The sequence below is a fragment of the Rhodococcus sp. JVH1 genome, from assembly GCF_000280725.2.
Taxonomy (GTDB): domain Bacteria; phylum Actinomycetota; class Actinomycetes; order Mycobacteriales; family Mycobacteriaceae; genus Rhodococcus_F; species Rhodococcus_F jostii_A.
Genome location: NZ_CP166289.1, coordinates 1,544,980 through 1,600,976, shown reverse-complemented (window position 1 = coordinate 1,600,976; position 55,997 = coordinate 1,544,980). Strand labels below are relative to the sequence as shown.

The 55,997-nt window shown below is 67.9% G+C and carries 55 protein-coding genes and 1 tRNA gene (2 of these 56 only partly in view); 34 read left to right on the top strand and 22 right to left on the bottom strand.

Annotated elements, in window-relative coordinates:
• Together JVH1_RS07520 and JVH1_RS07515 are read left to right on the top strand one after the other, a co-directional pair.
• Positions 1 to 438, top strand: the 3' portion of a protein-coding gene (locus JVH1_RS07520) for a glycoside hydrolase family 16 protein (protein ID WP_009479011.1). Its footprint begins 402 nt before the window's first position; only the last 438 of its 840 coding nucleotides appear in the window; the start codon falls outside the window, past its left edge; it ends in the stop codon at positions 436 to 438.
• A 379-nt stretch (positions 439 to 817) separates the two neighbouring features.
• On the top strand, positions 818 to 4,792 hold the full coding sequence (locus JVH1_RS07515) for a bifunctional diguanylate cyclase/phosphodiesterase (protein WP_009479012.1): 3,975 nt from the start codon (positions 818 to 820) through the stop codon (positions 4,790 to 4,792).
• 37 nt (positions 4,793 to 4,829) lie between these two features.
• On the opposite strand, the gene efeB is transcribed toward JVH1_RS07515, so the two are convergent.
• Genes efeB through efeU form a run of 3 tightly spaced genes read right to left on the bottom strand, consistent with a single transcriptional unit; the run spans position 4,830 to position 8,195 of the window.
• A complete protein-coding gene (gene efeB, locus JVH1_RS07510) occupies positions 4,830 to 6,110 on the bottom strand; it encodes an iron uptake transporter deferrochelatase/peroxidase subunit (RefSeq protein WP_029539509.1) in 1,281 nt (426 codons plus the stop codon).
• Positions 6,111 to 6,112: 2 nt separating this feature from the next.
• Positions 6,113 to 7,252: an iron uptake system protein EfeO gene (gene efeO, locus JVH1_RS07505; protein ID WP_009479014.1), complete on the bottom strand. Its 1,140-nt coding sequence runs from the start codon at positions 7,250 to 7,252 to the stop codon at positions 6,113 to 6,115.
• Between the two features lie 16 nt (positions 7,253 to 7,268).
• The gene (efeU, locus tag JVH1_RS07500; RefSeq protein WP_009479015.1) at positions 7,269 to 8,195 is read right to left on the bottom strand and encodes an iron uptake transporter permease EfeU; all 927 of its coding nucleotides are present in this window, start codon (positions 8,193 to 8,195) and stop codon (positions 7,269 to 7,271) included.
• Between the two features lie 243 nt (positions 8,196 to 8,438).
• Here efeU and JVH1_RS07495 point away from each other — a divergent pair, with 243 nt between their 5' ends.
• The 6 genes from JVH1_RS07495 to JVH1_RS07470 all read left to right on the top strand — a co-directional run bounded on the left by JVH1_RS07495 (position 8,439) and on the right by JVH1_RS07470 (position 13,068).
• On the top strand, positions 8,439 to 9,209 hold the full coding sequence (locus tag JVH1_RS07495; RefSeq protein WP_043781923.1) for a lytic transglycosylase domain-containing protein: 771 nt from the start codon (positions 8,439 to 8,441) through the stop codon (positions 9,207 to 9,209).
• Between the two features lie 197 nt (positions 9,210 to 9,406).
• Positions 9,407 to 10,693 (top strand): phosphopyruvate hydratase, encoded by a 1,287-nt coding sequence (gene eno / locus JVH1_RS07490; protein ID WP_005238851.1) that lies wholly within the window; start codon positions 9,407 to 9,409, stop codon positions 10,691 to 10,693.
• A gap of 33 nt (positions 10,694 to 10,726) precedes the next feature.
• Complete coding sequence (locus JVH1_RS07485) at positions 10,727 to 11,452, top strand: septum formation initiator family protein (protein WP_009479018.1); 726 nt, start codon at positions 10,727 to 10,729, stop codon at positions 11,450 to 11,452.
• The gene (locus tag JVH1_RS07480) at positions 11,449 to 12,003 is read left to right on the top strand and encodes a DUF501 domain-containing protein (protein WP_009479019.1); all 555 of its coding nucleotides are present in this window, start codon (positions 11,449 to 11,451) and stop codon (positions 12,001 to 12,003) included. Before JVH1_RS07485 ends, JVH1_RS07480 begins: the two co-directional genes overlap by 4 nt.
• Positions 12,000 to 12,944 carry a Ppx/GppA phosphatase family protein gene (locus JVH1_RS07475; protein ID WP_009479020.1) on the top strand — a complete coding sequence of 315 codons (945 nt, stop codon included), beginning with the start codon at positions 12,000 to 12,002 and terminating at the stop codon, positions 12,942 to 12,944. The genes JVH1_RS07480 and JVH1_RS07475 overlap by 4 nt, the downstream gene beginning before the upstream one ends.
• Before the next feature lie 50 nt (positions 12,945 to 12,994).
• A tRNA-Leu gene (locus JVH1_RS07470) sits at positions 12,995 to 13,068 on the top strand.
• 48 nt (positions 13,069 to 13,116) lie between these two features.
• Here JVH1_RS07470 and JVH1_RS07465 read toward each other — a convergent pair.
• Positions 13,117 to 13,419 (bottom strand): hypothetical protein, encoded by a 303-nt coding sequence (locus JVH1_RS07465; RefSeq protein WP_157174083.1) that lies wholly within the window; start codon positions 13,417 to 13,419, stop codon positions 13,117 to 13,119.
• A gap of 675 nt (positions 13,420 to 14,094) precedes the next feature.
• Between JVH1_RS07465 and JVH1_RS07460 the strand changes: the two genes are divergently transcribed.
• From JVH1_RS07460 to JVH1_RS07450, 3 genes are all read left to right on the top strand, one after another.
• Complete coding sequence (locus JVH1_RS07460; RefSeq protein WP_009479022.1) at positions 14,095 to 14,343, top strand: hypothetical protein; 249 nt, start codon at positions 14,095 to 14,097, stop codon at positions 14,341 to 14,343.
• 183 nt (positions 14,344 to 14,526) lie between these two features.
• On the top strand, positions 14,527 to 15,384 hold the full coding sequence (locus tag JVH1_RS07455) for an alpha/beta fold hydrolase (protein WP_157174084.1): 858 nt from the start codon (positions 14,527 to 14,529) through the stop codon (positions 15,382 to 15,384).
• Between the two features lie 542 nt (positions 15,385 to 15,926).
• On the top strand, positions 15,927 to 16,640 hold the full coding sequence (locus tag JVH1_RS07450; RefSeq protein WP_371112953.1) for a glycosyltransferase family 2 protein: 714 nt from the start codon (positions 15,927 to 15,929) through the stop codon (positions 16,638 to 16,640).
• A gap of 26 nt (positions 16,641 to 16,666) precedes the next feature.
• On the opposite strand, the gene JVH1_RS07445 is transcribed toward JVH1_RS07450, so the two are convergent.
• From JVH1_RS07445 to JVH1_RS07435, 3 genes are all read right to left on the bottom strand, one after another.
• Positions 16,667 to 17,443 carry a trans-aconitate 2-methyltransferase gene (locus JVH1_RS07445; protein ID WP_009479026.1) on the bottom strand — a complete coding sequence of 259 codons (777 nt, stop codon included), beginning with the start codon at positions 17,441 to 17,443 and terminating at the stop codon, positions 16,667 to 16,669.
• A 21-nt stretch (positions 17,444 to 17,464) separates the two neighbouring features.
• The gene (locus tag JVH1_RS07440; RefSeq protein WP_009479027.1) at positions 17,465 to 17,836 is read right to left on the bottom strand and encodes a hypothetical protein; all 372 of its coding nucleotides are present in this window, start codon (positions 17,834 to 17,836) and stop codon (positions 17,465 to 17,467) included.
• A gap of 154 nt (positions 17,837 to 17,990) precedes the next feature.
• The gene (locus JVH1_RS07435) at positions 17,991 to 18,434 is read right to left on the bottom strand and encodes a hypothetical protein (RefSeq protein WP_009479028.1); all 444 of its coding nucleotides are present in this window, start codon (positions 18,432 to 18,434) and stop codon (positions 17,991 to 17,993) included.
• Between the two features lie 167 nt (positions 18,435 to 18,601).
• On the opposite strand from JVH1_RS07435, the gene JVH1_RS07430 reads away from it, so the two are divergent.
• Together JVH1_RS07430 and JVH1_RS07425 are read left to right on the top strand one after the other, a co-directional pair.
• A complete protein-coding gene (locus JVH1_RS07430; RefSeq protein ID WP_009479029.1) occupies positions 18,602 to 19,036 on the top strand; it encodes a hypothetical protein in 435 nt (144 codons plus the stop codon).
• Positions 19,033 to 19,635, top strand: a complete 603-nt coding sequence (locus JVH1_RS07425) for a metallophosphoesterase (protein WP_009479030.1) — start codon at positions 19,033 to 19,035, stop codon at positions 19,633 to 19,635. Before JVH1_RS07430 ends, JVH1_RS07425 begins: the two co-directional genes overlap by 4 nt.
• Here JVH1_RS07425 and JVH1_RS07420 read toward each other — a convergent pair.
• The 5 genes from JVH1_RS07420 to JVH1_RS07400 form a co-directional block, all read right to left on the bottom strand.
• Positions 19,607 to 20,596 (bottom strand): helix-turn-helix domain-containing protein, encoded by a 990-nt coding sequence (locus JVH1_RS07420; RefSeq protein WP_009479031.1) that lies wholly within the window; start codon positions 20,594 to 20,596, stop codon positions 19,607 to 19,609. The two genes, JVH1_RS07425 and JVH1_RS07420, sit on opposite strands and share 29 nt — an antisense overlap.
• Positions 20,597 to 20,601: 5 nt before the next feature.
• Positions 20,602 to 21,141 (bottom strand): MarR family winged helix-turn-helix transcriptional regulator, encoded by a 540-nt coding sequence (locus JVH1_RS07415; protein WP_011597897.1) that lies wholly within the window; start codon positions 21,139 to 21,141, stop codon positions 20,602 to 20,604.
• 90 nt (positions 21,142 to 21,231) lie between these two features.
• Positions 21,232 to 22,065, bottom strand: a complete 834-nt coding sequence (locus tag JVH1_RS07410; protein WP_009479033.1) for a mycofactocin-coupled SDR family oxidoreductase — start codon at positions 22,063 to 22,065, stop codon at positions 21,232 to 21,234.
• Between the two features lie 24 nt (positions 22,066 to 22,089).
• Entirely contained in the window at positions 22,090 to 22,833 is a 744-nt protein-coding gene (locus tag JVH1_RS07405) for an SDR family NAD(P)-dependent oxidoreductase (protein ID WP_009479034.1), read from the bottom strand.
• A 25-nt stretch (positions 22,834 to 22,858) separates the two neighbouring features.
• Complete coding sequence (locus JVH1_RS07400) at positions 22,859 to 23,794, bottom strand: 3-oxoacyl-ACP reductase (protein WP_009479035.1); 936 nt, start codon at positions 23,792 to 23,794, stop codon at positions 22,859 to 22,861.
• Between the two features lie 244 nt (positions 23,795 to 24,038).
• On the opposite strand from JVH1_RS07400, the gene JVH1_RS07395 reads away from it, so the two are divergent.
• Complete coding sequence (locus JVH1_RS07395) at positions 24,039 to 25,502, top strand: MFS transporter (RefSeq protein ID WP_043781866.1); 1,464 nt, start codon at positions 24,039 to 24,041, stop codon at positions 25,500 to 25,502.
• 69 nt (positions 25,503 to 25,571) lie between these two features.
• Here the strand turns inward: JVH1_RS07395 and JVH1_RS07390 are convergent, their stop codons facing one another.
• Together JVH1_RS07390 and JVH1_RS07385 are read right to left on the bottom strand one after the other, a co-directional pair.
• Positions 25,572 to 26,054: a nuclear transport factor 2 family protein gene (locus JVH1_RS07390; RefSeq protein WP_009479038.1), complete on the bottom strand. Its 483-nt coding sequence runs from the start codon at positions 26,052 to 26,054 to the stop codon at positions 25,572 to 25,574.
• Positions 26,051 to 26,947 carry a TIGR03619 family F420-dependent LLM class oxidoreductase gene (locus JVH1_RS07385; protein WP_009479039.1) on the bottom strand — a complete coding sequence of 299 codons (897 nt, stop codon included), beginning with the start codon at positions 26,945 to 26,947 and terminating at the stop codon, positions 26,051 to 26,053. Before JVH1_RS07385 ends, JVH1_RS07390 begins: the two co-directional genes overlap by 4 nt.
• A 201-nt stretch (positions 26,948 to 27,148) precedes the next feature.
• Between JVH1_RS07385 and JVH1_RS07380 the strand changes: the two genes are divergently transcribed.
• Positions 27,149 to 28,042, top strand: a complete 894-nt coding sequence (locus tag JVH1_RS07380) for an IclR family transcriptional regulator (RefSeq protein WP_011597904.1) — start codon at positions 27,149 to 27,151, stop codon at positions 28,040 to 28,042.
• A gap of 33 nt (positions 28,043 to 28,075) precedes the next feature.
• On the opposite strand, the gene JVH1_RS07375 is transcribed toward JVH1_RS07380, so the two are convergent.
• Positions 28,076 to 28,612: a flavin reductase family protein gene (locus JVH1_RS07375; RefSeq protein ID WP_009479041.1), complete on the bottom strand. Its 537-nt coding sequence runs from the start codon at positions 28,610 to 28,612 to the stop codon at positions 28,076 to 28,078.
• Positions 28,613 to 28,809: 197 nt separating this feature from the next.
• On the opposite strand from JVH1_RS07375, the gene JVH1_RS07370 reads away from it, so the two are divergent.
• From JVH1_RS07370 to JVH1_RS07325, 10 genes are all read left to right on the top strand, one after another.
• The gene (locus JVH1_RS07370) at positions 28,810 to 29,685 is read left to right on the top strand and encodes an alpha/beta fold hydrolase (protein WP_009479043.1); all 876 of its coding nucleotides are present in this window, start codon (positions 28,810 to 28,812) and stop codon (positions 29,683 to 29,685) included.
• Positions 29,682 to 31,394 (top strand): FAD-binding protein, encoded by a 1,713-nt coding sequence (locus JVH1_RS07365; RefSeq protein WP_009479044.1) that lies wholly within the window; start codon positions 29,682 to 29,684, stop codon positions 31,392 to 31,394. Before JVH1_RS07370 ends, JVH1_RS07365 begins: the two co-directional genes overlap by 4 nt.
• A complete protein-coding gene (locus JVH1_RS07360) occupies positions 31,394 to 32,179 on the top strand; it encodes a 2-keto-4-pentenoate hydratase (RefSeq protein WP_009479045.1) in 786 nt (261 codons plus the stop codon). The genes JVH1_RS07365 and JVH1_RS07360 overlap by 1 nt, the downstream gene beginning before the upstream one ends.
• An 11-nt stretch (positions 32,180 to 32,190) precedes the next feature.
• On the top strand, positions 32,191 to 33,093 hold the full coding sequence (locus JVH1_RS07355; protein ID WP_009479046.1) for an acetaldehyde dehydrogenase (acetylating): 903 nt from the start codon (positions 32,191 to 32,193) through the stop codon (positions 33,091 to 33,093).
• Positions 33,094 to 33,128: 35 nt separating this feature from the next.
• Complete coding sequence (dmpG, locus tag JVH1_RS07350; RefSeq protein ID WP_009479047.1) at positions 33,129 to 34,187, top strand: 4-hydroxy-2-oxovalerate aldolase; 1,059 nt, start codon at positions 33,129 to 33,131, stop codon at positions 34,185 to 34,187.
• Positions 34,188 to 34,227: 40 nt separating this feature from the next.
• Positions 34,228 to 35,406: an acyl-CoA dehydrogenase family protein gene (locus tag JVH1_RS07345; RefSeq protein WP_009479048.1), complete on the top strand. Its 1,179-nt coding sequence runs from the start codon at positions 34,228 to 34,230 to the stop codon at positions 35,404 to 35,406.
• Between the two features lie 88 nt (positions 35,407 to 35,494).
• Positions 35,495 to 36,406, top strand: a complete 912-nt coding sequence (gene bphC / locus JVH1_RS07340) for a biphenyl-2,3-diol 1,2-dioxygenase (RefSeq protein ID WP_009479049.1) — start codon at positions 35,495 to 35,497, stop codon at positions 36,404 to 36,406.
• Positions 36,403 to 37,557 carry a S9 family peptidase gene (locus JVH1_RS07335; RefSeq protein ID WP_009479050.1) on the top strand — a complete coding sequence of 385 codons (1,155 nt, stop codon included), beginning with the start codon at positions 36,403 to 36,405 and terminating at the stop codon, positions 37,555 to 37,557. Before bphC ends, JVH1_RS07335 begins: the two co-directional genes overlap by 4 nt.
• Before the next feature lie 125 nt (positions 37,558 to 37,682).
• The gene (locus tag JVH1_RS07330; RefSeq protein ID WP_009479051.1) at positions 37,683 to 37,979 is read left to right on the top strand and encodes a hypothetical protein; all 297 of its coding nucleotides are present in this window, start codon (positions 37,683 to 37,685) and stop codon (positions 37,977 to 37,979) included.
• A gap of 18 nt (positions 37,980 to 37,997) precedes the next feature.
• Positions 37,998 to 38,840 (top strand): DUF427 domain-containing protein, encoded by an 843-nt coding sequence (locus JVH1_RS07325; protein ID WP_009479052.1) that lies wholly within the window; start codon positions 37,998 to 38,000, stop codon positions 38,838 to 38,840.
• Here the strand turns inward: JVH1_RS07325 and JVH1_RS07320 are convergent.
• Both JVH1_RS07320 and JVH1_RS07315 read right to left on the bottom strand, forming a co-directional pair.
• The gene (locus tag JVH1_RS07320; RefSeq protein WP_051033791.1) at positions 38,837 to 40,072 is read right to left on the bottom strand and encodes a low temperature requirement protein A; all 1,236 of its coding nucleotides are present in this window, start codon (positions 40,070 to 40,072) and stop codon (positions 38,837 to 38,839) included. The genes JVH1_RS07325 and JVH1_RS07320 overlap by 4 nt on opposite strands.
• Positions 40,073 to 40,141: 69 nt before the next feature.
• Entirely contained in the window at positions 40,142 to 40,957 is an 816-nt protein-coding gene (locus tag JVH1_RS07315; RefSeq protein ID WP_043781871.1) for an alpha/beta hydrolase, read from the bottom strand.
• Positions 40,958 to 41,187: 230 nt separating this feature from the next.
• Between JVH1_RS07315 and JVH1_RS07310 the strand changes: the two genes are divergently transcribed.
• On the top strand, positions 41,188 to 41,973 hold the full coding sequence (locus JVH1_RS07310; protein ID WP_009479055.1) for an SDR family NAD(P)-dependent oxidoreductase: 786 nt from the start codon (positions 41,188 to 41,190) through the stop codon (positions 41,971 to 41,973).
• A gap of 9 nt (positions 41,974 to 41,982) precedes the next feature.
• Here the strand turns inward: JVH1_RS07310 and JVH1_RS07305 are convergent, their stop codons facing one another.
• The 3 genes from JVH1_RS07305 to JVH1_RS07295 are packed head-to-tail and all read right to left on the bottom strand — an operon-like array spanning position 41,983 to position 44,192.
• Positions 41,983 to 42,774, bottom strand: a complete 792-nt coding sequence (locus tag JVH1_RS07305) for an SDR family oxidoreductase (protein ID WP_009479056.1) — start codon at positions 42,772 to 42,774, stop codon at positions 41,983 to 41,985.
• A gap of 22 nt (positions 42,775 to 42,796) precedes the next feature.
• Positions 42,797 to 43,051, bottom strand: a complete 255-nt coding sequence (locus tag JVH1_RS07300) for a hypothetical protein (RefSeq protein ID WP_009479057.1) — start codon at positions 43,049 to 43,051, stop codon at positions 42,797 to 42,799.
• Complete coding sequence (locus JVH1_RS07295; protein WP_009479058.1) at positions 43,029 to 44,192, bottom strand: Rieske 2Fe-2S domain-containing protein; 1,164 nt, start codon at positions 44,190 to 44,192, stop codon at positions 43,029 to 43,031. Before JVH1_RS07295 ends, JVH1_RS07300 begins: the two co-directional genes overlap by 23 nt.
• A 167-nt stretch (positions 44,193 to 44,359) precedes the next feature.
• Here JVH1_RS07295 and hsaA point away from each other — a divergent pair, with 167 nt between their 5' ends.
• Positions 44,360 to 45,526, top strand: a complete 1,167-nt coding sequence (gene hsaA / locus JVH1_RS07290; protein ID WP_009479059.1) for a 3-hydroxy-9,10-secoandrosta-1,3,5(10)-triene-9,17-dione monooxygenase oxygenase subunit — start codon at positions 44,360 to 44,362, stop codon at positions 45,524 to 45,526.
• Here the strand turns inward: hsaA and JVH1_RS07285 are convergent, their stop codons facing one another.
• Positions 45,527 to 47,065 (bottom strand): FAD-dependent oxidoreductase, encoded by a 1,539-nt coding sequence (locus tag JVH1_RS07285; RefSeq protein ID WP_009479060.1) that lies wholly within the window; start codon positions 47,063 to 47,065, stop codon positions 45,527 to 45,529.
• 184 nt (positions 47,066 to 47,249) lie between these two features.
• Between JVH1_RS07285 and JVH1_RS07280 the strand changes: the two genes are divergently transcribed.
• From JVH1_RS07280 to JVH1_RS07255, 6 genes are all read left to right on the top strand, one after another.
• Positions 47,250 to 47,861, top strand: coding sequence for a TetR family transcriptional regulator (locus JVH1_RS07280; protein WP_011597920.1), 612 nt, complete (start codon positions 47,250 to 47,252; stop codon positions 47,859 to 47,861).
• A 182-nt stretch (positions 47,862 to 48,043) separates the two neighbouring features.
• Complete coding sequence (locus JVH1_RS07275) at positions 48,044 to 49,207, top strand: steroid 3-ketoacyl-CoA thiolase (protein WP_009479064.1); 1,164 nt, start codon at positions 48,044 to 48,046, stop codon at positions 49,205 to 49,207.
• Positions 49,208 to 49,231: 24 nt separating this feature from the next.
• Positions 49,232 to 51,460 (top strand): acyl-CoA dehydrogenase, encoded by a 2,229-nt coding sequence (locus JVH1_RS07270; RefSeq protein ID WP_043781874.1) that lies wholly within the window; start codon positions 49,232 to 49,234, stop codon positions 51,458 to 51,460.
• A 6-nt stretch (positions 51,461 to 51,466) separates the two neighbouring features.
• A complete protein-coding gene (locus JVH1_RS07265) occupies positions 51,467 to 52,339 on the top strand; it encodes a MaoC/PaaZ C-terminal domain-containing protein (protein WP_009479066.1) in 873 nt (290 codons plus the stop codon).
• Positions 52,336 to 52,986 (top strand): PaaI family thioesterase, encoded by a 651-nt coding sequence (locus JVH1_RS07260; RefSeq protein ID WP_009479067.1) that lies wholly within the window; start codon positions 52,336 to 52,338, stop codon positions 52,984 to 52,986. The genes JVH1_RS07265 and JVH1_RS07260 overlap by 4 nt, the downstream gene beginning before the upstream one ends.
• Before the next feature lie 19 nt (positions 52,987 to 53,005).
• Positions 53,006 to 53,821, top strand: coding sequence for a mycofactocin-coupled SDR family oxidoreductase (locus tag JVH1_RS07255; protein ID WP_009479068.1), 816 nt, complete (start codon positions 53,006 to 53,008; stop codon positions 53,819 to 53,821).
• 82 nt (positions 53,822 to 53,903) lie between these two features.
• Here JVH1_RS07255 and JVH1_RS07250 read toward each other — a convergent pair whose 3' ends face one another.
• Entirely contained in the window at positions 53,904 to 55,565 is a 1,662-nt protein-coding gene (locus tag JVH1_RS07250; RefSeq protein WP_043781877.1) for a class I adenylate-forming enzyme family protein, read from the bottom strand.
• 154 nt (positions 55,566 to 55,719) lie between these two features.
• Between JVH1_RS07250 and JVH1_RS07245 the strand changes: the two genes are divergently transcribed.
• Positions 55,720 to 55,997 carry the 5' portion of an NADH:flavin oxidoreductase gene (locus JVH1_RS07245; RefSeq protein ID WP_009479070.1) on the top strand. It continues 916 nt past the right edge of the window, so only the first 278 of its 1,194 coding nucleotides appear in the window; the start codon lies at positions 55,720 to 55,722; its stop codon lies beyond the right edge, outside the window.

The window sequence follows — 55,997 nt, the reverse complement described above, 5'->3', positions numbered from 1 at the left end:
TCCGGCCCGGGAATCCATCCCGCGTTCTGGACGCTCGGGAGCAACATCACCAGCGTCGGGTGGCCTGCCTGCGGGGAGATCGACATCCTCGAGGTGATCGGGGACGGTTCCCGATACCACGCGGGAGTGCACGGCCCGACCGTTGGCGGCGGGCACTGGGAACGCTCGACGAACGGCACGATCGGTGCGAACCTCAGCGCGGGTTTCCACGACTACGCCCTGATCAAAGCACCGGGCCGCATCTCGGTGGGCATCGACGGGAACATCGTCGGCACGGTCACCACAGTGGACCTGCGACCCGAGGAACGCTGGGTGTTCGACGCTCCGGCGTACCTGCTGCTCGATGTGGCCGTCGGCGGGAACTGGCCCGGCCCGGTCACGTCGTCGACACGCTTTCCCGCCACCATGCTGGTGGACTGGGTGAGGTTCTCCCAGTGACGTCCGGGACGCGCGAGTTTCGGGTGTGAATAGAATCAGGTTCATGGCCGTGTCGAACTCAGAGTGCCGCTGCGGTCATCCATTCGCCGCTCACGAGCATTACCGCAAGGGCACGTCCTGTGCAGTGTGCGACTGTCCGCGGTTTCGGCGGCCACTTCCCCGGTTGATCCGGAAACTCGTCGGCCGCTGACCGCGATCGCGCACGGTAGCGTGCGGATCCGGGCACAGTCGACGAGTACTGCCTTACGGGCGGCCACGGAAACATACTATGAGTATCTTTCTGGACTGTATTTCAGCATGTACGTCGTGCAAAGATGGACATCTGGATACTTCAAATCCCTTTAATTGACGACGGCAGGCGGCAGTTCGGGTGGTGGCGATGGGACATCGGTCAGCCGAGCGGGTGGGGACGTCGTCGAGTGCCGAGGCCGTGTGGAAAGGCGGTCTGTGGGCGATCGCGGTCGCATTCATCGTCCCGTCGCTGCTGTTCGCGCTGGGTTCGTGGTGGGGATGGGATGGAGCGTTTACGACGATCGTGATTGCCGACGTGAGTCTGCTGGTGTTCGTGGTTCTCGCCACCGCGTGTGCCGCCTGGGCTGCCCGGGTAGGGCGGGGCGCGGTGCGCCACAGCTGGTTGGCGTTGGCAGGTGGGCTGGCGGCCTGGTCGGTCGGTCAAGCCATCTGGTGCTACCACGTGGTGGGCCAGCGAAGTGATCAGATACCGTTCCCCTCCGCGGCGGCTGCGGCATATCTGTTGTTCCCGGCCGGCGCATGCGCGGCGCTGTTGTTGTTCCCGGCCGGTGACAGCGGACAGTCCCGTACCCGGCTGATTCTGGACGGAATCATCGTGGCCGGTTCACTGTTCGTGGTGTCATGGGTAAGCGTGCTCGGCAGCGTGTACCGCGCGAGAAGCGACACACCGGTCAGCCTCGTGTTGTCACTCGCCTATCCTGTCGCCGACCTGGTGATTGCGACGATGGCGATTGTGGTTCTGACCCGAGCGCGGGCGGGGGAACGCCTGACCCTGGGACTGCTGTGCATCGGGATCATTCTCATGGCGTTGTCGGCCAGCGCGGTCTCCTACCTGACCGTGCTGGGCACCTATCACAACGGCGGTGTCACCGACCTGGGCTGGGTGGCAGCCTTCGTCTCGATTGGGCTGGCGGCGCTGTCGAGCACCCGCACACCGTCGCCCGAACCGGTCCCGGTGCAGATTCCGTCCCGAGCACGGTTGTGGCTGCCGTACGTTCCGTTGTTGCTGGCCGTTGCGGTCGGCCTGCAGCGAGAGCTGCCCAGCCTGGGCTCCGGCCCGATTCCCGCCGCGATTTTGGTCCTGGTATTCACCTTGTTGGCACGGCAGTTCATCGTGTTGGCCGAGAACCGGCGGCTGTTGCTCACCGTGGCCCGACAGGCCTTTCGCGACCGACTGACCGGACTGGCGAACCGTGCGTTGTTTCTCGACCGACTCGACCAGGCACTGCAGCGCCAACGACGGGAACTGACACCGATCGTGGTGCTGTGTGTGGACCTCGACGATTTCAAGACAGTCAACGACAGCCTCGGCCATCCCGCAGGGGACGAGCTGTTGATCCGCGTTGCCGAACGGCTCACCGGGTGCGTGCGGAGCACCGACACCGTCGCCCGGCTCGGAGGTGACGAGTTCGCGGCACTGGTCGAAGGGAGCGTCGAGGATGCCCTGTCGGCCGCAGATCGGGTGCTCGAGGCATTCATCCCGCCGTTCGTCATCGATGGTGTCGCGCTCTCCATCCGTCCCAGCATTGGACTGACCATTGCCACATCCGAGGTCCCCGACGCGACGACCGAGAGCCTGCTCAAACAGGCAGATTTGGCAATGTACGCGGCCAAACGCTGCGGCGGGGGCTGCCTTCGCAGTTTCATGCCGAATCCGGCCGGCTTCGACGAGATCGACGAGCGAACTCACGCCGACCACCCCACCCCCCGAACCATCGACACCGGGCCCGGGGAGATCGAGAACCTGCCGCGAGCCGTGGAATCCGTAGAGGAGCAGGCTCTCTCGGGGTGGGGCGACGCGACCGGACTGTTGTCGGCACACAGCCGAACGCGGCCGTTTCGGACCGGCTGGGTGTCGCCACCCGGTCGGTCACGGCGCGGTGTGATTGCGGCGCTCGGGCTTCTGCTGATCGGTGCGGTTCTGTACGGGATCTCGATCGCGGCAGGTGATCAGGCAGGCTGGATCGTGCTGCGCGAGGTGCTCTACGACGGATTGACGCTGTCGGTCGGCGTCGTGGTCGCCGCTCGCGCGTGGTGGGTGCCGGCCGAGCGGCAGGCATGGTGGCTGATCGCGCTGGGGCTGACGAGCTGGTGCGTGGGCGATGTGGTGGCGATGTCGTGGGTGCCCGATGGACAGTCCCCATCGCTGGCCGATCCGCTGAAGTTGGCGTTCTACCCACTCGTCTACATCGGGCTGGTGTTGCTCCTCCGCGCGCGAGCGCGGCGATTACCGGCCGAGATCTGGTTGGATGCCATCACCGCCGGTTTGACCTTGGCGGCGCTGGCAGCGGCCCTCGCATTCGGTCCGATCGAGTCGGTGGCGAGCGGATCGCCCGCAGCGGTGATCGTCGGGTTGGCATACCCGGTGGGAGACGTGCTGCTCCTGGCGCTCGCGGTCGGAGCGCTTGCGGTGCTGGGTTGGCGTGCCGAGCAGCGGTGGGTGCTGCTGGTCGCGGGGTTCATGCTGTTCGCGGTGGCCGACACTGTCTATCTGTTCCGCAATGCCGACGGTTACGTCGAGGGCACGTGGATCGATGCGCTCCCGCACGTCGCGGTGTTGCTGGTGGCCATGGCCAGTTGGCGGGCCCCCGGCCCGCGGCGATCCGATCAGCGCCCCGGGCTGGCTATCTGGGTTCCCCCACTGGTGTGCACCGCCGCGGCGGTGGGCCTTCTGGTGCTCGACCACGATGCGCGGCTGTCGCGGCTCGCGGTGGTTCTGGCCGCGCTCAGCCTGCTCGCGGTCGCCGCCCGATTCGCAGTGACGTTCCGTGAAGTAGTCGTCCTGGCCGACAGCCACCGCGAGGCGAGGACCGACGACCTCACGAACCTGGCAAATCGGCGGGCAATCACGGCCGCTCTGGCGGCCGAGTACTTCGACCACGTGGCACAGCCGGCCGGGCAACCCCGACGTCCGGGTCCCGGCGTGCTGCTGATGGATCTGGACCGGTTCAACGAGATCAATGATTCCTTCGGACGGTATGTGGGCGATCAGTTGCTGCGCCAGGTCGCGGATCGGCTGGCCCGGTCGGTGCGGCCGGGCGATCTGCCGGCCCGCATCGGCGGAGACGCGTTCGCGGTCCTACTCCCGTCAGGGATCGATCTTGCGGAAGCCTGTGCGCTGGCTGATCGTCTGCTCGAAGTGTTACGCGAGCCGTTTGACCTCGACGAGGTCACCGTTCACGTCGAGGCGAGCATCGGGATCGCCCTCTGCCCGCAACATTGCGCCAACCCCCAGGACTTGCTGCAGCGCGCGGGAGTGGCGATGTATCGGGCCAAGTGCGACCGCCGCGCGCTCGAGGTGTACGACGCCGCCGAGTACCAGCGCAGCATCGAGGAGCGGCAGACCATCGACGAGCTGCGGACGGCGATCGCTGGTGGTCAGCTCACGTGTTACTACCAACCGAAGGTCAGTACATGCGATGGCCGGGTGCACGGCGTCGAGGCTCTCGTTCGGTGGGAGCATCCCCTCCGCGGTTTACTCCTGCCCGATCAATTCCTTCCTCAGGCCGAACAGTCCGGACTGATGCGTCCACTGACAGCGAGAGTGCTGGAGCTTGCGCTGGGTCAGGCGCGGAGCTGGCTCGATCGTGGTATATCGCTGACCGTCGCAGTGAACCTGTCGGTCACGAATCTGCTCGACGCAGACCTGGTTGCCGAGATCGACCGACTCCTGGACGACCTTCGGTTACCCGCCGACACGTTGATCCTCGAGATCACCGAAAGCGTGTTGATGACCGACTACAGGCGCGCCAGAAGGGTGGTCGAGGCGCTGCAGGGTCTGGGAATCGGATTGTCGATCGACGACTACGGCACCGGCTGGTCCTCCCTTGCCTATCTGCAGGACCTCGCCGTCGATGAGCTGAAGCTCGACCGGATCTTCGTCGCCCGCCTCGCCAGCGACCCTCGATCCGTCGCGATCGTCCGATCGACCGTGGAGCTCGCACACAGCCTGGGTGCGTCTCTGGTCGCCGAAGGCGTCGAAGACGAAGACACCCTGAAGGCCTTGCGTCGATACGGCTGCGACGTCACCCAGGGGCACTACCACGGCCGTCCGCTGCCCCCCGACCAGCTCGACCTTCGGTCGCTCGGCCGGCACCGTTGATGCATATGCGGTGTCAGGTGCGCGGGATCGGGAGGCTCTACGTGAACAGTCCCTGACCCCAGTACTGCCCCTCGGCGAGGCCGGGCGGGCAGGCGAAGAGGGCGGACCCGACGTGCTGGATGTACTCGTTCATCGCATCGTTCCGGGACAGGTTGAGTTGCATCGGCACGAACTGTTCCTGCGGGTTGCGGCAGTAGGCGATGAAGAAGAGTCCGGCGTCGAGGTGGCCGAAACCGTCGGAGCCGTCGGTGAAGTTGTATCCGCGACGGAGGATCTGGATGCCGCCGAGTTCCTGAGCGGACGCCAGCCGCACGTGCGCGTCGACGTCGATCACCGGGTCGTGACCCTTCTTGGAATCGAGGTCGAGTTCGTCGAATTCCGCCTTGCCGCTCAGCGGGGCGCCGGTGCCCTTGGACCGTCCGATCACTCGTTCCTGCTCGCCGAGCACGGTGCGGTCCCACTGCTCGATGAGCATGCGGATCCGCCGCGCCACGAGGTATGCGCCGCCGCCCATCCACGCCTGGTCGTCGCCGGACGCCACCCACACGTGCTGATCGAGGATGCCGGGTTCCTCGGCCTTGATGTTGTTCGTTCCGTCCTTGAACCCGAACAGGTTTCGCGGTGTGTCCTGGGTGGTCGACGTCGACGAGGTGCGGCCGAACCCCAGTTGCGACCACCGGACCGAGGCCGTCCCGAACGCGACGCGCGCCAGGTTGCGAATGGCGTGCACGGCCACCTGCGGGTCGTTGGCGCACGCCTGGATCGCGATGTCGCCACCGCTGCGCGCCGGGTCCAGGTTGTCCGCCCGGAAGTGCGGAAGGTCGACGAGCGCGGCGGGCTTCTTGGACGCGAACCCGAACCGGTCGTCGAACAGTGAGGGCCCGAACCCGATGGTGAGCGTCAGCTGGGACGCCGGAAGGCCGAGCGCCTCACCGGTGTCGCTGGGCGGGACGTAGGCGCCGTCGCCGATGGCACCGTCCGGGGTGGCCTCCTCGCCGGCGGTCATCCGCGCGGCCATCTCGGTCCACTTCTTCAGGAGTGCTTCGAGTTCCTCACGGGACTTCGTGGTGACGTCGAACGCCACGAAGTGCATCCGGTCCTGCGCCGGCGTCACGATGCCGGCCTGGTGTTCACCCCGGAAGGCGACGACGTCGGCGTGCGAGAGTGGCGGTTCGGCGGCGGTGGCGCGCCCGACCAGTGCACCGGCGCCGGCGAGGGCGGCTCCCGCCCCGACGGCGCCGAACAGACGTCGTCGGGACATGCCCTTGCGCTCGTCCGGCGAGGTGGTCGTGTCGGTCGTACCGGTTGGATCAGTCATGATCATGCGCCTGCTACCACGCCCTGAACCTGGCTGACCTCGGCCGAGAGGGCGTCGATCTTGCGCGACAGTTCCTGGCGCTGTTGTTCGTTGACAGTGTCGTAGAAGACGAACCCGTCGCCCTGGCGGTACTGAGCGAGTTCGGCATCGAGGTCCGCGAAACGCTGGGTGATGTTCGCGGACAGTTCGGGATTGCGTTCGTCGATGATCGGCTGCAGTGCGGCGACCGCGGCCTGCGAGCCGTCGACGTTGGCCTGGAAGTCCCACAGGTCGGTGTGCGAGAAGATGTCTTCCTCACCGGTGATCTTCGACGTCGAGATCTCGTCGAGCAGCCCCTGCGCGTCGCCGGCGATCTTGGTGGGGTCGATCGTGTAGTCCTCGGCGTTCACCTGGTCGGCGAGGTACTGGACGTCGACGACGAGTTGGTCGGCGATCGCGTTGGTGTCGGGCTGGGGACCGGTGACCCACAGATCCTTCTCGAGCCGGTGGAAGCCTGTCCATTCCTGCCCGGGTTCGAGGTCGGCCTCCCGCAGGTCGAGCTTGGGGTCGAGTTCGCCGAAGCTCTCCGCCTCGGGCTCGATGCGCTCGTAGTAGGTGCGGGAGGCGGGGAAGAGGGCCTTGGCCTGCTCGACGTTGCCCGCCTTGACGGCGTCGACGAACTGCTGCGTCGTGTCCTGCAGCGCGACGACCTGGCTGCGGATGTAGCGGCGGTAGCCGTCGGCGGCCTCGGCGAGTTGCCCGCTCTCGTCGGATGCGCTCATCGAGTCGCCGGTGACGGTGAAGTCCTGACGGATGCCGTCGCCGACCATGCCGGGCTTGCACGCGAGCTGGTAGGTGCCTGCGTCGGGCAGCGACACGATGAGCTGGCGGGTGAGCCCGGGACCGATGTTCTCGACCTCACCCATCGCCCGGTCGCCCTCCGCGTACACGTAGAACTCGGTGACCTTGCTGCCGTTGTTCGTGACCTGGAACGTGTTGTTCCCGGTGGTCCCGGAGTCGGCACTGACGTCACACGTGTCGTCGCTCGCGGTGACGGTGATGTCGTCCGTGCTCGCGGTCGACTTCTCGGTGCAGCCTGCGAGCGCCAGCGGCAGCAGAGCGACCGAGGCGAGGGCGAAGGTGGTGCGGCGCGGGGTCTTCATGGGCGGAAGTTGCCTTTCACGAAACGGTCTCGTCGGGGGTGGGAGTGGCGGTGCGCTCGGGTGCCGCATCAGCTGCAGGTGCAGCGGGGGCCGGTGTGGGTGCGGAGACGGGCCGGAGGAACAGGAACAGGACCACGACGACGTACACGACCCAGGCGACGGCCTGGAGGGCGGTCGGGTCGGGCCGGAAGTTGAAGATCCCCGCCATGACGGTGCCGTACCAGCTGGACGCGTCGTAACCGCCGGAGATGTCGAAGGCGAGTGCCGAACCGCCGGGCAGGACTCCGCCGATCTGCAGGGCATGGATGCCGTACCCGAGGATTCCGGCGGCGACGATGATCAGGAAGATGCCGGTGTACTTGAAGAATTTCGCGAAGTCGAGCCGGACGGCGCCGAAGTACAGCAGGACCGTGAGGACCGCGGCGGCGACGATGCCGAGCAGCAGGCCGACGAGGGGCCAGGCGCTGCCCGCCGTGTTCTCCGCGTACCCGACCATGAGGAGCGCGGTCTCCACGCCTTCGCGGCCGACGGCGAAGAAGGCGAGGGTGAGCACCGCGACGGGACCGGCGACCAGAGCTTTCTCCATGCCCGCCTTGAGGTCGTGGGAGATGGTCCGCGCAGCCTTGCGCATCCACAGCACCATGACGGTGACGATCGCGACCGCGACGAGAGACGCGACGCCGGCGATGATCTCCGCGGTGAGCCCGGTGACGGTGGACGTTCCGTAGTGGATGACGAGGAAGATCGCCGCCACCATCGCCACGGCGATGCCGACGCCGAGCCAGACCCACTTGAGTGCGTCCTTGCGTTCCGCTTTCACGAGGAATGCGGCGAGGACCATGACGACGATGCCCGCCTCGAGGCCCTCGCGCAGGCCGATCAATCCACTGCCGAACAGTTGTGTGGCGATCGACGGCGCGGTCCCTGCGGCGAGGACGGACATGCAGACTCCTGGGCGAGGCGAGGTCGAGCCGAGTGGTCCGCAAGGTTGGGTAGGCAACCTTGCGATAGGCAAGGCGAACCTTAGGCCTGTGGAAAACATACACCGCGCCTCCTTGTCCGAAGAACCCCTCACCAGCACTTTTACAACCCTTTACCTTTGGTGTGTTGTCACGCCGTGACCCGGCTCGGTGTGGGAGCGGTCTCGGGTGGCCGGATCGACGAGTTTCGTGTGGATGATGGAGACGTGAACCGATATCCCGTGCGTCCGAAACGTCGTTCCCGATGGCCCGGACCGCTGTTCGCTCTTCTCGCGGCGACGGTTGTCGTGGTTCTCGCCTACGGCGCGTGCTCGCGGGAACAGCAACCGAGGATCGCGATACCGGAAGGCATCCCGCCCGGGCCGGGGGCGGCGACCCCGCCGATCGACATCAACGCACCGGGACGTTCGGCGGATCAACTGCACGGATGGTCCGCCGAACTGGCCGACTCGATCGGCGTCGGGAGTACCGCGCTCGAGGCGTACGGCTATGCGGCGACGGTGATGGCCGAGACGAAGCCGGAATGCGGGATCGGGTGGACCACCCTCGCCGGAATCGCGAGCGTGGAGAGCCGGCACGGCACCCACGCCGGTTCGACGGTCGGGCCCACTGGTCAGGTGACGCCCGAGATCCGGGGCATCCCCCTCGACGGGGGCCCTGGTGTCGCCGAAATCCCCGACACCGACGGCGGGGCGATGGACGGCGATCCGGTGCACGACCGCGCGATGGGACCCCTGCAGTTCATTCCCGAGACCTGGAAGCGGTGGGGGGTCGACGCCAACGGTGACGGCGTGGCCGACGCCGACAACATCGACGACGCGGCGCTGACTGCCGCCCGCTACCTCTGCGAGCGGGGCGGCGACCTCACCGCTGCGGAGGGCTGGCAGTCGGCGCTGATGGCCTACAACCTCTCGGGGGAGTACCTCACGCTGGTACGTGACCGGGCGTCCGCCTACTCGGTCGGGGTGCGCCCGTAATCCTTCCGCCGCCGGTTCGTGACGTGATCGACGCCACATCGAAAGGTGTCGCGCGGGCGGATCGCCCGGCCGCGGGGCGCGCCATCCCCCGCCGGTTTCGGTGTGCCGTTACGCTGTGTGCTGGCACGATCTGGTGTCCCTGGCACGATCGGATCGGTCGGTGCACAGTGCGAAGCCCATATAAGGAGAATCAGCAAGTGTCCATCATTGAGCAGGTCGGAGCCCGTGAGATCCTCGATTCCCGTGGTAACCCCACGGTGGAGGTCGAGGTGCTGCTCGACGACGGAAGTTTCGCTCGCGCCGCGGTTCCGTCGGGCGCATCGACTGGTGAGCACGAGGCCGTCGAATTGCGTGACGGCGGCGACCGGTATGGCGGCAAGGGTGTCGAGAAGGCCGTCGAGGCCGTCCTGAGCGAGATCGCTCCGGCCATCATCGGGATCGACGCCACCGAGCAGCGGACCGTTGACCAGGCCCTGCTGGACGCGGACGGCACCCCGGACAAGTCGCGTCTGGGCGCCAACGCGCTCCTGGGTGCGTCCCTGGCGGTGGCCCGCGCGGCCGCCGAGTCGTCGGGTCTGGATCTCTTCCGTTACGTCGGTGGCCCCAACGCCCACGTCCTTCCTGTCCCGATGATGAACATCCTCAACGGTGGCGCGCACGCCGACACCGGTGTCGACGTCCAGGAGTTCATGGTCGCCCCGATCGGTGCCGCCACGTTCAAGGAGTCGCTGCGCTGGGGCGCCGAGGTGTACCACGCCCTCAAGTCGGTGCTGAAGGAGAAGGGCCTGGCCACCGGTCTCGGTGACGAGGGCGGCTTCGCCCCCGACGTCGCGGGCACCAAGGAAGCACTGGACCTGATCAGCGTCGCCATCGGCAAGACGGGCCTGGTCCTGGGCACCGACGTGGCACTGGCACTCGACGTCGCCGCCACCGAGTTCTACACCGACGGCACCGGTTACAAGTTCGAGGGCAGCAACCGGACCGCGGCCGAGATGTCGGCGTTCTACGCCGAGCTGGTCGACGCCTACCCGATCGTGTCCATCGAGGACCCGCTGGACGAGGACGACTGGGACGGCTGGGTCGCCCTGACCGATCAGATCGGTAACAAGGTCCAGCTCGTCGGTGACGACCTGTTCGTCACCAACCCGGAGCGTCTGGAAGAGGGCATCGTCAAGGGCGCCGCGAACGCGCTGCTGGTGAAGGTCAACCAGATCGGCACGCTGACCGAGACCCTCGACGCCGTCGATCTCGCGCACCGCAACGGCTACAAGACGATGATGAGCCACCGGTCCGGTGAGACCGAGGACACCACCATCGCCGACCTCGCGGTCGCCGTGGGCAGCGGTCAGATCAAGACCGGTGCCCCCGCCCGCAGCGAGCGCGTCGCCAAGTACAACCAGCTGCTGCGCATCGAGGAGAACCTGGGCGACGCCGCCCGCTACGCCGGCGAGGTCGCCTTCCCGCGGTTCGCGTTCGAAGGCTGACGTTCGACAGTCGAGTAAGGGGTGTTGGGGTAGGTGGCACAGCGCGGCAGGCCGCGGTCGTCCGGAGCAAGTCCGGGCGGCCGGGGCTCCGGGCGTGGTGAACGGGCCCGCGGAAACCGGGCGGACGGCACTCCCGGCGGAGCGCGGCGCCCCCGCACCACCAAGTCGACGACGCCGGGGCAGGCCGACGGCAAACCGGACGCCGTCGACGGCGCCGACACCGGCAAGGTGCTCCCCGGTCGCGCCCGCCCGAGACGGGTGGGCGCGACCGGGGCCGCCCGCGCAATTCGCTCCGAGCACACGATCCTCGGACTGTCGACGGGCAAGGCGCTCGTCCTCGTCATGGTCGTGCTGCTTCTCGCGCTCACCCTCGCGGTTCCGCTGCGCAACTACCTCACCCAGCGTGGGGAAGCGGATCGTATTGCGGCGGAACAGGTTCAGCTCGAGAAGGATCTGCAGGAACTGCGGATACTCGAGGAGCGATACTCCGACCCCGCCTACATCGAGGCGCAGGCACGCGGCCGGCTCCGGTGGGTGAAGCCCGGCGACACCCCGTTCCAGGTGCAGTTGCCCGGCGACTACAAGGAACCGGAGAAGCCGGAGGAGAAGGACGCCGAGATGGCAGGCCCCTGGTACTCCGACCTGTGGAAGACCATTTCAGAACCGCCGGCCGCGCCCGAGGTGCAGCCGGCACCGGCTCCGGCGCCCCCCATGGTGCCGCCGCCCGTATCGCCAGAACCAGGAGAACCCACCGGGTGACCACTTCGTCCGACCCGTCCAGCCCCGTGCCGCAGGAAGACCTCGACGCCGTCGCCGCCCAGCTGGGCCGCGAACCGCGTGGAGTGCTCGAGATCGCGTACCGCAGTCCCGACGGCACGCCCGGCGTCGTGAAGACCGCGCCCAAACTTCCGGACGGAACACCGTTTCCGACGCTGTACTACCTGACCGATCCGCGACTGACCGCGGAAGCCAGCCGGCAGGAGTCCGCCGGGGTCATGCGTGAAATGACCGAGCGTCTCGGACAGGATCCGGAGCTCGCGGCTGCGTACCTGCGCGCCCACGAGTCGTATCTCGCCGAGCGCGACGCCATCGAGCCCCTCGGAACGGACTTCACCGGCGGCGGAATGCCCGAGCGCGTCAAATGCCTGCACGTGCTGATGGCCCACTCGTTGGCGAAGGGGCCGGGCGTCAACCCGCTGGGCGACGAATCGGTGGCACTGGCCGCGTCCGCGGCAGGCGGAAAGCTGAGGGGCACCGCGATTCCCGCGGACTGGCCCGGCATCGACGACGTCGAAAGTCCCGAGCAGTGACGCGCGTCGCCGCCGTCGACTGCGGCACGAACTCGATCCGTCTGCTCGTCGCCGACGTCGACGAGCAGGGCGCACTGCACGACGTGTGTCGCGAGATGCGCGTCGTTCGGCTGGGACAGGGCGTGGACGCCACCGGGCGCCTGGCGCCCGAGGCCATCGAACGCACCCGAATCGCGTTGAGCGAGTATGCCGGAATGATCGCGGACGCCGGCGCCACAGCCATCCGCATGGTGGCCACGTCCGCCACCCGCGACGCGTCCAACCGGGAAGACTTCTTCTCGATGACCCGCGAGGTGCTGGGCGCCGTCATCCCCGGCGCCGGAGCCGAGGTCATCACCGGCGACGAGGAAGCACGGTTGTCGTTCAACGGGGCCGTCGGGGAACTCGATCCGTCGCAGGGACCGTTCGTGGTCGTGGACCTCGGCGGCGGTTCCACCGAAGTGGTGCTGGGCGACGAATCAGGCGTCCACGCCGCCTTCTCCACCGACATCGGGTGCGTGCGCATCACGGAGCGCTGCCTCCACGACGATCCGCCGACCCCCGCACAGGTCGAGGAGGCCCGCGCGTTCGCACAGGAGCGCCTGGGCGAGGCGTTCGCGCGTGTCCCCGTCGAACAGGCCCACACCTGGGTGGGCGTCGCCGGAACGATGACCACCATCGCCGCACTCGCCAAAGAACTGCCCGAATACGACGCCGAGCAGGTGCATCTCTCCCGCATACCGATGCCCCGGCTGCGGGAGGTCTGCGACTCGCTGATCGCCATGACCCACACCGAACGGGCCGCGCTCGGCCCGATGCACCCGGGGCGGGTCGACGTCATCGGCGGCGGCGCGATCGTGACCCTCACACTGGCCGACGCATTCGAGAAGAAGGCCGGCATCGACCAACTCGTCGTCAGCGAACACGACATCCTCGACGGAATCGCATTGTCGATCGCCTGAGTTAGGGTGATCTGCGCACGGTCGCCGAGCGACACCCTCGGCGACCGGTAGCCCCTATAGCCCAATTGGCAGAGGCAGCGGACTTAAAATCCGCACAGTGTCGGTTCGAGTCCGACTGGGGGCACCGTGACCAGCGGAAACGCTGGAATTCGGTACCGAAAGCGGTGAATAGTCACCGTTTATTCACCGCTTTCGGAATCGTCATGACCACCGGTTTCGTCGTCCTCCTCGGTATCGTCGGGGTCGCCGTCGAGACCTGTTCGGCGAATTGCTCGAGCAAAGTCAGATCGGGGGCGTCGACGGCGCGCTCCGCGTAGTGCCACTCGGTCATCCCCGACGTCGAGTGCCCCAACAGCCCGGCCGCCTCGGCGAGGGTCGCCTCCCGGTGCACGAGGATCGCGACGTTTCGGAACACGTGAAACCCCGCCAATTCGGCGGCGGGTGTGCCCACCCTCACGGCCACCAGCAAGGTCACCGCAGTGAAGGCGACGGCTTCCTCCTCCGCGAACACCCCTGTGGTGACCGGGATCAGGAACGCGACGATCGACCCGCCCGCAGTGACTGCGAACGGGTCCGCTCGTGCGCCTCAGATTACGACCAACCCGCCGCGCTTCGGTATCTCGCTTTCGGCGGACTACGGGCGCAACATTGACGTGGCTGAACCCGCCCGGTTGGGCGGCGCTCACCGAGGGGTGCCCGGCCACGACGGTGGCATCGAACGTGTTCAGCTCGATACCCGCCGGCACCCGCAAGGTGTGGACGAAGATCACGCACGGGTACGAGGTCGACACCTTCGGCGTGCGGATCATCGCGGTGTCGAACGGTGCCGTACTCGCGACGAAGCAGGATGTGTACTACAACATGTACAACCTGCAGAACGTGTCGATCACCCACCCCGGCGGCGATATTCGCGTCGAAGTCTACGCAAGCTCCAGCTTTGCCGGCACAAACATCTTCAAGGCGGGGTCGACCGTGGAGCTCGCGGGCGACACCTTCTCGATGGGCATGAACAACACCGGAAGGCAGGCGATCTACGGAACCGCCGATCGGACGGTCGTGGCCTGGACGACACGCCCCGGGTTCACGTCGACGGTCATCACGTCCGACAAGCTCGTCGCACGGGGCCAGATCACAGCTGGTGCGGTCACCCGTGAAGGGTCAGCTGACCTTGCAGGGCGCCCTGTCCGGGGAGGCCATGACGGTCGAACTGATGCGCGGTGCATCGACGGTCGCCGCCACAGGCACGATCTCGTCCGGTGGCATCACGACGGGTGTCATCACGGGCACCATCGCCGCATCCGCGTTGGCGGACGGCTACAACGTCTGGATGCGGGTCCGCAAGACGGGCGGCACGTATTCGTACGTGTCCTCGACGAACACGTACCTGTACTACCAGTAGCCAACGGTCCGACAACCGCCCCCACCCTTCCGAGGGCGGGGGTTTTCGTCGTCTTCCAGGGGACACCAAGGTGATAGTGACCAAGGTCCCTGATTCTCGGGACGATTGGCCGGTAACGCGGAGGCGTGGTACATCCGATACGTAGGCGACGTCCATTGATAACGAAGAAGTAAAGAGCCCTCCATGAGTTCCCCCGTGTCCCATTTCGTCTCCCGTGGTCGGCGACGACTGCACTACTCGACGGCCGGGTCCGGCCCGGTCACGGTGTTCTTCGAGGCCGGCCTCGGCAAGAGCCGGTCGACGTGGGCGCGGGTGCAGCCCGAGGTTGCCGAGTTCGCCCGCACCGTCGTGTACGACCGGGCCGGGCACGGGCTCAGCGACCCCGACGACGAGGGACGCGGCATCCGCCGGTTGCTCGACGACCACCTCGCTGTCCTCGACACCGCGGCCGACGGGCCGTGCGTGTTGGTCGGGCACAGCTACGGGGGACCTCTGGTGCGCCTGGCCGCCCGTTGCCGACCTGACCTGGTGATGGGGGTGGTCCTCGTCGACGAGGTATCCGAGATCGTGCCACCCCGGAAGATGATGGCCGCGATGCGCGGAGCGTCGGCGCTCTACGGCGCCCAGGTCGTCCTGTCCCGCCTCGGTCTGCTCGGTCCGCTACTCGAGCGGTCCTACTACCGCACCCTGACCGGGGACGCGCTCCGCACCGCGGTCGACGAGGGGTCGACCGTCAAGTCCACCCGGGCGGCCCGACAGGAGTGGCGCAATTTCCGCAGCAGCTTCACCGCCCTGCACGAGACAGGACCGCACATTCCGGCGGTGCCACTGACCACGATCTCCTCGAACCGTATCCCCACGAAGCAGGGCTGCGAGCGCGACGTGCTCGGCGCCGCGCACCGACGGGCCGCGGAGTTGTCCGCGCACGGCCGGCACGTGTACGCGGCAGGTCGCAGTCACTACGTGCAGTTCGAGGAGCCGGATCTGGTGGTCGACGAGATCCGGTCGCTGGTGCGCCGGCTGAGTGTGTCTGGTGTTTAGGGCGTTAGTGGTCAACTTTCACCGTTTATTCACCGCTTTGAACGCGGTTGAGCGGTGTCGTGAAGTGTCGTCCATCCAACTGGACAGATAGACATCGCAGGTAAAAGCCCAGGTTTGACGCCCATTCTCCCAGGTGATATTTCACGTGAACCAACACCCGCCAAGTGTCTGGTTCGAGTCCGACTTGGGGGCACCACCACCGTCAGCGGCTATGTGCGGGTCAGCGGTCAGATGCCGTTGCCCATATTCGCGCGGCTTACCGGCGACCTCACGTGGAGTCCCGAGGATGTTCGCTGCCCTGGTTCGCGGTCTCTCACACGGTCCGGTGTCGACCGAACGGGTGAATCTGAGAAGTTCCTGTGGAAGCTGACCGGTCGGTTCTGTACATTCTGGGGGAGCAGGTCGGTTCAAGCAGGGAGTACCTGGCGCTTCGGCGCACCGTTCGAGCAGATCAGCCGCAAGAAATGGGGAGATCGACAGTGAGCCCACGAAGCTCGGCAAACAGATGTCTTGTAGTAGTCCCGGTGTTCGGCCAGATCGAGATGACACACGATCTCATTCCCGAGATTCTGCGTGAGTCGGATCTGGTCGACGTTCTCGTCGTCGACAACCGCGGCGATTACGTGCCGTACGAGGCCGAGCGCGTCATCACGCCGGGGACGAACCTCGGGTGGGCCGGCGGTTCGAACCTGGGATTTCGCATCGCGTTCCGTGAGGGCTACACCCACGCCATGACGCTGAACAACGACACCCGCCTGTCGCCGGGATTCTTCGCCGGTGTGCTCGACGAGAGATTGCCGGGCGACGCGGGTCTCATCGGCCCGGTGTACGACGACACCGGGGGGCATGGTTGGCAGAAGGCCGAATTCGACGGCCCCGCAGCCGAGTACGAGCCGGTCGACCGCTATTGGCAGGTGCCCTGTTTCGACGGCACGGCCATGATGATCAGCGCGGGCGCCTGGGAGGCCGCCGGCGAACTCGATGAACGCACATTCGGGAAGTACGGGTGGGGCGCCAATCTGGACTGGTGCCTGCGAGTGGCGGACGCAGGCTTCGGTATCTACCTCACCGAGATGTCGTATATGAATCATCTTGGCAGAAAGACCGCCACCGCGAACACACACAATCTCCGCTATCTGTTCGATGCAATTCGTGGTTTGCGGGGCGGCATGAGCACCGTCTACGGGAGGAAATGGCGCGACAAGTTCAAGCAAGCGCCGGAGCCCCGGGCACTGGCCGAGGAAGTGTCGGCCTGAGGACGACCTGCCGCCGCACGCTGCTGTCAGGACGCTCGGACGAGTTCTGCCCGCATCTGGGTGAACAGGAACAGTCCGGGGCGTCCGGAGATCCGCTCGTACTCGCGCACGACGTCGTCCATGAACTCCGGCACGGCTGCGTCGTCGAGGTGCGTGGTCCAGTCGGTGGATCCGACGGTGCACCACCGCGCGAATTCCTCCCGGGAACCGAAATCCCATTCGACGTCGCGGACGATGAGGTCGGTGGTGGCGAGTCCTGCTGCCTTCGCGAGGTCGCGGAACTTGTCCGGTTCGACGTGGATGAACGGCGCCGTGAAGTCGGTGAAGAACTCCGCCCACCGTGGGCGCGCCGAGATGGCCATCATCACGTCCTCGACGCTCATCCGCGGGCTCGCGCACACCATCTGGATGATCACACGTCCGCTGTTCACGACGCTGCGGGCGATTCCGGCCAATGCCACCTGCAGGTCGGGGACCCAGTGCAGCGCGTTGAACGACACCGCGACGTCGAACTCGCCGTCGAACGGGAGGGCGCGTGCGTCGGCGATACGGAACTCGGCGCGGGTGCCGTCCGGCAAGACTCTGGATTTGGCCTTCGCGATCATCCGCGGCGATGCGTCCACTCCGACCACCGAACCGCCGGGAAGGCGTTCCGCGATTCGGAGCGTGACGAATCCGTCGCCGCATCCCACGTCGAGCACCCGTTCATTGCCCGCGAGGGCGAGTTCCGCGATCGACTCCTCCGCGACGGCGCGCTGGAGGGCGCCGACGTCGGCGTAGCCTTCGCCGTCCCAATCGACCATGACGGCCGGGCCCGGCCTACCTCAGGCGCCCTGGTGGTGCGGGCTCGAGTGTGCGCCGCCCCCGGCCCGCGCGATGGACGCGCGGACGCGGGCAGTGGCCTGCCAGATCTGGGTGCTGTCGTGGACGCTTATGACCGGTATGCCCTGCTCACGGGCGTGCTGAACGGTCAGTGCGTCCTGGGGTGAGCCGACCCCGTCGAGGACGTCCTCGGTGACGATCGCGCAGAGTGCGGGGCCGTCCATCTTCCGGACGGGCTCGAGTCCGTGGACCACCATCCACTGCTTGACCATCGCCCAGTGCGACACCTCTTTGTACCGCGTGGGGTTGCCGATGAAGAGAACCCGACGGGAGCGGCGGGCGCGAGCGATATCGATGTGCGTGACGGTAGCCATGGCGGAGGGTTCCTGTCCGTTGCGGGATTCCGTACTGTCAATCCCCAATCGCAGCGGTTTCGTTACGCACCGGTCCAAGAAGTTCGCCATTCCCGCGTACGTGAGTGAGAAAGAGTGCTCGAACACGCTTTGCCGGTCACGTACGTACGGTCCGTCAGCTGCCGAACGGGCTGCCGGACGAGCCTCCGCCGCCCGGTCCCGACGTCTCGGTGACGGTGACGACGGTGGGTTCGACGGTGCCGTTGGTCAGCGGCGGGATGCTTCCCCACTGTTCGAACGACGGCACGCTCGAGCAGGACCATTGCACCGCGTACTCGCCGGGGTCGAGGGTGGCCCTGAGCTCGCCGTCGTCTCCGCCCATTACGGTGGCCGGGCCCACGGTGGCGGCCGAAACGGTTCCGTCGACGGACCGGACGTTCATCACGCACACCACTGCCCCGGGGGCGGCGTACCGGACGTCCATCACCACGACATTCCCGTCGACGCCGATACCGACCGTGAGGTCTTCGGGTGCCGCGGACGCGGTGGGGGCGGCGAGCAGACTCGCGCCGGCGACAGCGGCGGCGATACCTACGGTTCGTGCAATCGTGACCTTCATTGGTGCATCCTTCCGGACTTCTCGGTTGCCGGGTGATACGAGGCAGGAGCCACCCGGGAGTATCGCACCTCGAACCCTCATCTGCTGGGATGTGGAAGGTGGAACACTGCTGGTCTGGGAGTTCGGCGTGTCGATCCGACACCCGGTGCATCGAAGGAGACGGCGAAGTGCTCGGACGGAAGAACTACACGAAGGAAGAAATCGATCACGCCGAGGCGTCCGTCGCGGAGCAGGTCGCCGCGTACACGTCGCTGAAGGGGGCGATTGCGGGCGAGGTCACGGGCAAGAAGGTCTTCGCCGCACTCGAGGACTTCGAGCCACTGTTCTTCGACAACATGGTCCTGGTGCTGGACCGCTACTTCGTCCACCGGATCCGGGCGGTGACGGGCAAGGACGGGAACCCGCTCAACGAAGTCGAGATCGTCGCCGACTCGTTGATGAACAACGGCGGTGTCCTGCGCGGCATCAGCGTCCTGAAGTATGTCTCCGGCCAGTCCGTTCTGAAGCTCGAGATCGGCGACCGGATCCGTGTGAGCGCCGACGACTTCGAGCGGCTGTCGGCGGCGTTCTTCGCGGAACTGCGGTCGCGGTTCCTGGCATGAGCGTGTGGTTCACGTCCGATCTGCACCTTCGTCACGCACGGCTGGTGGAGATCCGGGGCTTCGACTCGGAGATCGATGCGCACGACGAATCCATCCTCGACGCGTTGGGCGCCGCCGTCGGGAGCGGCGATCAACTCTGGATACTCGGCGACCTCACCGTCGGAGGTAAGACCGCCGAGGACTGGGCGCTGCGCGCACTGGGCGAGTTCGCACGGAAGCGGAACGTCGAACTGCATCTGATCCCCGGCAATCACGACTCGTGTCACCCGATGGCGAACCGCAACAGTCACATCCGGCAACGGGTGTTCCTGGAGACGTTCGCGTCGGTGCAGTTGTTCGCGCGGCGGAAGATCGCGAGCGAGACCGTCCTGCTCTCGCATTTCCCGTACGTCGGCGACCACACCGCGGAGGACCGGGGCGTGAAGTACCGGCTGCAGGACGAGGGAGATTGGTTGCTGCACGGGCACACTCACCAGGACGGCGTGCTCGATCCGTCCGTGCATCCGCGGCAGATCCACGTCGGCTGGGACAGTTGGCGCAGGCCCGTGCACGTCGACGAGATCGCGGAGATCATCGAGTCGGGCGCGTCGATTCGGTGACCGGTGTGGCGTCGGCACGGTATCGGCCGGGCGTCGATCCGTGCGCGTTCTTGAACAGCCGGGAGAAGTGGGCGGCGTCGGCGAAACCCCAGCGGGCACCGATGGCCGAGACGGGTAGGTCGCGGTAACTGGGGTCGGCGAGATCGCGTCGGCACTGCTCGAGGCGGCGGCGTCGAATCCATCCGCTGACCGTGTCGCCGTCGGCTTCGAACATCTTCTGCAGGTGCCGCACCGAGATGTGATGCGCGGCGGCGATCGAGTGCAGATCCAGGTCCCGGTCGGCGAGCCGCTCGTCGATGAAGGCGGTGACCCTGGCGAGCAATGCGTCCCCGCGCGACTGCGGGAGCACCCCGCCGGCGAGGTGAAGTTGCTCGGCGAACGCGGCCGCGACCAGATCGAGGACGGCATCGCCGAGGTGCACCGCGACGGTGGGTGAGGCGTCGGCGATCTGTTCGCTGAGCCCGCGCAACAGCGGGGTGACGACGGCGCCGAGGCCCTGCCTGCCCGGCACTCGGCGTGCGGTGAGCTGGGCGACGCCGTCGGGCGGAACACGGAGGAGGTGCCGGGGGAACATCACGACCAGCATCCGGAACCGGTCGTCGAACGACAGCTGATACGGCCGGGTCGTGTCGTAGATCGCGAAGTCGCCGGGGGTGAGCGCGGTTTCGCGGCCGTCCTGGCTCAGGATGCTGTTCCCGCGCACCTGCAGTCCGAGTTTGAAGTAGTCGGGGTTCGCGGCGCGGATGGTCCGGGGCGTTCGCCGAATGACGTGCGGGGCGGCCGTGACCTCGCTGATCCGAACCGCGCCGACCGTCACGCCGCGGACGACGCCACGGAAGTCGTCGTGGTCTGTCGACGTAATCTCGAGGGGGACGAACGCGTCGCTCACCGCCTCGCGGAACTCGTCGAACGAGACGAGGCGCTGTGCCGCCGGACGAATGACACTGCTCGCGGCCACCATCTGTCTCAATTGCGTTTGACGGCTTCGCGGGCGGCGGTGCCCGACGCCAGCTTCTCCAGCAACCCGATCAGGACGAGCCGTTCCGACGGTGTCAGCGTCTCGGTCCACGTCTGCTCGCGTTTGTTGTGCGCCGAGTACGTGCTGACGATGGCGTCGTGTCCGGCGTCGGTCAGCTCGAGGTCGACCGCCCGGCGGTCGCCGGCGGACGGTCGCCGCGTCACGAGACCGTCGCGCTCGAGCGTGTTCACCAGCGCCGACACGGCAGACCTGCTCATCCCGGACAGCGAGGCCACCCGCTTGGCTTCGCACGGTCCGGCGAGCCACAACACGAACAGCACGCGGAATCCGGGCCAGCTCCACCCGCTGGGCCGGTGGACCGTCGACTCGAGGTCGTAGACGAGGGCACTGGTCACGCGGTGCAGTGCGAGAACCAGCCGCATCGACACCGGATCGACCTCGGGCAGTTCGTCGACGGTCTTGCCCACCGCGAAGTCCACGAAGGACAGGAAGTCCAGGTTGCTCTGGTCGGTCGTCTCCTCGGGCATGACCACAGGTTAGCGGCCGAATGGGTGTAATCAAAGCCTTGACCAATGGCGCCCGTGAGTACTTGTTAACGTCGGGCGGTTAATAAGTACTCACAGGCCGCGCGCGGCATTGCCTGCGTCGACGGGCAGGACGATACCGCTGATGTGTGCGCTGCCCTCGGCGGCGAGGAACAGCACGACCCGGGTGATCTCGGCGGCGTCCAGCCACGCCACGGGCTGGGCGTGCAGGCTGCGGAACACCGGTTCCACGTCCTCCGCTGCGGGCGCCTCGAGGTCGGGTCGCATCATCCGGTAGAGGGCGTCATTGTGAATCATCGGTGTCGAGATATTGCCCGGCGCAATCGCATTCACCGTGATGCCGTGCGGGGCGAGGTCGAGCGCCGCGCTCTTGGTGAGCCCGATGACGCCCCACTTCGACGCCGCGTACGCGGCCATGTTGGTGTTGCCGGCCCGGCCGAGCATCGACGAGATGGTGATGATCCGGCCGTATCCCCGCCGGATCATGCCGGGCGCCACCGCTCCCACGGTGTTGAAGACGCCGGTGAGGTTGGAACCGATCGCCTCCGACCACTGCTCCTGCGTGAGCGACTGCACCGGGGCGGCCACCGAGACGCCGGCATTCGCGACCGCGACGTCGATCCGCCCGAACTCGGACTCCGCCTCCGCGATCAGTGCGTCCATCGCGGCCCGGTCGGCGGTGTCCGCCTCGGCGGTGATGCACCGGCGACCGGTGGCGCGCACCAGCTCCGCGGTCTCGCCGAGGTCGGCGGCGGTGGCCAGGGGATAGTTCACCGCCGGGCTGTCCTCGCAGCGGTCGCACAGAACTATGTCTGCTCCGCGCTCGGCCAGTGCGACCGCGTGGCTGCGGCCCTGGCCTCGGGCGCCGCCGGTGATCAGGGCGACCCGGCCTTCGAAGTCTTCCATCGTCGTTCTCCTGTCCGGGGCGGATCAGCGCAGCTTGATGCTGCCGCCGTCCGCCATCAGTGTCTGTCCGGTCATGTACCGCGAATCTTCGGACGCGAGGAACACCGCTACGGGCGCGATATCGGTCTCGGGATCGCCGATCCGCTGGAGCGGAACCTTCGCCACGGACGCGGCGGCACGGTCGGGGAATCGTTCCTGCCAGGCGAGGACGCCCTCGGTCGCGGCGAACGGGCAGATCACGTTCACCCGGATCTGGTCGGCAGCCCACTCGTTGGCCGCCACCCGGCTGACGCCGCGGATCGCTTCCTTCGCCGCGGCGTACGACGTCTGGGTGGGCATGCCGTCGAGCCCGGACCCGGACGCGAAGTTGATCACCGACCCGTTCGCCGCCTTCAACTGCTCGTAGCAGGCCTGCATGAGGTGCACGACCGGATAGAACCCGGTCCGGAACGAGAGGTCGAACATCTCCTGGGTGTGGTCGATCAGCAGTGCCTGCCGGGAGGCGTGGGCGTTGTTGACCAGCACGTCCACGGATCCGAACGCGGCGACGGCGGCGTCCCGGATCTGCTCCGCGGACTCGCGCCGGGAGATGTCGGCGTTCAGGAAGCGAGCGGACGATCCCAGTTCCAGCTCGAGATCCTTGCCGCGTTCGTCGTCGATGTCGACGAACAGGACGTTGGCGCCCTCGCGGACGAACACCGTCGTCACGGCCCGGCCGATGCCTCCGGCGCCGCCCGTCACGATCGCCGTCTTTCCGTGCAACCTCATCGTGTGCTCCTTCTGCGGGTGTGGCTCAGACACCGGCGGTGTCGCCGGTCGCCAGCGCGACCTTCTCCAGTTCGGCGACGCTGAACGCGGCATAGTTCTCGTGCGGTCCGCGGCCGGCGAAATAGGGTGTGAGACGATCCTCGAGCTCCTCGGGTGAGAAGGCGGAACCTGCTGCGTCGAAGCGGTTCTCGACCTTCGGCGCCGCCATCAGCGCGACCATCTTGCCGTACACGACGAACACCTGCCCGTTGACCTCCTCGGAGGCGGGGGAGGACAGGTAGTGGACGAGGGTGGCGACCCGGTCGGGGGACAGGGGGTCGAGTCCCGCGTCGGCCGTGTTCTCGCCGAACGCGTCGGCGGTCATGGCCGTCCTGGCGCGCGGGCAGATCGCGTTGGCGCGCACCCCGTAACGCGACAGGCCCTGTGCCGTCGACAGTGTGAGCGCGGTGATCCCGGCCTTCGCGGCCGAGTAGTTGGGCTGGCCCGCCGATCCGAACAGGAACGCCTCGGACGACGTGTTGACGACCCGCCCGTACACGGGGCCTCCGGCGGTCTTGCTCGCCTCGCGCCAGTGCACGGCGGCGGCGCGCGAGGTGGCGGCGTGCCCCTTGAGATGGACGCGGATGACGTCGTCCCAGTCGGATTCGGAGAGGTTGAAAATCATCTTGTCGCGCAGGATTCCGGCGTTGTTGACGAGGATGTCCATCGATCCGAACGTGCGGACGGCCTCGTGCACGAGGCGTTCGCCCAGCGACCAGTCGGAGACGTCGCCGGTCACGGCGGTGGCGCGGCCGCCGGCCGCCGCGATCTCCGCGGCCACCGCGTGTGCGCCGTCGCCCATGTCGTTGACGACGACTGCCGCGCCTGCGGCGGCGAGTGCGAGGGCTTCGGCCCGGCCGAGGCCTGCGCCCGCGCCGGTGACGACGGCGGTGCGTCCGGCGAGGCTGAGTGATTCCGTCATGGGAACTCCTGATTGCGAGAAGAAGTAGATTTCATTCTAGTTCTATCGCACGAACTACTGCTCAACCACCAGTAGGGCGCGATCTGATGGAGGAATGTTTTCTAGTTTTCCTGCCGATTAGGCATCGACGGCACCGGCTGCGGGCAGGTCTCGGTGAGTGGGAACTGTGGTCGACGTCACTGGACGGCATGCCAGGTTGGGCGTGCTGATCCTCTCGAATCCCCCGGAGCCACATATGCATAACATGCCCCTGTCCCCAGGTGAGGCGGAGCGCGCACCGCTCTCACGCGGGAAGGCGTTCGCCCTGCTGGCCTTGATCATCCTTCTGGTCGAAGTCATCCCGCTCGCCTACAACTTCGTCACCCCGGCGCTGCCGGAGATCGCGAAACACTTCGGCACCGCGAACGTCGGCTGGGTGATCACGATCGTCACCCTGATGCTCGCCGCCTCGACTCCGCTCGTCGGCAAACTCGGCGACATCTACGGCAAGAAGCGGATGATGCTCGTGTCCGCCGCGGTGTTCGGTGCCGGTTCACTACTCGGCGCGCTGGCCCCCAACTTCGAACTCTTCCTCGTGGGCCGCGGCTTGCAGGGTGCGGGCATGGCGATCCTCGTGCTCGCCTACGGCTTGATCCGAGACATCCTGCCCCCGTCGATCATTCCCGTGGCCGTGGGATTCGTCGCCACCGGAATGGGCGCCAGCACCATCCTCGGCCCGATCATCGGCGGTTACCTCATCGACCACTTCGGCTACACCGGCGTGTTCTGGGCGCAACTCCTCCACGTGGCGGTCGTCGGAATCGCGGTCGCGATCTTCGTTCCCGAGACCACGCTGCGGACGCGATCGAAGCTGGACGTGCTCGGCGCGGCCATCCTCGGCCTCGGCGCCTTCGTGCTGCTGTTCGGTATCGGCAAGGCCACCGCGTGGGGTTACACGGCCCCGCAGACATTGCTGTGCGTTGGCGGCGGGCTCGCCATCCTCGCCGGCTGGCTGCTCTACGAACGCACGCCGAAGGAACCGCTCATCGACCTGCAGATGCTGAAGCACGGACCCGTCGCGAAAACATTGGCCGCCAGCGGTTTCGTCCAGTTCGTCCTGGTCAGCCATTCGATGCTCATCCCGATGTTCGTGATGACCGATCCCGACCTCGGTCTCGGTTACGGATTCGGAGTCACCGCACTCGCCGTCGCCATCTACACCGTCCCCACGGGCGTCGTGTCGATGATCGCGGGCCCGGTCGGCGGATACTTCACCCGCCGCATCGGCCCGGCACCGGTTCTGGTGTTCGGCGGCGCGTCCCTCGCGCTCGGATCGTTCCTGCTCGCCACCCTGCACGACTCGACGGTCCAGATGATGTTCGGGCAGTTGGTGATCGGCCTCGGGCTCGGTTCCGCATCGGCGACGCTGCCGAACCTCATCATGCGCACCGTGCCCGCGCAGACACAGGGGATCGCAGGCGGGATGCTGAACCTGTCCGGCTCGCTGGGCAGTGCGATCGGCAGTCAGGTGATGATCGCCATCGTCGCGATCCCCGGTGTTGTCCTGGTGGGCCGCGCCGCGCAGTACTCGGAGAAGGGCTTCGTCTACGCCTTCTTCACCCTCGCCGTCGCCGGACTGCTGGCCTCGGTGATGGGACTTCTCCTCATCCGCAACAAGATCGAGCGTCCGGTCGACGTGGCGTCGCCGAAGTCGGAGATGGTCGCCTGACAGTTTCCTTGCCCGACCACGAGGCCCGCAGCATCTGCGGGCCTCGTGTCGGTGTGGCAGAGCCAGTGTTCAGGCGCGCACACCCGCCGCCAGCAGGATGCGCGCCTCCTCGCGACCGTCGAGCAACCGATTGACGCGCCGGGTCACCTTCCACTCGCCGTCGATCTTGGCGAGCTCCCACCGGTTGGCGGTGATCCGGTGGACGCGGAATCCGTCGTCGTCGTGAATGATCAACTGCGACTTGCACGTGGCCACCGCGGTGTCACCGTCGACGCGCACGTGCCCGGGCTCGAGCATGTGCGCGCAGCCGCCGCCGATCCAGCCCTGATGCGCCTGCGACTGCACCATCGCCGTGATGGCCGCATGCCCGCGCATCACCCCGGTGTCGACGTCGTACACACCGTCCTCGGTCCACAGACGCGCGACCGCGTCGGCCGAACCGCTGTCGATGGCGGGACCGTAGGCGGTCATCAGCTCGAGGATGGCGAGCTTGTCTTCGAGCGCGGTGACGCGTTCGGCAAGTGCGCGGACGAGTTCTTCGGTGCCGGTCATGGACGGATCCTGTCTTCGGTTGCGGTGCGGAAGGAGAGGCCGAGTTCGTCGCCCAGCTGCCGGAGGGCCTCCAGTTGCTCGCAGTAGTGGGCTGCACTCGTGGACGCGAGGGTGGCGCTGACGACGGTGGTGCCGGCGTCGCGTCGTCGTTCGAGGGCGCGGGTCACGGTGTCGCGCGAGCCGATCGGGTCGAGGGGCGCGCCCGCGCTGAGGACCATCTCGAAACCCTCGGGGAGGTCGACTCTGGCGAGCAGCGTGCACAACTCGTCGAGCGAGAGACCGAACGGCACCCACCCGTCGCCGAGCGTCACCGCGCGGCGCAGGGACCGCAGAGTCCGTCCCCCGATCCACAGCGGGACCCGCGGCTGGACGGCGTGCGGTTCGACGACGACGCCGTCGAAGTCGTAGAACGTGCCGTGGTACTCGGGCCGAGGTTGCGACAGCGACGCACGGAGCGCCGCGAGGGCGTCGTCGGCGCGGGCGCCCCGGTCGTCGAAATGGGCGCCGAGCAGGTCGAATTCCTCGCGCAGGCTGCCCACGCCCAGCCCGAGGACGAGTCGGCCGCCGCTGACGACGTCGAGCGTGCCGTAGCGCTTCGCGATCTCGAGGGGGTGGTGATAGCCGAGCACCAAGACCTGGGTGGCGAGGCGGATGCCGGTGGTCTGGGCGGCGAGGAACCCGAGGGTCGCGAGCGGGTCCCAGTACGTACCGCCGCGCTCGACCGCGACGTCGGTGGGGACGGCGACGTGCTCGCTGCAGGTGAGGTGGTGGTAGCCGAGGCGGTCGGCCGTGCGGGCGATCGCGGTCAACTCCGCGATGCCGGCGCCGAGTTCCCAGTCCGCGCGGACCGCGGGGTGCGCGATGACGATGGGTGGCGCGATTCCTATGTGCATCAGGTGGTTACTCCGCTGTCGGGGGTCGGTCTGTCGTCACCGTTGTACTGGAGGTGCCCGCGGGTCGCGCGGGCATTCCCGCTGACCGGACGCGGCGATTGTCCGATTTCTTCCCCGCGGCGGGCACGGCTGGTACATTTTAAGAATTCATTTCAATTTTTGTCGGGCGTATGCGTGTGACCAGGATATTTGGAGGCGTCGATGACTGTCGTCGATTCGGATGATGCACTGTCGGTACCCGCTGCGAAGAAGGATCTGCCACCGTCGATGGTCGAGCGGATGACGCTGATCCTCGACGCGTTCGACGGCCGCACGTCACGCCTGACCCTCGAGGAGGTCGCGTGCCGCACCCGGCTACCGCGGTCCACGGTGCACCGCATCCTCGACCAGCTGGTTCGCCTCGACTGGGTCGACCACGCCAGCTTCGGCTACTGCCTCGGACGGCGCGCGATGGGTCTCGGCGGCGGCGACAACGGGCACAGCCAGGTCCGGGCCGCGGCGGCCCCGCTGCTGCACGACCTGCACATGCAGACCGGAATGGTGGTGCACCTGGCCGTGCTGGACGGCGCGGAGAGCGTGTACCTGGACAAGGTGGGCGGACGGATGGCCGCAAGCCTGCCGTCGCGGGTGGGTGGGCGCGTGCCCGCCTACACGACGGCGGGCGGCAAGGCGATGCTGGCGTGGGTCGACCCGGAGGAGGTCGACGGCATGTACGGGCCGCGGCTCAACCGGAGCACGGACCGCACGATCACCGAACTGTCCACACTGCACCAGGAGCTCAACCGGATCCGGCAGCGCCGCGGCCTCGCGTTCGAGCGAGGGGAGGCGGTGCGCGGAATCGGGTGCGTCGGTGTCGCGGTCCGCAGCGCCGACGGGCCGGTGGCCGGCATCTCGCTGTGCGGCGACGCGCGGACCGTCCAACTCGAACGCGTCGCCCCGCTCGTCGTCGACGCCGCCCGGGAAGTCACCCGGACGCTCCACCCCGAACTGGGAACACCCCGTCGCGGCCGCCGGACCCCGGAGATCCCGGACAGCTCGTGGTCGACCGAGACGCTGGACCAGCTCCTCGCGGTGCAGTCCGGTCAATGGCTGTAGCGCCCGTGCGCGCGTGAGGAGTCTCTGGACTCGTTACGCGCGCACGGGTAGCGGAGCGGCGTCGAGGCCGAACCCGCCCCGGAAGAACACCATCGGCCGCTCCTCGCACACCGATTCGAGTTCCCGGACCCGTCCGATCACGACGTCGTGGTCGCCGGCGGTGTGCACCGACTGCACGTCCGCGTGCACGCGCACGAGGACCCCCGGCAGTGACGGCGTCGACCACCGCGACGGCTCCCAGGCGAGCCCGTCGAACTTGGTGCCCCGGCTCGAGCCGAACCGGAAACAGAGATCCGTCTGGTCCTCGCGCAGCACGTTGATCGAGAAACGCCCCGACCGCCGGATGCGCGGCCATGCCCGCCCGCGGTGATCGGCGCAGAACAGGATCAACGGCGGCTCCAGGGACACCGACGCGAACGACTGACACGTGAAACCCACCGGACCCTCGGTGTCGAGGCCGGTCACCACCGTCACTCCGCTGGCGAATTGGCCGAGGGCACGGCGCATCTCGTCCGGTGACGGTGCGTCCGAGCGTGTCCCGGACTGGGCGCCGGCCGGTTCGGTTGCCATCAGACCGCCTCCGATTGCTGTTCCGTCGCCGACCCGTTCGACGATCGTCCCCGAGGCTAGGGGCGGTGCCGAACGGTCACGAGATGCCGTCTCGGTCAGTGGAAATCCCCGGCCGTTGCCTGCGCGAGCAGGGCGATGTCTCGCTGACCGGGATCGCTTCTGTCCGAGCCGGGAGCGCGCTGGCAACGTGACCGACCATGACGACTGACTCGAGTTACGAGGGCACCCTGAAGGAGCTGAAGACCGACCTCGGCGTGCTTCGCTACCACGAGGCCGGCGACGGCCCGCCTCTTCTGCTGCTGCACGGCTCCGGCCCCGGCGTGACGGGGTGGCGCAACTTCCGCGGCAACCTCGGCGTCTTCGCCGAGCACTTCCGCACCTTCGTCCTGGAGTTCCCGGGATTCGGGGTCAGCGACGACTTCGGCGGCCATCCGATGCTCACCGCAGGCGACGCGGTGCTCCGCTTCCTCGACGGGCTCGGGCTCGACGAGGTGGCGATGCTCGGAAACTCGATGGGCGGCATCGTCGCCACCCAGTTCGCCATCGCGCACCCCGACCGGGTCGGCAAGCTGATCACCATCGGCGGCATCGGCAGGAACCTCTTCAGCCCCGGCCCCGGTGAGGGCATCAACCTCCTGATGGAGTTCACGGACGACCCCACCCGGGAACGACTGATCGCGTGGCTGCACTCGATGGTGTTCGACCCCGCGATGGTCACCGAGGAACTGATCGAGGAACGCTGGACGCAGGCCACCGATCCCGAGACTCTCGCCAGCGCCCGCAAGATGTACAGCAAGGCGGCGTTCGAGGCCGGAGCCCGGGCCGCACTCGAATCCGACGCGGCCCCGTACTGGGCTCAGCTGCACAAGGTGAAGGCACCGACACTGCTCACGTGGGGTCGCGACGACCGAGTCAGCCCGCTGGACATGGCGATCATCCCGATGCGGTCGATTCCCCGGGCGGAACTGCACGTGTTCCCGAACTGCGGGCACTGGGCGATGATCGAACAGAAGACGGCGTTCGAGAGTGCCGTCCTCGCCTTCCTGCTCCGCAAGGACGGCAGCGGACGATGAGCGGCACCGAAGAAACCTTCGACACCACAGTCGATTTCCTCGTCGTCGGCAGCGGTGGCGGCGGCATGGCCGCGGCGATCACCGCCGCCGACCGGGGAATCGACACTCTCGTCATCGACAAGGGCGCCACGTTCGGCGGATCCACCGCCATCTCCGGGGGCGGCATCTGGATTCCCAACGCCCCGACGCTGCGGGAGAAGGGCGTGATCGACTCACGGGAGTCGATCCGCCGCTACCTCGACATCATCACCGAGGGCACGGTTCCCGCCGACCGGCTCGACGCGTTCGTCGACAAGGGCCCCGAGCTGATGGAACTGCTCGACCGCAGCCCGCACATGAAGCTCTACTGGGTGAAGGGCTACTCCGACTACCACCCGGAGTACGACGGCGGCCGACCGCTCGGGCGCACCATCGAATGCACGCCGTTCGACACCCGGGCGCTGAAAGAGGACGAGCAGTACCAGCGTCCGAACAGCATGAAGGGCCCGCTCGGACTGTGGGTCACGTCCAAGGACTACCACGACCTCGCCATGGTCAAGCGCACCTGGAAGGGCCGCAAGGCATCCCTCGTCGCGGCGTGGCGGGTGGCGTCCAACGTGATCCGCCGACGCCACATGGCCACAGGCGGCCGGGCACTCGTGGCGCGGATGCGGATGGTCCTCAAGGACGCCGGAGTGCCGTTGTGGCTGAAGACGTCGATGACGGAACTGATCGTCGACGGCACCGGAGCAGTCGTCGGTGTTCTCGCCGAACGCGACGGACGGACGGTCCGGATCGGGGCGCGTCGCGGCGTGCTGCTCGCGACCGGCGGATTCGACCACAACCAGGACATGCGCGCGAAATACCTGCCCAAGCACGGCGTCCCGGACGTCAGTGCCGGTGCCAGGGAGAACACCGGCGACGGCATCGTCGCCGGCCAGAAGCTCGGCGCGGCGGTCGACCTCATGGACGACGCCTGGTGGATGCCGTCGGTGTTCCACCCGATGGGCGCCGTGATCCCGCTCGTCTCGGAACGGTGCATTCCGCCGTCGGTGATCGTCGACGGTCGCGGCGAACGCTTCACCAACGAGTCGTCGCCGTACGTGAACTTCGTGCACGACCAGCTCGACGGCGGTCACGTCCCGGCGTGGTTCGTGATGGACGGCAAGGCGAAGTCGCGGTATCCGTTCGCGCAGGTTCTGCCGGGTGTGCCGTTCCCGCAGGGGTTCTACGATTCCGGAGTCGTGCACAAGGCGGACACGCTGCGCGACCTCGCCGATGCGATCGGCGTCAAGGCCGACACCCTGGTTGCGACCATCGACCGGTTCAACGGCTTCGCCCGCACCGGCAAGGACGAGGACTTCGGCCGCGGCGACAGCGCGTACGACCGGTACTACGGCGACCCGACGATGAAGAATCCGTGCCTCGACGAGATCGTCCAGGGACCGTTCTACGCAATCCGGTGCGAGGCAGGCGACCTGGGCACCAAGGGCGGCCTCGTCACCGACGCCGACGCACGGGTGCTCCGCGAGGACGGCTCCGTCATCGACGGCCTGTACGCCACCGGCAACACGTCGGCGTCGGTGATGGGCAACGAATACGCCGGCGCGGGCGCGACCATCGGTCCCGCCATGGTGTTCGGCTACATCGCCGCGCTGCACGTCGCCGACGTGAGTCGCGAAGCGTCCCGGACCACCCGACAGCACTCACGTGCGGGAGAGGTGGCGTGATGCTGAGCGATGCGCAGCGACTGTCCGCCGCCCACCTGCTGCGGAACGCCGAACAGGACCGTGCGCCGATCGACCCGTTGACCACCGTGTTCCCGGGCGTCGACGTGGTCGACGCCTACGAGATCGCGCTGATCAACATCCGGGCGCGGCGGGAGGCGGGCGAGACGGTGTACGGCCACAAGGTCGGGCTGTCGTCCGAGGTCATGCAGAAGATGATGGGCGTGGACGAGCCCGACTACGGACATCTGCTGTCGAGCATGGTGTACGCCGAGGGGACGCCGATCGACACCGCCCGGTTCTGCTATCCGCGCATCGAGGTGGAGATCGGTTACGTCCTCGGCGAGACCCTGCCGGGGGAGGGGTGCACCGAAGAGGACGTGCTGGCGGCCACCGAATACATCGTTCCCAGCATCGAACTGATCGACTCCCGAATCACGGACTGGAAGATCGGCCTCGCCGACACGATCGCCGACAACGCGTCCTCGGCAGGCGTGATCCTCGGCGCCGGACGGGTGGAGCCGGCGAACGTCGACATCGGCGGGATCTCCGCCGTGCTGTTCCAGGGCGAGGAGGAGATCGCGCGGGGCGAGGCGTCGGCGGTGCTCGGCAATCCCACGAAGGCCGTGGCCTGGCTGGCCCGGAAGGTCGCGAGCTTCGGAGTGCGACTCGAGGCCGGGCACGTGATCCTGCCCGGCTCGTGCACCCGCGCGATCGACGCCCGGCCCGGTGACGTGTTCCGCGCCGATTTCAGTGACATCGGTTCCGTATCAGTAGAATTCAAGTGAAGGCGACAACTGTGACCAAGGCTCTCGCCGCGATCGTCGGATCCGGCAACATCGGCACCGACCTGCTGTACAAGCTCCTCCGCTCGGAGATCATCGAGCCCCGCTGGATGATCGGCGTCGACCCCGACAGCGAGGGACTGAAGCGCGCCGCGGACCGGGGTGTGATCGCCAGCGCCGAAGGCGTCGACTGGTTGCTCGCCCAGGACGAGCGCCCCGACATCGTCTTCGAGGCCACGTCCGCCTACGTGCACCGGGCGAACGCCCCCCGCTACCGGGAACTCGGCATCCAGGCCGTCGACCTCACCCCCGCCGCGCTCGGACCCGCCGTCGTGCCCGCCGTGAACATGGGCGAGCACCGGACTGCGCCGAACGTCAACCTCATCACGTGCGGCGGCCAGGCGACCATCCCGATGGTGTACGCCGTCTCCCGGATCACCGAGGTGGCGTACGCCGAGATCGTCGCCAGTGTGGCGTCGCCGTCCGCAGGCCCGGGCACCCGCGCGAACATCGACGAATTCACGATCACCACGAGCCGGGGCGTCGAGACGATCGGCGGGGCGAAGAAGGGCAAGGCGATCATCATCCTGAACCCGGCCGAACCGCCGATGTTCATGAAGGACACCGTGTTCTGCTCCATTCCCGCCGACGCCGACCGGGACGCGATCACCGCGTCCATCCACGACGTCGCGGCGTCCGTGCAGGCGTACGTCCCCGGCTACCGACTGCGCGCCGAACCGCAGTTCGACGACCCGATGCCGATCAGCGGTGGCCTCGCCCGGGTCGGCATCTTCCTCGAGGTCGAGGGCGCGGGCGACTTCCTGCCGCCCTACTCCGGCAACCTCGACATCATGACCGCCGCCGCCACCAAGGTCGGCGAGAGTTTCGCGACGCAGATCCTCGGCGCGAGCGTCTGACGCGTCCGCCCCATTCACTCTTCGAAGGAATACCGATGCCTTACAGTGCCGATCTCGACATCCGGGTGACGGACTCGTCCCTGCGCGACGGGTCCCACGCCAAGCGACACCAGTTCACCGTCGAACACGTCCGCTCGATCGTCGGGGCACTCGACGCCGCCGGGGTCCCGGTCATCGAGGTCACCCACGGCGACGGACTCGGCGGTTCCTCGTTCAACTACGGCTTCAGCCACACCCCGGAGCAGGAACTGATCAAGGCCGCGGTGGAGACGGCGGAGCGGGCCAGGATCGCGTTCCTCATGCTCCCCGGACTGGGGGTCCAGTCCGACATCCGCGAGGCCGCGGACAACGGCGCGAGCATCTGCCGCATCGCCACGCACTGCACCGAAGCCGACATCTCCGTGCAGCATTTCGGTCTCGCCCGCGAACTCGGGCTGGAGACGGTCGGCTTCCTGATGATGTCGCACAGTCAGCCGCCGGAGGTTCTCGCGAAGCAGGCCCGGATCATGGCCGACGCCGGCTGCCAGTGCGTGTACGTGGTGGACTCGGCCGGGGCGCTGATCCTGAACGCCGTCAGAGACCGCGTGTCCGCCCTGGTGGCCGAACTCGGCGACGACGCGCAGGTCGGCTTCCACGGGCACGAGAACCTCGGGCTCGGTGTCGCCAACTCGGTGCTCGCCGTCGAGGCCGGCGCCCTGCAGATCGACGGCTCCACCCGGCGGTTCGGTGCGGGCGCGGGCAACACCCCGGTCGAGGCGTTCGCCGCCGTGACCGAGAAGCTCGGAATCCGCACCGGCATCGGCACTCTGAAGATCATCGACGCGGCCGAGGACGTCGTCCGTCCGATCATGGACGGCGACTGCCAGCTCGACCGGCTGTCGCTGACGATGGGCTACGCGGGTGTCTACTCCAGCTTCCTCAAGCACGCCGATTCCCACGCCCGCCGGTACGGGGTGTCCGGTGCGGAGATCCTCATCGAAGCCGGCCGACGCAAGCTGGTCGGCGGCCAGGAGGACCAGCTGATCGAGATCGCCCTCGGCCTCGCAGACCGGGGCCCCGCGGGTTCCGCAGTCGCCGAGAAGAAGTCCGCCTAGGCGTTTCGCCGGGTACCGACACCAGAAAGCCGAGATCATCATGGGCCAGGTTCTTGACAGGATCGAACAGTACGCGGACGAGATCCGAGCGGAAGGCGCCGAAGGCGACAAGCTGATGCGCCTGTCCGACACCTCCGCGAAACGGTTGCGCGACTCCGGAGTGATACGGATGCTCCAGCCCACGGAGTACGGCGGCTACGAATCGCATCCGCGCGAGTTCGCCGAGACCGCAATGGGCATCGGCGCCATCGACGGGGCCGCGGGCTGGGTGAGCGGCATCGTCGGCGTCCACCCGTGGGAACTGGCGTTCTTCGACCGCACGGCCCAGGACGAGGTGTGGGGCGAGGACTCCGACATGTGGATGGCCTCGCCGTACGCCCCGATGGGGGTGGCCGTGCCCACCGACGGCGGCTACGTCCTCAACGGCCGGTGGTCGTTCTCCTCGGGCACCGACCACTGCGGGTGGATCATGATCGGCGCCGCGGTCGGCGACCGGGACGGCAACCGGGTGATGCCCCCGCAGATCCTGCACGTGCTGCTGCCACGCTCGGACTACGACATCGACCAGGACAGCTGGAACGTCGTCGGATTGCGCGGCACCGGGTCCAAGGACCTGATCGTCAAGGATGCGTTCATTCCTCAGCACCGGACGTTGCAGGCCGACAAGGTCTTCGACGGGTCCGCGCCGAAGGAGTTCGGCCGCACCCAGACGCTGTACAACTTCCCGTTCTCGTGCATCTTCCCGCTCGGCATCACGTCGTCGCTGATCGGCATCGCCGAGGGCGCCCTGGCCTGCCACCTGAACGCGCAGCGTGAACGTGTCACCGTGTCGGGCACCGCGATCAAGGACGATCCGTACGTGCTGTTCGCGATCGGCGAGGCGGCGGCGGAGATCGCGGCGTCGCGCGCGGCGATCCTCGAGACGGTCGATCGGTTCTGGGACATGACCGAGAAGGGCCAGGACGTCTCGTTCGAACTCCGCTCCATCGGCCGGCGCACGCAGACGGCCGCGGCCTGGCGGGCAGTGCGCGCCGTGGACGAGATCTTCGCGCGGTCCGGTGGCGGTGCGCTCCAACTGAAGACACCCCTGCAGCGCTTCTGGCGGGATGCCCACGCCGGCCTCTCCCACGCCATCCATGTGCCGGGTTCGATCTTCCACTCCTCGGCGCTGACTCAGCTCGGCGGGGAACCTCAGGGCATCCACCGCTCGATGATCTAGGCGCTCCGCACCCGTGAGTGGTTAAGGAGTGCAGGGACTCGTCAACCACGCACGGGCGGCGGAGCCGCCTCCAGGAAAGGACTTTCACATGACCGACATTCGAGGGCTCGGCTATCTCAGGATCCAGACGAAGGACGTGCCACGCTGGCGTGAGCTGGTGGTGGACGGGCTGGGCATGGCCGAGGGTTCCGGCCCCGAGCCCGACGGCCTGTACCTGCGCGTCGACGAGCGGCGGTCGCGGCTGATCGTCCTCCCGGGCGACACCGACAAGGCGCTCGCGGTGGGGTGGGAGGTGCGCGACCAGTTCGCCCTCCAGCGGGTGCGTGAGCAGGTGGAGAAGTCGGGTGTCACGGTCGACGTCCTGTCCGAGGAGGAGTCGCGGTACCGCGACGCCGAGCAGGTGATCGCGTTCGACGATCCGTCTGGCACACGGGTGGAGGTGTTCTTCGGACCCGTGCTCGACCACAGTCCGGTCGTCACCCCGCACGGCGGGCGGTTCGTCACCGGCGCACAGGGCCTGGGGCACGTGGTCCTCCCGACCCCGGCGTTCGAGGAGGCCTACACGTTCTACACCGAGGTGCTGGGCTTCCTGCCCCGCGGGGCGATCCGGCTCGGACCGGCCGACGCCCCGGGACCGGCCCGCCGCGTGCGGTTCATGGGTGTCAATCAGCGCCATCACAGCCTCGCGTTGTGCCCTGCGCCGCACAGCGGCGAACCCGGGATGGTGCATCTGATGACGGAGGTCGACACGCTCGACGCCGTCGGGCAGGCACTCGACCGGCTCGGCAAGCTCGGCTTCTCCATCTCGTCGACCCTCGGTCGCCACACCAACGACCGCATGGTGTCGTTCTACGTGCGTGCCCCCGGCGGCTGGGACCTCGAGTTCGGGACGGAGGGCGTGCTCGTCGACGAGAAGCATTACACCGCCGAGGAAATTACGGCCGACAGCTACTGGGGTCACGACTGGTCGGGTTCCGAGCCGCTGGCGGCGTTCTCATGACGTTGTCGCGTGCCCGGATCGGAGCGGTGGTCGCGCTCGTCCTCCTCGGTGGAAGTGCCTGTTCCACTGCGACTTCCGAGACGGCGGCGGATCCGGCCGCACTCCGGCCGGGACAGCTGCTGTCGTCCCGCGCAGTCGCGGACGGTCCGGCACTGCCGAGCGCCGCGCGGAACGAGGTGATCACCTACGCGTCGCAGGACGGCAACGGCGACCCCGTCGTGGTGTCGGGCACCGTATCGATTCCCCGCACGCCGGCACCCGAGGGCGGATATCCGGTGATCAGCTGGGCGCACGGCACGACCGGCGTCGCCGACGCCTGTGCCCCGTCCGCGGATTTCGCCGGCGGCCCAGCCCACGGCTATCTCTCCGGGGTGAACGCGTCCCTCGACGACTGGGTCGCCAGGGGATATGCGGTGGTGAGCACGGACTACCAGAATCTGGGCACGCCGGGCATCCACCCGTACGTCAACGGTGACACGGAGACGAACGCCGTCGTGGACATCGTCCGCGCCGCCCGAGCGATGGATCCGGCGGTCGGCTCGACGTGGTTCGTGATCGGCCACAGTCAGGGTGGGCAGGCGGCGTTGTTCACCGCCGCGCAGGGCGGGGAGCGCGCCCCGGAACTGCACCTCGGTGGTGCCGTGGCGATCGCCCCGGGCAACGGGCTCGACCAGACGCCGCAGTACTTCCGCTCCGGTGTTCCGGGTATCGAAGCGGCCGAGGCGTTCCTCCCGCTGATCCTCCTCGGAGCCCAGGCAGCGGATCCTGCCATCGACCCGTCGGCGTTGCTGACGGAGCAGGCGCAATCGCTGTTGACGGTGGCGCGGACCGGGTGCATCGACGACATCCGGAAGGTCCCGCCCGTGCCCGCCGATCAGGTCTTCCGTCCCGACGCCGACCTGGGACCGCTCACCGAGTATTTGGCACGCCAGGAGCCGTCGAGGGTCCACGTGCAGGTTCCGACGCTGGTCGCGCAGAGTTCCGGCGACCTGGTGGTGAGCAAGCCGTCGACGGATCTGATGGTGAAGACGTTGCAGGACAACGGGAACGAACTGACCTATCGGACGTACGAGGGTGCGGACCATCGCGGGACGATCGGCGTGTCGCAGAAGGACGCGCAGGAGTTCGTCGCCGGGATCCTCGCTCGCTGAGGACGCCGGGACCTCGACCCGACTACACAACCATCAACAGAGTGTTGACAACAGACTGTTGATGGCGTGTGGTGGTCGGGTGACCACCGGCAGGTCCACCAGGACTTCCTGCGCACAACGTTGCCGTGGCGGACGCGTGCACCGACTGGCAGTGGGCCGAGATGGGTTTCGGCGAGACGACCGTGACCCTCGACGAGACGATCACCCGGCTTGCGACCGCGGCCGACGCCCTGGCCGAATTCGAGGCGCCCCTGGTCGCGGGCATGGACCGGTTCGCCGGCTATCACCGGCGGTTCGCCGGTGCCCTCGAGCGAGCGGGCACCGATCCGGCCTGGATCACGGCAACCGACCGCGACTCCTGCCACCGCGCCTGGTTCGAGTTCCACGAGAACCTCATCGCTTCCCTCGGCCTGGCCCGATGACAGGCCTAGTCTCGAATTATGGGCCTACGACTGCGAGACAGCATCGGACGTCAGTTGCGCGAGCTTCGCTACGAGCCGACGGCGAAGCGGATCCGTGCGGTGCTGAACGGGACCACGGTGGTCGACAGTGACCGTGCGGTCCTGGTCTGGGAACCGCGGCGCGTCGTTCCCACGTACGCGGTGCCGGCGGAGGACATCGACGCGGAGTTGTCGCCGGAGCCAACGGGTTCGGTGCCGGTCGAGGGCGCCGGCGACGTCGGTTTCGCCCTGCCGGACGTGACGACGATGCCGGTACTCGATCCGCGGGTGCCGTTCTCGGTGCACAGCACGGAGGGCGAACCCGTCGTGCTCCGTACCGCCGGCGCGGAGTACGCCGTGGGGTTCCGGCCCGGAGACGAGGGCCTGACCGGGTACGTGGTTCTCGATTTCGACGGCTTCGACCGCTGGCTCGAGGAGGACGACGAGATCGTCGGTCATCCGCACGACCCGTTCCAGCGCATCGACGTTCGCCGCACGTCCCGCCATATTCGGGTGATGCTGGGCGACACCCTCCTCGCCGACACTCGGCGGGCGAAAATGCTGTTCGAAACACTGCTTCCGGTCCGCTACTACCTGCCGCCCGGCGACGTCGTCGCGGAGCTGCAACCGAGTGCGACGATGTCGTACTGCGCCTACAAGGGCGAGGCCGCCTACCGGTCCGCGGTCACCGCCGGCGGAGTGCTTCACGACATCGCGTGGCGATACGACGAGCCCCTCGTCGACGCATCGGAAGTTCGGGGACTCGTGGCGTTCTTCGACGAGCGGCTCGATCTGGTCGTCGACGGTGTGGCCCGGCCTCGGCCGGTGACCCCCTGGTCCTAGTACTCCTCGCGGGTGCCGGTGTCTGCGCGGCCGAGGACGATCTCGAGCGCCGGGGCCTCGTGGGCGTGCCCGAGCAATTCGTATCCGACGACCGTGACGACCGGTGCCAGCATCACCACGATCAGACACCACGCCATCGACACGCCTTGCGCGGCCAGCACCAGTGCGAGCGCGATCGTGGCCGCGGTCAGGACGAGGAGCAGGATGTGGAACGGGTCGGGCACCCGCAGCAGATACGTGTACAGCGCGTAGACGCCCGCGAGGAAGATCGCGACGGGCGCGGCGACGGAGAGCACTGTCGCCGTCGCGCCGATGTGGGAGGCGTGTTCGATGTAGTACGCGGCCACGTGCAGTCCGGCCCCCACCGCGGCCAGCGACGCGAAGAGCGCGATGTGGCTGTAACCCCAGACGAACGACCGGCTGCGGTACACCGCGAGCACCTCGGCCGACGGCAGGGTGTAGTACACCCACCACAGTCCGAACGTGAGCCCGATGCCGGCGACCGCGACGAGTATCGCGTCGAGCGTCCAGCCCTGGTGTTCGACCACCGCGGACAGTGATGCCACGGTGCCGATCACACCTTCGCCGAGGGTGATGATCACGAGCAGGCCGTGACGCTCGACGATGTGGTGTGCGTGCCAGGGTGTTCCGCTCTTGTACCGTTCGGCGATGACGGGGCTGGTCAGCTCGACGAGGATGAGTATCGCGCCGAGGCCGAACGCGTACTCGACGGTGAGGGGCGCGATCACCAATGCGACCCAGCCGATCTGCGCGAGGACGAGCATCGTGGCATACGTCAGTGACGCGGAACGGTGCTCGGGGTCGTGTTTGGCTGCGCGCAGCCATTGGAACACCATGGCGATGCGCATGACGATGTACCCGGACACCATCACGGAATTGTCGAGTTCGACCCCGCGGTCGATGGACGCGAACATCGGAGGCATGCCCAGCGCCAGGATGATGACGCCGATCATCTGGATCATGGTGGTGACCCGGTAGATCCAGTCGTCGGTGTCGTAGGCCGACGCGAACCAGGAGAAGTTGATCCACGCCCAGATGATCGAGAACATCGCGAACGCGAATCCCGCGAGTCCGGCGGCGACGTGTCCTTCGGCGACGAGGTGCGCGAACTGATCGCCGGCGACGCCGAACGCGACGACGAACGTCAGGTCGAACAGCAGCTCCAGCGGCGTTGCCGCACGGTGTTCCTCGTGCGGATCACGCCCGACCATCTTCTGGACACGGTGGGCGAGCCTTCTGCTGTTCGGTGCCGGTTGTCCGGGCGTGTTCACGGCGGTCCGCTACGGAGTTCCCTGGTCTGCCTGCACCACGAGGTCCGCGACCGCGCCGGGCTGGGACACCAGGACGGCGTGCGACGCGGGAACTTCCGTGATCCGGGCCCCCGCGCGCGTCGCCATGAACCGCTCCGCGGCTGCCGGAATCACGCGATCGTTCTGAGCGACCATGGCCCAGCTGGGTGTCGACGCCCACGACGGATCGGCGGTCGGCTCGAGGTTCGCGACGAGTGCCGCCGACTTCTGGTGTGCGATCATGTCGGCGACCGTGGCGTCCGGGACGTCCTGGGCGAACACCTCGCGGAATCGGCCGGGATCGATGTAACCGTCGAGGTTTCTCCCGGCGATTCCGGTGGGATCGTTCTCGACGACCTTCACCTGAAGCACCGGCGGGAGCAGCTGGCTGCCGGGGAACCGGATCGGATCGAGGTTCAGCATGACCGGCTCGCCCTGCGCCGGGGCGAAGGCCGCCACATAGACGAGGGCCTCGACGTTCGGCGAATGCACGTTGGTGATGACCGCGCCGCCGTACGAGTGACCGACGAGCACCACCGGTGCCGGGATGTCCGCAAGCACCTTCTCGATGGCGGCGGAGTCGTACGCCGGTCCGCGCAACGGGTTGTCCGGGACCACGACTTCGTACCCTCGGCCGCGCAGTTCCGCGGCCACCGCATCCCAGCTGGTGGTGTCGGCGAACGCACCGTGGACCAGCACCACTGTCGGCAGGTCCTGGGCGACGGCCGGTCCGGCCCCCACGGTGAGCGTTCCGGCAGCCGCGATCGCGCACGCGGCAACGGCGGTTCGTAGTCGAAGAAGTCGCATCACTCGTCTCCCGAGTCAGGAAAGAACACAGTGGGTAGGGGTGAAGGGGCCTGCGCGCCAGGTGTAGTCGTGCGACGACAGGCACCGTCATACGAGAGCAACGCCGTGGCCTGGCCCTTCGTCGCTGAGATTACTCGCCCGCAGCGCGGTCGGCATCATTTCGGCTAGCGTGATCGGAGGGGGACTTTTCGCTCGTGTGTGCACGCTCCGCTCTCGTCAGGAGGAACCCCGTGGATCTCGCGTTGGGCGGCACCGTCGCCGTGGTCACCGGAGCCAGCAAAGGTATCGGGCTCGCCATCACCCGGGCGCTCGCCGCGGAAGGCGCGTTCGTGGTGGCGGGGGCGCGTTCGCCCGGCCCCGAACTGGAAGAACTCGTCCGCAGCGGAACGGTGGAGGCGGTGAGCGTCGACCTGTCGACCCCCACCGGCCCGGGTGAACTCGTCGCCGCCGCCACTGCTCGGGGCAGTCTCGGCGTCGTCGTCAACAATGTCGGCGCCGCCCACCCGAGACTGACCGGTTTCCTCGACGTGACCGACGAAGACTGGATCACGACGATGAATCTCAACCTGATGTCGGCGGTGCGGACGATCCGCGCCGCTCTGCCGACGATGATCGCGGCGGGCCGGGGAAGTATCGTGACCACGAGTTCGGTCAACAGTTTCCTGCCCGACCCCACCGTCATCGACTACTGCGCGTCCAAGGCCGCGCTCACCAACTTCTCGAAGGCTCTGTCGAAAGAGGTGGGACCGTTGGGTATTCGGGTGAATACCGTCAGTCCCGGTCCTGTGTCGACCGCCCTGTGGCTCGGCGACGACGGGGTCGCCGCCACGGTGGCGCGCGCCGCAGGCGGCGACCCGGAGGCAGTGGCGGAGCGTGCCGCGACGCAGGCGGTCACGGGCCGGTTCACCCGTCCGGAGGAGGTGGCGGATCTCGTCGTGTTCCTCGCGAGCGACCGGGCGGGCAATGTGACGGGGTCCGATTTCGTGATCGACGGCGGGCTCGTCACCACCCTCTGACGTTCGAGTCTACCGGCGGCCCAGAAGTTTCCGCATTCCCTCGGCAGCCCCGCGCACCAGAGTGTCGCGGGGGAAACCGCTACGCTTGCGGGCCGCGTCGTAGTTGCCGCCCGCCACCCAGACCGGCCCGTCGGCGATGTGTGCGAGCCCCTCACGGGCAACGTCTTCGGGTTCGGCGACGTTCATTCCGGGAAGATCGAAGTTCAGGCCCGCCCGGACCATCGCCGGCGTGCGGGTGACGCCGAGGACCAGTTCGACCACGTGGACGCCGAACGGTGCGAGTTCGAGCCAGAGGCTTTCCGCGAAGATCCGGCCGAACGCCTTGGATGCGGCGTAGATGCTCTGGTCTTCCGAACCCAGGTACCCGGCCAGCGAACCGACCAGCACGATGCCGCCGCGGCCGCGGTCCTTCATCCTCGCGCCGAAATGCTGCGAAAGGTGCAGCTGCGAGGTGATGTTCAGGTAGATGACGCGGTGGAAGCCGGTGAGGTCTCCGCTGACGAACTCGTGTCCGTAACTGTTGGCTCCGGCGTTGAAGATCAGCAACCCGACCTCGACGTCGTCGGTGGCCGTGCGGATCCGGTCGAGGGCGTCCGGATCGAGGAGATCGAGCGCGAGTGTGCGCACCAGGACGCCGTGGGCGCGGACCGTGGCCGCGGTCTCCTCGAGCGGCCCGGGTTTGCGGGCGATCAGCACGAGGTTGATCCCCGCTCGGCCCAGCTCCTCGGCGAAACTCGCGCCCACACCCTCGGAGCCGCCTGCGATCACGGCCCACGGACCGTAGTGCTCGGTGTCGATCATGTTGTGTCCTTCCGGAAATCGTTCAGTGGGCGACGACGGGTGTCGGGACGGGGTCGGGATCGCGCACCGGGACGACGCCCGCCTCCGCGGCTCGGGTGATCGACGCCGTCAGCGCCGCGCATTCTTTCCGGGGAGCGCCGGGACGCCCCGGTCCCGCGCTGCCGATCTCGCGGCACCGGGCTCGGGCCACGTCGTCCCACTGAACGGAAGTGTGTTCCCAGCTGTTCTTCTGGACCAGGACGCTCGCGCCGCACTCAGTGCACTGCAGCGGTTGCATCGGCTTCGCGCGCCTTTCGTGCGAGGTTCTCTTCCACTTCCCTCTTCCACGACTCGACCGGCCGGGTGGTGTCGAGTTCGAACTCGAACCGCTCGGTCATCTGCGGGGTCACCGCATCGACGTCGACGTAGAACTGCTCGTACCACCGTCGCAGCTGGTAGACCGGGCCGTCTTCCTCGCACAGGAGCGGATTCTCGATACGGGTCTTGTTCTTCCAGATCTCGATGTCCTGCTCGAAACCCTTCGCGATGAACGTGCCGAAATTCTTCGCCATCTCGGTGGCCGCGTCGCCTTCGAGGTCCTTCGACTTCTTGACGATGATGCCGTACTGCAGGACGAACTTGTCGGCGCTGACGGGGTAGTGGCAGTTGATCAGCACGGAGTCGACGTCGTGCGTCTCGTAGCGGTACGTCAGGTCGTCGACCATGAACGAAGGTCCGAAATACGTCGCATCCGAGCGGCTTCCGAGCATGCGGGGCTGTCCCGACGCGTGCGGGCGCATGTCGTCGCGGGCCTGGCCGCGCATGAACTGGCTGGCGACGTGGCCCTCGAAGACGTTCTTGAAGTAGGTGGGGAACGAGTAGTGCACGTAGAAGAAGTGCGCCATGTCGACGATGTTGTCGACCACCTCGCGGCAGTTGGTGTCGACCGCGGTCCGGTACCAGACCCAGTCCGTCCACTCGTCGTCGAGTGCGCCGTCGATGCGGGGAATCGTGACGTCCGCGGGCGGCGGATTGCCCTCCGGATCGTTCCACACGAACAGCATCCCGTCCTGGTCGAGCGCGTGCCACGACCGGGTCCGGGCGAGCGGCGGAACCCGGCGTGCGTACGGAATCTTCTTGCACCGGCCGTTGCTTCCCCACCGCCAGTCGTGGAACGGGCACGCCACCTCGTCGCCTTTGACCGTGCCCTGGCTGAGGTCGCCGCCCATGTGCCTGCAGTAGCCGTCGAGCACGGCGAGATCGCCCGCACTGTCGGCGAAGACGACGAGCTTGGTCCCGAACGCTTGCACGGAATGGGGCTTGCCGTCCCGGAATGCCTCGGACAATCCGATGCAGTGCCATCCACGGGCGAATCGGGTGGGCGCTGCGCCCGCGTCGATTTCGCGTACCTCGACTGTCTCGGACTGTTGGGTGGTCACGATGCGTCCCGTCCTCTCCTGGGCTTGTGCGGTGCCCTGCACGCTAAGTGAGCGTGGACGGCGCGCATCGCGTTGTCCCACTGGACGGGACCGGGCGGTGAGGCGGTGTTTCCCGTTGAGCGAGACGCACATCCACACGCGGGTGTGACCGCCCTACCCTCCGACAGATGACGAACGAGGTCCTGGGATCGGTCCGCGGCCTGCTGCCGATGATCGCGGAACGCGCGGACAAGGTCGACGAGTCGCGGCGGGTGTCCGAACAGGTGATCCGTGAGCTCGGCGACGCCGGAATGTTCAAGATGCTGCAGCCCAGGCGGTACGGCGGCACGGAAAGCAATCCGGTGCACTTCTACGAGGTGGTGCGCGCCGTGTCCGGTGTGTGCGGTTCGACGGGTTGGCTGGCGTCCGTGCTCGGTGTGCACCCGTGGCACCTGGCGCTGTTCGACGACCGGGCGCAGCGGGACGTGTGGGGCCACGACGATTCGGTACTCGTGTCGTCCGCCTACGCACCCGTCGGGCGGCTCGTTCCGGTCGAGGGCGGTTACCGGCTGACAGGGGACTGGCATTTCTCCTCGGGCTGCGAGCACGCGTCGTGGGCGCTGCTCGGCGCGATGGTGGTCGGGACCGCGGGCCGCCCGGTCGATTTCATGACCGCGCTGGTGCCGCGGTCGGACTACCGCATCCACGACGTGTGGGACGTGGTGGGGATGCGCGGCACCGCCAGCAACGAGATCAGCGCCGAGGACGTGTTCGTTCCCGACTACCGGATCAAGAGGAACTACGAGACGGCGCAACTGCGCGGACCCGGGCAGAAGGTGAACCGGGGACCGTTGTACCGGCTGCCGTTCGCCACGCTCTTCACCACCGCCGTCGCGGCGCCGGGGGTCGGTGTCGTCGCGGGGTGCTACGAACGCTACTTGACGTTCATGCGGGAACGAGTGCGGCTCAGCCTCGGTGGCGGCCGATTCGTCGACGACCAGTTCGCCCAGGTCGCGGTGGCCCGGGCGTCGTCCGAGATCGACGCCGCGATACTGCAGATGGATCGCAACGTGCGTGAATTGTGGGAACTGGCCGAGGCCGGGGAGGAACTCCCCATGGGTCTGCGTCTGCGGGTGCGCCGCGATCAGGTTCGCGCCACCGAGCGAGCCCTCGACGCGATCGACCTGCTGTTCAAGACCGCCGGCGGGAGTTCGCTGTCGCGCGGCAACGCGATCGAACGGTCGTGGCGCGACGCCCACGTGGGCAGCGTGCACGTGGCCAACGAGCCCGAACGCGCCCTCGCCCTGTTCGGCAGGGGCGCGTTCGGGCTCCCGGTGGAGGACAACCTCGTGTAGTCAGTTCCGCATGTGCTGAACTGCCCGGTAGGAGAAGACCATCGCGGTGCCGAGCGGCACTCCGGGACCGGGATAGAACCGGCCGCTGAGCGATGCGCTGGTGTTGCCCGCCGCATACAGTCCGTCGATGGGTGTGCCGTCGGCGCGCAGGACGCGGGCGTCGGCGTCGGTCCGGACCCCGCCCTTGGTGCCGAGGTCGCTGAGCACGATGCGGGCCGCGTGGAACGGGCCCTGCGACACCGGGCTCAGTGCCGGGTTCGGTGGCGCGTCCGCACCCGTGCCCGGAGGGCAGAAGAAGTTGTCGTACGGGTCCTCTCCCCGGTGGAAGGCCTCGTCGACGCCGTGCTTGGCGAAGTCGTTGAACTGTTCGACGGTGCGGCGCAGAGCGTCTGCGGGGACGCCGATCTTCTCCGCGAGTTCCTCGATCGTGTCGGCCGAGACCCAGGTGCCCGCCGCGTGATGCTTCTCGGCGGAGATGTGCGGAATGGAGATGGCAGGCAGCACGGGCCCGCCCTCCTTCGAGTCGAACACGAGATACGAACTGCGGCTTCCGTGCTCGATCATCGCTCGACCGAACTGGTCGTACGGCAGGGACTCGTTGAGGTACCGCTCTCCGGACGTGTCGACGAGAATGCCGCCGCGCACACCCACCATGAAAGCGCCGGAGCCGTCCGGAAGCTCGACCCCGGGGCACCACCACGCCTCGTCGAGGAGTGCGGTGTCGGCACCGATGTCCACCGCCGCCCGCAGGAGGTCACCGGTGTTCGCGCCGCGCGGGCCCATGCTCCAGTCCGCCTTGCCCGGCGTTCCGTTCTCGGTGCGCAGGGCCGCGTTGCCCTCGATCCCGCCGGCCGCGAGCAGCACGCCGCGCGTCGCCCGGATCCGGACGGTCTCACCGGCGGCGTTCGTCGCCAGGGCGCCGACCACCCGGCCGTCCTCGACGACCAGCGAGCGCGCGGCGGTCCCGGTGCGCAGTTCCGCGTGCCCGGTGCCGTGCAGCGCCATGAGAAGGCGCCCGATCAGGGCGCGGCCGCCGTTCAGTGTGCCCTCCGGATGCGGTTCCCCGGCCCGGTCGACGTCGGCCTCGGGCCGGATGACCTCACGCAGGTCCCCGACCTCGTCGCTCGGCAGGTCGAGCGGGTTGATCGCGCGACCGTAGTCCATCCGGCCGGGCGCCTTGTAGTAGTCGGGGAACGCGCGCCACTCGAACTCGATGTGGGGATCGCGTTCGAGGAGGTCGACGACCTCGGGCGCGGTGGCGACGTACGCCTCCTGACGGTCGATCTCCTCGTCACCGACCACTGCGCGCAGGTACGTGCGCGCCTTGTCCGTGGAGTCGCCGACGCCGGCGCGCTCCTGCACGGCGGTGCCCGGCAACCACACCGCGGCGCCGGAGTACGCGGACGTGCCGCCGAACAGTGGGGTCTTCTCGAGGACGAGGGTGCGCAAACCCTGCGAGGCGGCCGTGTAGGCGCCGGTCAGCGCGCCGCCCCCCGAACCGACCACCAGCACGTCGCACTCGGTTGTCCAGTCCTGCATCGTCGTTTCCTCCGTTGATGGTCTGTGGAGACTGGCGGTCCAGTCGTGGGGTTCACGCAATCGCATCCGGGCGGCCTACGGCATGCGCGGTCCCACTCACCGGACGAAATTCGATGCTTTCCCGATCCAATGCGAGAATCGACACCGGATCCGGGGCTGTGTGCGGAGTGAAGGGGGATCGAGGGTGCCGAGAATCGCCGAAGTGCGGGACGCTGCCGAACCGAGTTCGGAGGAACAGCGGGCCCGCCACGTCCGCATGCTCGAGGCCGCGATCGAACTGGCCACCGAGAAGGAACTCGCCCGGGTCCAGATGCACGAGGTGGCCAAACGCGCCGGCGTCGCGATCGGGACGCTGTACCGGTATTTTCCGTCGAAGACGCATCTGTTCGTCGCCGTGATGGTCGACCAGATCGACCGGATGGGTGTCGGGTTCAAGAAGAGCGCGCCCCCCGGCGAATCGCCGCAGGATGCGGTGTACAACGTGCTCGTCCGCGCCACCCGCGGTCTGCTGCGACGGCCCGCACTGTCCACCGCGATGATCCAATCCACGAGCACCGCCAACGTCGCGTCCGTGCCGGACGCGGGGAAGGTCGACCGGGCATTCCGGCAGATCATGCTGGACGCCGCCGGGATCGAACATCCGACGGAGGAAGACCTCACGGCACTGCGTCTGCTGGTGCAGTTGTGGTTCGGTGTCATCCAGTCCTGCCTCAACGGCCGGGTCTCGATTCCCGATGCCGAGTCCGACATTCGTAGGGCGTGTGACCTGCTGCTGGTCAATCTGTCGCATCGCTGACAGCTCGCCGGCGTGGGGCCGTCTCGCCGTCGAGATCGAAATGAAATTCATTCCTGACCTCTGAGCTGCGCGGAGAACTATTTCGCACGGCAAAGGGCATTGATGTCTCCTTAAAAATAGAATACATTTCAAAAATGAGCCGCGGACGCGTCCGCGAGTCAGAAGAACCCAAGGAGCGGAACATGGGCAACGCCGTCATCGTCGACGCGGCACGGACACCGATCGGGCGCCGGCGCGGGGCACTGTCCGGACTACACCCCGCCGAACTGCTCGGCGCCGCACAGCGGGGTGTCCTCGAACGCGCCGGGGTCGCCCCGGCGGACATCGGCCAGATCGTCGGCGGATGCGTCACCCAGGCCGGTGAGCAGTCCAACAACGTGACCCGGCAGGCATGGCTGCACGCGGGACTGCCGTACACGACGGCGGCCACGTCGCTCGACTGCGCCTGCGGGTCTTCCCAGCAGGCCGTGCACGTCGTGGCGGGTCTCATCGCGTCCGGCCAGATCTCCGCCGGAATCGGGTGCGGTGTCGAGGCGATGAGCCGGGTGTTCCTCGGCCAGGCCGTCACACCGGAGACCGGCAACCCGTACCCCGACGACTGGTCGATCGACATGGGCGACCAGTTCACGTCCGCCCAGCGCATCGCCGACCTGCGCGGACTCGGGCGCGGCGACGTCGACGCGTTCGGGCTCGAGTCGCAACGACGCGCCGCCCAGGCCTGGGCGGACGGACGGTTCGACTGCGAGATCGTTCCCGTCACCGCTCCCGTCGTGGACAAATCCGGCACGCCCACCGGTGAACTCGCGGTGGTCACCCGGGACGGGGGACTGCGCGAGACGACGGCGGAGGCCCTGTCGGCCCTGAAGCCCGTGATCGACGGCCATATCCACACCGCGGGCAACTCGTCCCAGATCAGCGACGGCGCCGCCGCCGTCCTGCTCATGGACGGCGGCCGTGCCCGCGAACTCGGATTGCGGCCGCGCGCGAGGATCGTCGCGTCCGGCATGGTCGGCTCCGACCCGTACTTCCACCTCGACGGGCCGATCGAGTCGACGCGCATGGTCCTCGAACGCGCCGGAATGTCTTTGGACGACATCGATCTCGTCGAGATCAACGAGGCGTTCGCGTCCGTCGTGCTGTCGTGGGCGCAGGTGCACGGGGCCGACATGTCGAAGGTGAACGTCAACGGCGGCGCCATCGCCCTCGGACACCCGGTGGGCTCCACCGGGGCCCGGCTGATCACGACCGCCCTGCACGAACTGGAGCGCTCCGACACCTCCACCGCGCTGGTCACGATGTGCGCCGGTGGCGCACTGTCGACCGCAACCATCATCGAACGAATCTGACCCCGAACGATCGACGAGGCCGACATGACAATGGGATTGACCGAAGAAGAGCGCGACCTGCGCGACTCGGTGCGGGGCTGGGCCACGCGGACCGTGACCCCGGCCGTGCTCCGGGAGGCCGTCGAGGCCAAGACCGAGCAACGACCGCTGTTCTGGAAGTCGTTGGCGGACCTGGGCGTACTGGGACTCCACCTGCCCGAAGACGTGGGCGGGGCGGGGTGCGGGCTGGTGGAACTGGCAGTGGTCACCGAGGAACTCGGCCGGGTCCTGCTGCCCGGTCCCTTCCTCCCGACCGTGCTGCTCGGTGCCGTCCTGCACGAGTCCGGGCGCACGGGTGAGCTCTCCGGGGTGGCCGACGGTTCGACCCTCGGTGCGGTGGCCCTGCAGCCGGGCTCGCTGCGTCTCGTCCGGGACGGCGGAGTGGTGACACTGGACGGTGAGTCCGGGTACGTCCTCGGCGGGCAGGTGGGCGACCTGTTCCTGCTCGCGGCAACGGATGGCGACGAGACCGTCTACGTGGTGGTCGCCCGCGACCGGCTCGACGTGACCGACCTGCCCAGCCACGACGTGGTGCGCCGCAGCGCGACCGCGGCGGCGAATCGGCTGGCGATCGCCGAAGTCGATGTGCTGCAGATCGATTCGCAACGCGTTCGCGATCTGGCGGCCACCTTGTTCGCCGCCGAGGCGTCGGGTGTCGCCGACTGGGCCGTGACCACCGCCGCCGACTACGCCAACGTGCGCCATCAGTTCGGCCGCCCCATCGGCCAGTTCCAGGGGGTGAAGCACCGGGTGGCCCGCATGCTCTGCCTCGCGGAGCAGGCCCGTGTCTGCGCGTGGGACGCGGCCCGTGCGATGAATCCCGGAAGCAGTGCCAGGGCCGCGACGGCCGCGCCGCGCTGCAGTGCGCCGGAGGCATCACTCGCGGCCGCGGTCGCCGGGGCCACCGCACCCGACGCGGCGTTCGCCGTCACCAAGGACTGCATCCAGGTACTCGGGGGCATCGGGTATACCTGGGAACACGACGCCCACCTGTATCTGCGCCGGGCGCAGTCGCTGCGGATCCTGCTCGGGTCCACCGCATCGTGGCGGCGGCGCGTTGCCCGCGCGACCCTGGGCGGTGCCCGCCGGGTCCTCGGCATCGACCTTCCGCCGGACGCGGAGGACATCCGCGCCGACGTTGTCGCGGAACTCGCGCCCGCCGCCGCGATGGGCGAGGCGGAGCGCAGGACGTACCTGGCCGAGAAGGGTTACACCGCACCGCACCTCCCGACGCCGTGGGGCAGGGGAGCGGGTGCCGTGGAACAACTCGTGATCGCGGAGGAACTGCGCGCGGCCGCGCTGAAGCCCCACGACATGATCATCGGCAACTGGGTGGTGCCCACGCTCATCGCGCACGGCAGCGAAGAACAGTTGCAGCGCTTCGTGCCTCCGTCGCTGCGCGGCGACCTCGTCTGGTGCCAGCTGTTCTCCGAACCCGGCGCCGGATCGGACCTCGCCGGCCTGACCACCAGGGCCACCAAGGTGGATGGTGGCTGGGTGCTGCAGGGGCAGAAGGTGTGGACGTCGATGGCCCGTGACGCGGATTGGGGCATCTGCCTGGCCCGCACGGACGGCTCGGTGCCCAAACACAAGGGACTGTCGTACTTCCTGATCGACATGTCGGGCAGCGACGGTCTCGACATCCGGCCGCTGCGCGAGATCACCGGCGAGGCCCTGTTCAACGAGGTGTTCCTCGACGACGTGTTCGTCCCGGACGAACTCCTGGTGGGCGAACCGGGCGACGGCTGGAAGCTCGCCCGCACGACCCTCGCCAACGAACGGGTGTCGCTGTCGCACGACTCCTCGCTGGGCTCCGGCGGCGAGGCTCTGCTGACCCTGGCAGGCGAACTGCCCGGCGGCATCGACGAAGAGCAGCTGACCGTGCTCGGCAAGGTCCTGTGCGACGCACAGTCCGGCGGCCTGATGGGGTTGCGCACCACCCTGCGAACGATCGCGGGCGGGCAACCGGGTGCCGAGTCTTCGGTCGCGAAACTGCTCGGTGTCGAACACATCCAGCAGGTGTGGGAGGTGGCGATGGACTGGGCCGGACCGCGCGCCCTGCTCGGCGACCAGCCCCGCACGTCCGCAACGCAGATGTTCCTGAACTCGCAGTGCATGTCGATCGCGGGCGGCACCACCAACGTCCAGCTCAACATCATCGGCGAACGACTGCTGGGTCTGCCCCGCGACCCCGAGCCCGGAAAGGGAGCGTGACCTGACATGGCGATCGACGTGAAGGCCGCGCTGACCGCGGAACCGTCCGTACGCGACGTGTCGTGGACCGAGCGCGACGTGATTCTCTACCACCTCGGCCTCGGCGCCGGCGAGAACACTCATGACCCCGCGGAACTGCGCTGGGCGTACGAGAAGGACCTGCAGGTGCTGCCGACGTTCGCGCTCGTCGCGGGGCAGGGAATCTCGGCCGGCGACGCACCGGCGACCGGACTGAGCCTGCCCGGCATCGACGTCGACCTGCGCAGGATCCTGCACGGCGGACAGTCGCTCACCGTGCATGCGCCGATTCCTCCGTCGGGTGAGGCCCGGGTGTCCTCGCGGGTGGCCGACGTATGGGACAAGGGCAAGGCCGCCGTCATCGTGCTCGAACAGACGGCCACCGACTCGGGCGGGAACCCGTTGTGGACCACGGGGATGCAGATCTGGGCCCGCGATGAGGGCGGCTTCGGCGGCTCCCCGGGACCCGAGTCGGTGGCCACGGCGCCGGACCGCGCACCCGACAAGGTGCTCGTGTCGCGCACCGGGACGGCGCAGGCCCTGCTCTACCGGCTCAGCGGCGACCTCAACCCGCTGCACGCGGACCCCGACTTCGCGGCCGCGGCCGGGTTCGAAAGGCCGATCCTGCACGGGCTCGCGTCGTACGGTGTGGTGTGCAAGGCCGTCGTCGACGGGATGCTGGACGGCGATCCCACGCGCCTGCGCCACTACGCGGTGCGGTTCGCGGGCTCGCTGTACCCGGGCGAGACCGTCGAGACCGCGGTCTGGCACGACGGCGACCGGCTGACCCTGCGCGCGACGTGCCCCGACCGTGACGGGCAACCGGTACTGACCCAGGCGACGATGGAGGTGAGCGGGTGAGCGTCGGTACACATCCCACATTCGAGAACAGCCCGTCGGGGACGGTGCTGACGTCACCGCCCGACGGTTCCGCCGTCGACCGGGCGACCGACGCCGCCCGGCGTGTGGTCGACGCGCTGCTGCGGACCGATCGCGGCAACGCCAACCTCGAGCGCGTCGCGGAAGAGCTGAACAGCATCGCCGGGCATCTCGAGGAACATGCGCCTGCCGTCTCCGAGCGGCTGATCGACATGTGGAACGGCGAAGGGGTCACCCGGCACGATCCCGTCACCGGACCCGAGAACGCGCTCGCGCCGCCCCTCGTTCTCGAGGGACTGTCCGACGGATCGGTCCGGGGCACCGTCACACTGACCATCCCGTACCAGGGGCCGCCGGGGCACGTCCACGGCGGCGTGTCCGCACTCCTGCTCGACCACGTCCTCGGCGTCGCCAACGCCTGGGGTGGAAAAGCCGGCATGACAGCGCAGTTGAGCACCCGCTACCACCGCCCGACGCCGTTGTTCGAACCGCTCACCCTCACTGGGAAGCTGATGTCGGTCGACGGACGCAAGATCACCACCGCCGGCGACATCCGGACCGCGGACGGCCAGGTGTGCGTGTCGGTCGAGGGACTGTTCGTCGACAAGACCGTGCCCCGCCCACGATGACCCCGATCAGGAGCAGAAAATGACGTCACCCGGCCGTTTCGAGAACAAGGTCGTCTTCGTCACCGGCGCGGCGCGTGGGCAGGGCCGCGCCGAGGCCGTCCGGTTCGCGTCCGAGGGCGCCGACGTCATCGCGATCGACGCCTGCACCGAATTCGCGTCCACCGCCTATCCCGGCGCCACCCAGGACGACCTGGCCGAGACGGTCCGGCTCGTCGAGTCCACCGGGCGGCGGATCGTCTCCGCCACCGCGGACGTGCGCGATTTCGAGGGCCTCTCGCGGGCCCTCGCGGACGGCATCGAGCAGTTGGGCCGCCTCGACGTCGTGATCGCGAACGCGGGCATCTGCTCGGGTGCGTTGTCGTGGGAGATCACCGCCGAGCAGTGGCAGGAGACGGTCGACGTCAACCTCACGGGAACGTTCCACACCGCGAAGGCGGCGGTTCCGTATCTGATCGAGCAGGGTGAGGGCGGCGCCGTCGTCTTCACCAGTTCGGTGTCCGGGCTGAAGGGCACGCCGTTCACGGGGCACTACGTCGCCACCAAGCACGGCATCACCGGGCTCGCGAAGACGATGGCGAACGAACTCGGTGAGTACCGCATCCGCGTCAACACGGTGCACCCGGCGGGCGTGGACACCGGCATGAAGGTGCGTGACCTGCACCCGCTCATCGCCCGGTACGCGTCGACGCTCGGCTCCATCTACCAGAATTCGCTGCCCTACCGCATCACCCAGCCGGAGGACGTCGCCGCCGTCGTCGCGTGGGTGTGTTCCGACGAGGCGAAATACATCACCGGGGCGCAGATTCCCGTCGATCTCGGCAACCTCATCCGCTGAGGTTCACCTCTCCTGCTCGCCGAATGTCACAGTGGTGCAGTTCGACTGCACCACTGTGACATTCGGCGTTCGGCCACCGGGGTCAGACGGTGATGTCCCGGCGGACCATCTTGCCGGTCGCGTTGCGGGGCAACAGGTCGGTGGTGATCCGCCAGCGGGTCGGGACCTTGAAATACGACAGGCGATCCGCGGCGTACTCGCGCAGTTCCGCCTCGGTGGCCGCGGCACCCGGTCGCAACACCACGACGGCCGCCACCTCCTGCCCCAGATCCTCGTGGGGCGTCCCGATCACCGCGCACTCGAGCACCTCCGGGTGCTCGTCGAGGCACTGCTCGATCTCGGTGGGATACACGTTCTCCCCGCCGCGCAGGATCAGATCCGAGCGACGTCCGGTCAGCCGCAGGCGACCGTTCTCGACGAGTCCGTAGTCGCCGGTCCGGAGCCACCGGCCCGGGGCGATCGCCGCGGCGGTGGCGGCCTCGTCCTCCCAGTAGCCGAGCATCACGAACGGGCTGCGCACACACACCTCACCCTCGACGCCGTCGGGCAGCCACTCCCCGTACGGGTCGCGGATCTCCATGCTCACCGTGATGATCGGACGGCCCAGAGTGCCGGGGAGCTGTTCGAGTTCGGGGGCGGTGGCGACGGCGATCGCGGTACTGCACTCGGTGAGTCCGTAACTGTCCACGAGGGCGTTGCGCGCGAACGGCACCTTCTCGCGCAGCCGTTCCTTGAACGCGACCGACGACGGTGCGGACGCCAGCGAGAACGACGTGAGCGACGACAGGTCGTACTTGTCGAGGTCGTCGTGTTCGACCAGACGGGACGCCATCGTGGGTACCGCTCCCCAGTTGGTGACCCGTTCCCGCTCGACGAGGCGGAGCACGGCGTCCACGTCGAATCCGCCCTGGTGCATGACGACCGCGCCGCCCGTCGCAAGCCGCGGAATCACCAGATTGTGCAGGCTCGCGATGTGGAACAGGGGAGACGTCAGGAGGTAGCGAAGCGGACTCGGCACCGCGGGATCGACAGGGCGTCCACTGAACTCGCCGACCACCGCGTCGCTGAACCGGTGGTAGTCGACGACGGCCAGAATGTTGCGCTGAGAGTGCAGCGCTCCCTTGGGCCTGCCGCTCGTGCCGCTGGTGTAGAGGATGGCGGCGGGATCGTCCTCGTCGACGTCGGTGTGCGGCATCGGGGATCCTGCATATCGCGCGAAGAGCGCAGGCAGATCCTCCTCCATCGTGAGGACCGGGAGATCGGTGCCGACCGCGGCGAGTGTCTCCGCGCGCTTCGCGTCGGCGACCACCACGGTGGGGCGACTGTGCGTCAGTCCGTACTCGACCTCCCGCGGAACCCACCAACCGTTCAACCCGACGCTGATGGCGCCGAGCACCTGCGTGGCCCAGAACGCGACCACCCACTCGGGGATGTTCGCGGCCAGGATCGCCACCCGGTCACCCTTCCGGACGCCGTAGTCCTCGCGCAGCGCCGTCGCCAGGGCCGCGACCGCGGCGGCGTGCTCGGTGTAGGACATGCGGCGATCGGCGGTCACGAGGTAGTCGCGGTCGCCCCACCGGAGCGACGTGGTGAGGAGTTCGCCCACCGAACGCCCACGGTTCTTCATCACCGGCATCCGGGTGCCGAGCACCGGCTCCTCGACGAGTTCGAACCGGCCACCGGGTCCGGTGAGGCGGGACATCACCTGATCCAGGTGCAACTGTGGATCTATAGGGGCAGTCATCGGGGCGACCTTTCGTCCTCGGGCACTCGTACCGACACAAGATGGCACGCCGTGACGGGCGCCCAGACGTGGTTACCACTCAGCGAGACTGCCGCGATCCGTGACATCCCGGCGCCGATACGTTCGACAGCGAATCGCAGCTGGAGGAACTCATATGACGATAGATCTCGACCCGCCCACAGTGAAGGTCGATCCGCTCGCCCCGGCCAAACTCGGGCCGATCACCCTGCGCAATCGTGTGATCAAGGCAGCGACGTACGAGGGCCTGACCCCGAAGGGGCTGGTCACCGACGAGCTCATCGAATTCCATCGGCAGCCCGCCGCCGGAGGCGTGGGCATGACGACCGTCGCGTACTGCGCGGTCGCCGCGGATGGACGCACGTCGCCCGGCCAGATCCAATGGACCGACGAGACGATGCCGGGTCTGCGGAA

What these genes read in the sequence shown, in the direction of transcription:
- JVH1_RS07515 (WP_009479012.1), top strand. Translation starts at nt 818, where the DNA reads ATGGGACATCGGTCAGCCGAGCGGGTGGGGACGTCGTCGAGTGCCGAG.
- efeB (WP_029539509.1), bottom strand. Translation starts at nt 6,110, where the DNA reads ATGACTGATCCAACCGGTACGACCGACACGACCACCTCGCCGGACGAG.
- efeO (WP_009479014.1), bottom strand. Translation starts at nt 7,252, where the DNA reads ATGAAGACCCCGCGCCGCACCACCTTCGCCCTCGCCTCGGTCGCTCTG.
- efeU (WP_009479015.1), bottom strand. Translation starts at nt 8,195, where the DNA reads ATGTCCGTCCTCGCCGCAGGGACCGCGCCGTCGATCGCCACACAACTG.
- JVH1_RS07455 (WP_157174084.1), top strand. Translation starts at nt 14,527, where the DNA reads ATGAGTTCCCCCGTGTCCCATTTCGTCTCCCGTGGTCGGCGACGACTG.
- JVH1_RS07450 (WP_371112953.1), top strand. Translation starts at nt 15,927, where the DNA reads ATGACACACGATCTCATTCCCGAGATTCTGCGTGAGTCGGATCTGGTC.
- JVH1_RS07445 (WP_009479026.1), bottom strand. Translation starts at nt 17,443, where the DNA reads ATGGTCGATTGGGACGGCGAAGGCTACGCCGACGTCGGCGCCCTCCAG.
- JVH1_RS07440 (WP_009479027.1), bottom strand. Translation starts at nt 17,836, where the DNA reads ATGGCTACCGTCACGCACATCGATATCGCTCGCGCCCGCCGCTCCCGT.
- JVH1_RS07435 (WP_009479028.1), bottom strand. Translation starts at nt 18,434, where the DNA reads ATGAAGGTCACGATTGCACGAACCGTAGGTATCGCCGCCGCTGTCGCC.
- JVH1_RS07425 (WP_009479030.1), top strand. Translation starts at nt 19,033, where the DNA reads ATGAGCGTGTGGTTCACGTCCGATCTGCACCTTCGTCACGCACGGCTG.
- JVH1_RS07420 (WP_009479031.1), bottom strand. Translation starts at nt 20,596, where the DNA reads ATGGTGGCCGCGAGCAGTGTCATTCGTCCGGCGGCACAGCGCCTCGTC.
- JVH1_RS07415 (WP_011597897.1), bottom strand. Translation starts at nt 21,141, where the DNA reads ATGCCCGAGGAGACGACCGACCAGAGCAACCTGGACTTCCTGTCCTTC.
- JVH1_RS07410 (WP_009479033.1), bottom strand. Translation starts at nt 22,065, where the DNA reads ATGGAAGACTTCGAAGGCCGGGTCGCCCTGATCACCGGCGGCGCCCGA.
- JVH1_RS07405 (WP_009479034.1), bottom strand. Translation starts at nt 22,833, where the DNA reads ATGAGGTTGCACGGAAAGACGGCGATCGTGACGGGCGGCGCCGGAGGC.
- JVH1_RS07400 (WP_009479035.1), bottom strand. Translation starts at nt 23,794, where the DNA reads ATGACGGAATCACTCAGCCTCGCCGGACGCACCGCCGTCGTCACCGGC.
- JVH1_RS07395 (WP_043781866.1), top strand. Translation starts at nt 24,039, where the DNA reads ATGCCCCTGTCCCCAGGTGAGGCGGAGCGCGCACCGCTCTCACGCGGG.
- JVH1_RS07390 (WP_009479038.1), bottom strand. Translation starts at nt 26,054, where the DNA reads ATGACCGGCACCGAAGAACTCGTCCGCGCACTTGCCGAACGCGTCACC.
- JVH1_RS07385 (WP_009479039.1), bottom strand. Translation starts at nt 26,947, where the DNA reads ATGCACATAGGAATCGCGCCACCCATCGTCATCGCGCACCCCGCGGTC.
- JVH1_RS07380 (WP_011597904.1), top strand. Translation starts at nt 27,149, where the DNA reads ATGACTGTCGTCGATTCGGATGATGCACTGTCGGTACCCGCTGCGAAG.
- JVH1_RS07375 (WP_009479041.1), bottom strand. Translation starts at nt 28,612, where the DNA reads ATGGCAACCGAACCGGCCGGCGCCCAGTCCGGGACACGCTCGGACGCA.
- JVH1_RS07370 (WP_009479043.1), top strand. Translation starts at nt 28,810, where the DNA reads ATGACGACTGACTCGAGTTACGAGGGCACCCTGAAGGAGCTGAAGACC.
- JVH1_RS07365 (WP_009479044.1), top strand. Translation starts at nt 29,682, where the DNA reads ATGAGCGGCACCGAAGAAACCTTCGACACCACAGTCGATTTCCTCGTC.
- JVH1_RS07360 (WP_009479045.1), top strand. Translation starts at nt 31,394, where the DNA reads ATGCTGAGCGATGCGCAGCGACTGTCCGCCGCCCACCTGCTGCGGAAC.
- dmpG (WP_009479047.1), top strand. Translation starts at nt 33,129, where the DNA reads ATGCCTTACAGTGCCGATCTCGACATCCGGGTGACGGACTCGTCCCTG.
- JVH1_RS07345 (WP_009479048.1), top strand. Translation starts at nt 34,228, where the DNA reads ATGGGCCAGGTTCTTGACAGGATCGAACAGTACGCGGACGAGATCCGA.
- bphC (WP_009479049.1), top strand. Translation starts at nt 35,495, where the DNA reads ATGACCGACATTCGAGGGCTCGGCTATCTCAGGATCCAGACGAAGGAC.
- JVH1_RS07335 (WP_009479050.1), top strand. Translation starts at nt 36,403, where the DNA reads ATGACGTTGTCGCGTGCCCGGATCGGAGCGGTGGTCGCGCTCGTCCTC.
- JVH1_RS07325 (WP_009479052.1), top strand. Translation starts at nt 37,998, where the DNA reads ATGGGCCTACGACTGCGAGACAGCATCGGACGTCAGTTGCGCGAGCTT.
- JVH1_RS07320 (WP_051033791.1), bottom strand. Translation starts at nt 40,072, where the DNA reads ATGGTCGGGCGTGATCCGCACGAGGAACACCGTGCGGCAACGCCGCTG.
- JVH1_RS07315 (WP_043781871.1), bottom strand. Translation starts at nt 40,957, where the DNA reads ATGCGACTTCTTCGACTACGAACCGCCGTTGCCGCGTGCGCGATCGCG.
- JVH1_RS07305 (WP_009479056.1), bottom strand. Translation starts at nt 42,774, where the DNA reads ATGATCGACACCGAGCACTACGGTCCGTGGGCCGTGATCGCAGGCGGC.
- JVH1_RS07300 (WP_009479057.1), bottom strand. Translation starts at nt 43,051, where the DNA reads ATGCAACCGCTGCAGTGCACTGAGTGCGGCGCGAGCGTCCTGGTCCAG.
- hsaA (WP_009479059.1), top strand. Translation starts at nt 44,360, where the DNA reads ATGACGAACGAGGTCCTGGGATCGGTCCGCGGCCTGCTGCCGATGATC.
- JVH1_RS07285 (WP_009479060.1), bottom strand. Translation starts at nt 47,065, where the DNA reads ATGCAGGACTGGACAACCGAGTGCGACGTGCTGGTGGTCGGTTCGGGG.
- JVH1_RS07275 (WP_009479064.1), top strand. Translation starts at nt 48,044, where the DNA reads ATGGGCAACGCCGTCATCGTCGACGCGGCACGGACACCGATCGGGCGC.
- JVH1_RS07270 (WP_043781874.1), top strand. Translation starts at nt 49,232, where the DNA reads ATGACAATGGGATTGACCGAAGAAGAGCGCGACCTGCGCGACTCGGTG.
- JVH1_RS07265 (WP_009479066.1), top strand. Translation starts at nt 51,467, where the DNA reads ATGGCGATCGACGTGAAGGCCGCGCTGACCGCGGAACCGTCCGTACGC.
- JVH1_RS07255 (WP_009479068.1), top strand. Translation starts at nt 53,006, where the DNA reads ATGACGTCACCCGGCCGTTTCGAGAACAAGGTCGTCTTCGTCACCGGC.
- JVH1_RS07250 (WP_043781877.1), bottom strand. Translation starts at nt 55,565, where the DNA reads ATGACTGCCCCTATAGATCCACAGTTGCACCTGGATCAGGTGATGTCC.